The organism is Pseudomonas sp., assembly GCF_050739775.1.
Taxonomy (GTDB): Bacteria; Pseudomonadota; Gammaproteobacteria; order Pseudomonadales; family Pseudomonadaceae; genus Aquipseudomonas.
On sequence record NZ_JBOICA010000004.1, the window covers coordinates 56,418 to 114,088 of the forward strand.

A 57,671-nucleotide genomic window follows, 5' to 3' on the forward strand; every position below is an offset into this window, starting at 1 on the left:
GCAAATGAGCCTGCACAAACTGCGCGGGTTCAACAACCTGATGTTCGACCAGGAACACCCACCGCTGATGCAGGACTGCATCGTGCGCCTGAGTGACCAGCCCTTCGACGTGCTGCCCGCGGGCACCTACAAGCGCGGCAAGGAGCGGCTCAATCCGGACCTGCTGCGAGTGCTGCTGCGGCAGTTGGGCGAGCACTACCGCTTCGTGGTGATCGACGGCGAGGCGGTCTACGCCAGCGCCGACAGCCTGGTGATCGGTACCCTGGCCGATGGTGTGATCCTCGTCGTGTGCGCAGAGGACACCCGCTGGGAAGTGGCCCAGGCCGCGGCCCAACGCCTTTCCCAGGCCGGCGCCAAATTGATCGGCAGCGTCTTCAACCGGCGCAAGTACTACATGCCCAAGTGGCTGTACAACAACCTTTAGGCCAGCAGACCAGGAGCCTTCCATGAAATACACATCGCTTGCGCTGTGCCTGCTGACCCTGGCCGGCTGCGCCAACCAGGAAACCCGGCAAATGCCGGTGCAGATCATGACCGCTACCCCGGCCAACGCCCAGAGTGCCGAACTGCCACGCAGTGAGCAGGTACTGCGGCCACAAGACGTGCTCGATGTGATCTTCCATATCAGCACCAGCGGCTCCGAGGCCTACCGCATCCAGCCGGGCGACACTGTGGGCCTGGCGTTCCTCTCGGCCGGCTCGCTCAATGGCAACCAACTGGTGCTGCCCGATGGCAGCATCGAGCTGCCTCGGGCCAACACCTCGGTGAAGATTGCCGGGCAGACCCCCGACCAGGCCCGCCAGACCATCCAGCGGGCTTATCGCAACAAGAGTCTGTTCCAGCCCAATCGCGACCAGCTGACCGTGCAGGTGATCAGCCCGCTGACCGACGAGCAGAACCTCAAGAACGCCCTCAACCACCCCGGTACCGGGATGAGCCGCGAGATCACCGTAAACAGCGACGGCCAGGCCAGCTTTCCGGAAATCGGCTCAGTGCCGCTGCAGGGCATGACCGTCACCCAGTTGCAGACCTACCTGAACAAGCGTTACGCCGACCTGCCCGGGCGCATGACCGTCGATGTGATGCTCAAGTCCACTGCGGTCAACGAGATTTACGTGCTCGGCGAAGTCGGCCAGCCCGGCGCCTACCCGATCCGCCGTCCGGTCTCGGTGCTCGAAGCCCTGACCCTGGCCCGTGGCCCGAACATCAAGGCGCGACTCGATTCGGTGGTGATCATGCGGCGCAACGGCAACCAGGTCCAGGCCATGCCCTACAACGTCGACAAGGCCCTGGACGCCAGTGCCGCGCAAGTGGCCTACCTACAGCCCGACGACATGCTCTACGTGCCCAAGACCAAGCTGGCCAGTGCCGGCGACCTGGCCCGGCAACTGGCCGATGTGGTGCTGTTCCAGGGGGTCGGCTTCGGCTTCGCCTACCGTGTTGACAACAAAGACAGTGACAACTAATTCAAGGCGGGTGAACACGCATGAATACAAAAGAAAACTACCTGCACGAATTCTTCAGGATCTTCTTCGCCAACCGTCAGTTGGTCAAAAGGGTGTTCCTGGTTTTCGCAGTGATCGCCTTGTTGTTGCCGCTGGTACTCAAACAGAGCTTCGACATCACCGCTGAAGTGATCGTGCAGTCGAAGAAGCTGTCCCAGAGCGATACCAACACCGCCCTGGCCCAGGAGGCCGACAAGTTCATTCCACCGTCGCTGGCGGACATGGAAACCGAGAGCAACATCCTGCGCTCGCCAACCCTGATCCGCCAGACCATCAGCCAGTTGCGCGACGAAGGCCAGTATGAAGTCGCCCCAGGTCCGCTCCAGCGCCTGCTGTTCGAGCCGATCCGCACCTGGATCGTCAACCCGTTGCGTGAGCATGTGATCAACCCGCTGCGCGCGCTGTTTGGCCTTGAGGTCGATCCGGTGCGCGATACCCAGCTCGATGCCTTGACCGACGAAGCGATAAACAACCTCAAGATCGAGACCCTGCCGGGTTCCAACGTGGTCTCGGTGACCTACAGCTTTTCCGACCCGAAACTGGGTACGCTGTTTGTCAGCCGGCTGCTCGACAACTACCTGCGCAACCGCCAGAACCTGCAGTCCAACGAACTGCCCCAGGAATTCTACGAGCAGAAGAAACAGCAATATCAGGTACGCATGGACGACCTGGAAAGCAAGCGCCTGGGGATGCTTGAAGGCATCGGTTCGTCGGATCCGAAGGAAGAAATCACTTTCCGTCTCAATGCCATCAACACCGAAGAGCAGGCCCTGAACCTGTACCGCGACCGCTTGCTGCAAAGCCAGCAGTGGCTGGAGTACCTCAAGACCAGCCTGGCGTCGGCCAACAACGCCGGCATGCGCGATTTCGCCTTCCCCTACACCTTCACCACCACCGTCGACAACGCGGCCTTCGAAGACCGCGAGATCAAGCAACTGGGTGAACAGTTGACCACCCTGGTACTGACCTACGTCAGCGACCTGGCGGTATTCCAGCCCAGCAGCGAGCAGATGCTGCTGCAACGCGAGCAGATCGCCAAGACCCGCCAGCAGTTCCTCAAGATCGTCTCCAACCGTATCAAGGAGCGGGAAAAAGACCTGGCCGTGGTCCAGGAGGTGATCGCCCAGAAAACCCGGCGCATCGTCGACTTTAAAAGCCGGATCCACCAGTTGCAGCAGACCCAGAGCAAGGCCCGCCAGCTCGACACCGAGATCGACGCCCTGCACAAGGCCTTCTTTACCTACACCCAACGTTACGAAGAAGCCCGCGGCGAGCAGCTGCTTGCTGGTGACCTGTCCAATGCGCGGGTGCTCAGCGCACCGTACGAGCCTGCCGAAGCGGCCTTCCCCAAACCCTTGCTGATCGTGCCATTCGGCTTGCTCACCGGGTTGTTGCTGGCCATTGCCCTGGTCTATGTGCGTGAGTTCTTCGACCATCGCTTCAAGCACCCGGCGCAAATCAGCCAGCAACTGGACCTGCCGGTGCTGCTGGTGATCAACGACCAGACCCCGGAAACCCCCAACCCCTACAAGGGCTGGTCGCTGCCGCGGCTGGTGCACTGGGTGCGCAATTGAACGCAGCCCTGCCCCCACGGCCGATCATCCACCTGCTGAGCAGCGGTGGTTTCTACGGCGCCGAGCGGATGCTGCTGGACCACTGCCAGGCCACCCCGGGACAGCACCTGGTGCTGTTCCTCGGGGCCCCGGATGACCTGGTGGCGCGCTTTCGCGCCGCCGGCGTGGACTGCCGCAACTGCGAGGGCCTGGGCCAGTTGTTGACGCAGTTGCGCCAGCGCCATGACCAGCAGCCGCTGCTCAACAGCCACAACTTCAAGGGGCTGGTGTTTGGCTGGCTGGGCGCCAAGCTCTGGCGCCTGCCGATGGTCGCCACCCAGCATGGCTTTACCCCGAGCAACCGTAAGCAGCGCCTGTATACCTGGCTGAGCCTGCAGCTTTGCCGTACCGCCACCATCGGCCAGGTGGTCTGCGTGGCCGAGAGCATCAAGCGCATCCTGCGCCAGGCCGGTGTCGCCGAACGCAAACTGCAGGTGATCCCCAATGGTTTGCCCGAAGCCATCGCCCTGCCCGAGCACAGCCATGGCCACGGGCGTTGGCTGGCCGGTTACGTCGGGCGCCTGAGCCAGGAGAAAGGCCCGGACCTGTTTCTCGACAGCCTGATCCCCCTGTGCCAGCGTCATCCGCAACTGGATGCGGTGATGCTCGGCGATGGCCCGGAGCGTGAAGTATTGCAAGCACGCATCGATGCCGCCGGGCTGGGTCAACGCATTCGCCTGCCGGGCTTTCAGCACGACATGCGCCAATGGATGGCACGCCTGGATGCCCTGGTGATCAGCTCGCGCACCGAAGGCACGCCGATGATTTTGCTTGAAGCCATGCAGGATGGCGTACCGGTGGTGGCCTTTGACGTCGGCGGTATTCCTGATGTCATCGAACACGGCCGCAGCGGCCTGCTGGCCCGGCCCCTGGCGGTGGATGAACTGGCCGCACAGCTTGAGGCGCTGATACTCGATCCGGCCCAGGCCGACGAGCTGATCGCCCAGGCCCGGCGCACTCAACGCGAACGTTATCACCTGCCGACGCTGGCACAACGCTGGGCCCGGGTTTACCTGGGCGCGGCCACGGAGACCTGCGCATGATCATCCCCCTGTCCCTGATCGGTCTGTTGGCAATCGTCAGCCTGGCCCTGCTGGCCAGCCCCTATCCTTTCCTGGCACCCGGTGCGGTGATTGGCCTGGCTGGCCTGCTGGCGCTGTACCGGCGGCCGGCCTGGGGACTGCTGGCGATCATCACCCTGGTACCGCTTGAAGGCCTGTTCAAGGACACTGAACTGTCGGCGGTTAAACTGATCGGTGCCGCCCTGGCCCTGGTGCTGTTGCTGCAACTGGCGGCAGGGCAACTGCCCGGCGAGCGTCTGCGCAGCTCCATGTGGCGTTTGCTGCTGGGCTTTTTGGCCCTGTACCTGCTGAGCTTCCTGGCCAGCGAAAGCAGCGAGATGTCCCTCGGCCATTTCCGTGAACTGGCGGTGGGCCTGCTGCTGTTCGCCATCACCTTGCTGGTCGGTCGCGAGCTGAACCTGCCGATGATGTGCCGCCTGGTGACCCTGAGCGTCGGCGTGACCTGCGTGATGGCGATGCTCTCCAGCAAGTACCAGGACGAGGGCCGCGCCGCGGGCCTGCTCACCGACCCCAACCTGTTCGCCATGCTCATCGCCATCGCCGTGCCCATGGCGTTGTGGCTGGTGCTCAAGAGCCCGAACCGGCTGCAGCGTTTGTTCTGGATTGCCTGCTGCATCCTGTTGCTGGCTGGCATGACCAAAACCAACTCGCGTTCGGGACTGGTGGTACTGCTGATCAGCCTGGTGATCGCCCTGGTTCACTACCGCGGCCAGCTCGGTCGCCTGCGTCCGCGGCACCTGGGCTTTGCCATGCTCGGCCTGGCGATCCTGCTGCCGCTGACCGTTGCACTGATGCCGGACGCCTACATTGAGCGGATCCAGACGCTGTCGGCGCTTAAATCCGGAGTCAACGCCCACAAGGACGAATCCCTGGGGCGGCGCTCCTCCTACATCGTGGTCGGCAGCAAGATGATCCGCGAGCACCCGCTGATTGGCACGGGTCCCGGTACCTTCCCCCTGCACTACGCCACCACCGGGTATGCCAAGGCATTCTCCTCAAACAAAAAAATCGGCGACCTGTATCGGCGGGCGCACAACACCTACCTGGAAATCTTCAGTGAGGTCGGCGTACCAGCCGGCCTGTTGTTCACAGGCTTGATCGTCTTGGCCTTGTACAACTTCTGGTACGCGCGCCGGCTATGGCAGCAACAAGGCGATCACGACCAGGCCGACCTGCTCACCCATTTGTGCATGAGCATGCTTGCCATTGGCTTGTTCCTGATGTTCCTGAGCGCGCCGAACCAAAAATACGTGTGGATCATGCTGGCGCTGTCCAGCGTACTGCGCCTTAAAGCAGAGCAAGCCCGGTTGCCGCAGGTGGCGGCATGACCCAGGTCAGCATCGTGGTACCAATGTTCAACGAGGCCCGGCATATCGCTCGAACCTTGCAATCGGCCCGACGTGCCGCCGAGTTTGCCGGGCTCGACTGCGAGCTGGTGGTGGTCGATAACGGCTCCAGCGATGACGGTCCGCAGATCGCCCGCAGCCTTGGCGCCCGGGTGTTGAGCCTGCCGGGGCTGACCATCGGCGCCTTGCGCAATCGCGGCGTGCAGGCCAGCGAGGGGGAATGGCTGGCCTTTCTCGATGCCGATATCGAAGTGCCGGAGCATTGGCTGCGCGTGCTCCTGGACCTGCATGAGCAGGCCCGCGGCGATGTCTTTGCCCTGGATTGCGACACCCCGCGCCAGGCGTCCTGGTTCGCCCAGGCCTGGCAGCGCCGCACCCTGCGCGCCGGTCCCGTGCTACACAGCACGCAGTGGCTGCCGACACCCAACCTGCTGATGCGCCGCCACTGGTTCGACCAGGTCGGCGGTTTCAGCGATACCCTGCGCACCGGTGAAGACAAAGACTTCACCTTGCGCCTGAGCCAGGTGGGTGCGCGCCTGCTGGCCCTGCGTACACCGGTGGTACTGCACTGGGGCTTCGAAGGCAGCTGGGGCGAATGGCTGGGCAAGGAACTCTGGCGTCAGGGCAGCAACCTGCAACTGCTGCGCGACAACGGCGTAAGCCTGCGCTTGCTGCGTTTTCCGCTGCTGTCCATCGGCGCCTGGGTGCTCGACGCCATGGCTTTGTCGGCCTTGCTCGACGGTTTCCCGCACCTGGCGTTACTCATGCTGTTCATCGCCAGTCTGCCGGCCTTGGCCTTGAGCCTGCGGCAAAGCCTGAAACACCGCGACCTGCTGTTCGTCCTGCAACTCTGGGGCTTGCACTGGATCCGCCTGCACCTGGCCGGAGCGGCCTTCGTGCTCAGCCTGTTCAACTGGAACGCAAGGAGGCCCGCCCGTGGCTGAATTCATCTTTTGGCTGTGTCTGTTGCTGCCCTTCTATGCCTGGCTTGGCTACCCCTTGCTGCTTACCGTTGCTGGGCCGTTTTTTCCTCGGCACACGCCAGCCCCCTTGCCACCGCAACAGCTCAGCGTGGTGGTCGCCGCGCACAATGAGGAACGGCATATCGAGCACAAGCTGCACAACTTGCTGACTCAGGATTATCAAGCTGCCCGTTTGCAGATCATCGTCGCCAGCGACGGTTCGACCGATCGCACCGTCGCCCTGGCACGCCACTTCGACGACCCACGCATCCTGGTCCTCGACCTGCCGCGCCAGGGCAAGAACAGTGTGCTCAACGCCGCTGTCAGTCACTGCACGGGGGATGTCCTGGTGTTCACCGATGCCGATGTGCATTGGCTCGACGGCACCTTGGCCGTGCTGTTGGCGCCCTTTGCCGACCCTGAAGTCGGCGGCACCGTCGGCAACATGATCATCCCCGTCGCGGGCAAGGGCCTGAGCCTGGGCGAAAGCCTGTACCGCCACTACGAGGCCTGGCTGCGCCGGCTGGAAAGTCGCACCGGATGCACGGTTTCGGCCGACGGTGCCCTGCAGGCCGTGCGCCGCGAGCTGTACCAAGCGATTCCAGCACAGGTCAACGACGACTTCTTTATCAACACCAGCGCCCCGGTTGCTGGCAAGCGTGTCGTCTATGTCGATGAGGCCAAGGTTGTGGATCAAGGCGTTGACGAGGCTCAGAGACAGTTCAGCCGCCGTCAGCGCGTCACCGTCGGCGGCCTGATCAGCCTCACTGCGCGCCGTGAGTTGCTCAACCCGATGCGTCATGGCCTGTACGCCATCGCCCTGATCAGCCACAAGCTGATCCGGCGTCTGGCTCCGCTGCTGCTGTTGCCCTTGCTGCTGGCCAACCTCTGGCTGCTCGATGACCACGTCTTCTACCGCTTGTCCCTGGTCGCCCAGTTGCTCGGCTACGCCATTGCCGTCGCAGGTCTGCTGGATGTGCGTCAGCGCTTGCCCAAGCCGTTTCGCCTCGCCGCGTTCGTGTTGGTGACCCTGGCGGGCATGAGCGTCGGGCTGTGGCAATTTTTGCGTGGGCACAGCTACAACCAATGGAACCCCGACCAGACCCGATGAGTGCCTGACATGCCGATCAAGACCAGTCTCAAGCGTGCCAGTGGTTGGCTGTACCTCAACTCACCCAAGGGTCGCAGCCAATTGCGCGGCGCCGGAGTGATCCTGATGTTACACCGGGTGCTGGCCGACGACAGCAGCGCGGCCCTGCCCCATCGCAATGAACTGTGCGTCGGCCCCGAGGCCTTCGAGCGCCTGCTGCGCTGGCTGCAACGCCACTTTGACTGCGTGCACCTGATGGACCTGCTCAAAACCCACGAACACCCAAGAAGCAGCAGCCGTCCCAAGGTTGCCTTGACCTTCGATGACGGCTGGCGTGACAACGCCCTGCATGCCTTCCCGCTGTTGCAGCAGTACCAGGTGCCGGCGAGCATCTTCCTCTCCACCGATTTCATCGGCAGCCGCCAGCGCTTCTGGTGGGAAAGCCTGGGCGAAACGCTCTGGGGCAGCCATGGTGAAGCACCACGCCGGGTACTGATCGAGCAACTGCGCAAAATCGGCAGGCCGCTGCCCGCCGCCTACTTCATGAACGAGCGGCCGCATGCCCGCAGCCAAGTGCTGGCCAAGTACCTGCAAAGCCTCAAGACCCTCAGCCCCCAGGCCCTGCATCTGCTCACCGATGCCTGCCCGAACGAATCCCTGCCCCAGGCCCTGGACTGGAACCAGGTGCGCCATCTGGAGAGTTCCGGGCTGATCAGTTTCGGCCCCCATGGCGCCAGCCACGCGCTGTTGCCGGGTCTCGACGACCAGCGCCTGGAAGAAGAGCTGAGCCGCAGCCACTATGCCCTGCAACAAGGCTGCAAGCAGCCGCTGCCGGTGTACTGCTATCCCAATGGCGACCATGACGCGCGAGTGCGCGAGCGTCTGGCGGCCCATCGCTACCCGTTCGCCCTGAGCACCCGTGCCGGCATCTGCCAAGGCTGTGACGACCCGCTGGCGCTGCCGCGCATCGGCGTCAGCCAGCGCAACGCCAGCCGGCCCTCGCTGCTGGCCTGGCGCATCAGCCGCGGAGGCCGCTCATGAGCCGCAACCACTATATGCGCCATCTGCTGCTGAGCATGGGCACGCGCCTGGCGATGATCGCCCTGCGCCTGTTGCGCAACGTTCTGCTGGCGCGCATCCTCGGTCCCAGCGAGCGCGGCCTGTTCGCCCTGCTCAGTACCCTGCCCGACCTGATCAGTGCCGCCACCAGTGGCGGCTTGAACACCGCGGTCGGCTATCAGGCCGCCAAGCAACGCTCCATGGGCCTGCTGCTGAGCCAGGTACTGATTTTCGGATGCCTGGTGGCCGGGGCCTTGACCCTGGTCTGCGTGGCCCTGGCCCGGGAGTTCGGCAGCGAACTGGAAGTGACCAGCCAACTGGGTTTACTGGCTTGGTTGCTGCTGTTGGCCGTGCCACTGACGGTGCTCAAAAGCGGCCTGCTGACCCTGCACAACGCCAGCGGCGGTGTGGGTGCCTTCAATGCCCTGCGCCTGAGCGAATCGCTGGCACCGCTGCTGCTGTTTCTCGGGCTGTTCTGGATGTGGCAGCACGCGGCGCTGGAAGCGGCGCTGATCAGTTGGCTACTGGGCCTGAGCCTGGTGGTAGTGCTCGGTTTGTTCTGGCTCGGCCGCCAGCACTCGATCCGCCTGTGCTGGGACCGCAGCGGCCAACGCGAACTGCTCGCCTATAGCGCCAAGAGCCACCCGGACCTGCTGTTTCAACAGCTGATCCTGCGCTCGAACTACCTGTTCATCAGTGCCATGCTCGGCAGCACGGCGCTGGGCCATTACGCCATGGCCAGCGCCGCCGCCGAACTGCTGCTGATCGTCCCCGAGGCAGTGACCACGCCGTTGATGAAGCGCCTGCTGCAGCAGGACGCCGGCATGGACAAAATCACCCCCCTGGCCTTACGCCTGACCGCCACGGTAATGCTTGGCGCCTGCCTGAGCATGGCGCTGATCGGCGAATGGCTGATCGTTACCCTGTTCGGTGCTGAATACCAACCGGCTTATCCGGCGCTGCTGGCCTTGCTGCCGGGGCTGTTCGGCCTGTGCTATGCGAGCATCCTGCGCCTGGACCTGCTGGGCAAGAACCGTCCCGGCACGGTGTCTTTGATGATGGGTATCGGCGCCGCGCTGAACCTGCTGCTCAACATCGTGCTGATTCCAGCTTACGGCATCGTCGGCGCAGCCATGGCCTCGTCCATCGTCTACCTGCTGGTGACCCTGGCGATGCTGCTGCTCTACTGCAAACTCAGCGGCGTACCGCTGTGGCAGACCCTGCTGGTGCTGCCCAGCGACCTGGCGCCACTGCGTCAGATGCTGCAACGGCGGCCGGCATGATGCGTCCTTTTTCAACTGCCAGGGCAGACGCTGTTGGCCCTGACCTGGAGCGCTTGATAACAGCGCACCTCACCTGCCATAAACAGGAGGCACCATGAGTGCTTTGAGCAAAATCCAGGACCGCATCAAGCGCAAGGGACTGCGCAATACCCTCGCGAGCGCCTACAAGCGCTTTGTCTTCTACCGTTGGCAATTGTTGTGGATGGAGCGCGACCTGGTCTCGCCCGTGCCGCCGTACCGCCTCAGACCCTATGCGCCACTGCGCGTGGAAACCATCACGGTGGACAACGCCACAGCCTTCGCCCGGCATTTCGGTGACCGCGTCGAGACCATGCGCGAGCTGGCTGCCGAGGGCCATACCGGGCTGATGTTCCTTGACGATGACGAGGATGCGGTGGCCTTCATCTGGGGCAGCAAGCGCAACTACCACGACCGCCACTTCTATGGCTGCTGGTTCCCGGTCGGGCCCGGCGAGTTCTTTGAGTTCGGCGGCGAGATGATCCGCAAGTACTGGGGCACCGAGCTGTCGGTGGACGTGCAGTTGGAGCTGTGGAAAGCCATGGCTGCCCAGGGCTGCGACAAGGTGGTGGACGTGTGCGAGCAGCACAACATCCCGGCGCTGAAACTGCACCTGCGCATGGGATACAAGGAACAAGGACGGATCATGAACCTGTACTGCCTGTTCGGTCGCTGGAAGTTCTTCCGCGAGACCCGCTACAGCGAGTCGCGCCTTGAGCCGCTGCGCAAGCCCGAGCGGGAAACCGCCCCGGCCACGGTGTCCTGAGGCTTGGGCCTGCGCTTGAGCTGGTGCGCCTCGCTGCGCACCCACGACTTTCCCGCTGCCGACTACGAGGCGCTGCGCCAGCGCCTGGCCGCCAACACACCGTTCAACCATCTGGGCTGGTTGCGCGCCGCCGAGGCTGCCCTGCAACCGGGGCAGTTGCTCCAGGTGTTGCTCGGCCACCAGGACGGCAAGCTGTGCCTGTGCCTGCCGTTGGTACGCGAGCGCGAGGCTTTTGGCCCGCTGGGCCTGCTAGTGGTGCGCCACCTCGGCCATCCGCTGAGCGACCGTATCGCCCTGCTGATCGACCTGCCACCGAGCGCCGCCGCCAAGGTGCTGCGCACGATTCGACGTGACCTGCCCCATGCCCTGCTGCAGTTGAGCGAAGTACCCGACGACGTGGCGGGTGATGGCTGGCTGCGGCGCTGGGCCCGTCGCAGCTCAACCTTCGAGCGGCGTCTGACCTGCAGCGTGCCAGTCCATCGCATCACCGACGCCGACCGCCAGGAAGTCAGCGGCGACCCACGCTACAAACTACGCCGCGCGCGCAAGCGCATCGCCGCCTGTGGCGCACAGGTGCGGCGGGTCATGGCTACGCCCGAGAACATCGAGTCATTGCTGGATGCGGTCAGCGCCGTCGAGGCGGCCAGCTGGAAAGGCGACGACGAAGTTGGCATCTTCTCCGGCGAGCAGCGCCGCCAGTGGATGTACCAGGCCTTCACCGCCCTGGCAGCTCAAGGCCTGGTGTGCCTGGTGCTGTTGGAGCTCGACGGCCGCTGCATCAGCTACCGCCTGGGCCTGCTGGAACGTGGCCGGGTCTACGACTACAACCTGGCCTTCGAGCCTGCCTATCGCGATCTGGGCAGCGGCCGGGTGCTGCTTGAAGCACTCATCCATTGGGGCCTGGACGAGGGCTGGGAGTGGATCGATGCCTCCCGCGTCAGCCTGGAAAACTCCAGCCACCAGCTTCACGAACGCATGACCGATCACATCGAACAATGGCGCCTGAGCTGCTACAGCTGGCGCCTCGACGGCATCGTCCTGGGCCTGGCCCTGCGTTGCTGGCAGTGGCTCAAGCCACGCCTGCGCAAGCGCCAGACCGCCCTGCCAGATGCCACCGCGAACTCACCACAGGAGAGCCCGAATGCCATCCCAGGTCATAGTCAACGCTGACGATTTCGGGCTCAGTGCCCATACCAATGCAGTGATCCTGCATGCGTTCCAGGCGGGGCTGATCAGTTCGGCGACGGCGATGGCCAATATGCCGGCCTTCGCTGTCGCCTGCGTGTTGGCGCAACAACCGGCGCTCAAGGGACGGGTCGGGCTGCACTTCAATCTGACCTATGGGCGACCGTTGAGTCAGGCGATTCTTGCCGAGCCGCGTTTCTGTGCCGCCCATGGCGAATTCGACCTGAACCTCAAACGCAGCACCCTGCGCCTGAACCGGCGCGAGCGCGAAGCGGTCGAGGAGGAGTTGGCGACGCAGTGGGCGCATTGCCTGGCGCAAGGTCTTGCGCCCAGTCATCTGGACTCGCACCAGCATGTACACAATATCTGGCCCATCGGCGAGATCGTCGCCCGTTTTGCTCGCCAGCAAGGCGTGCCAGTGCGTTTGGCGCGCAATCTCGGTAACAACATCGGGCCGGTGAAGCGGGTGTTCAAGACGTTGCTCAATCAACGGCTGCGGCGCCTGAGTGGAGGCGCGACGGCGGATCATGTCTGCACCCCGGCCGACCTGAAGGCAGGGCTCGCGCCCAGGCATGGGGTGCTGGAGGTGGTGGCACACCCGAGTGCGCTGGGTGGGCATGATTTTGGCGATGCTTATCTGGAGGCCGGTGAGTCGTTGAAACTGCTGGTGGATGAGTGGCTGGAGGGGGTGCCTCGGGTGGGGTATTCGATGCGGCGCAGTGGCCATGGCCGAGGAGAAACCGGTGCAGTCAATTTGTAAAACGTAGAGCAGTTATTTACCACCTGCCCCCCTTCACCTCCTGTTTCCTGAGTACCCCTGAAACAGGAGCATCTACGATGTCCTCAATAGAGCAGGAAAATCCGCACCGCCACCTGATCGAGCGCCACGACCTGTAGAGCACTCAGACCCCGGTGAGGCAACCTCGGTCACGCTGGACCTCCAGCCAGCGTGCCAGGTCCGCCGCCGGCATCGGCCGCGCCATCAGATACCCCTGCCCCTGGTCGCAACCGGCATTGCGCAGGAAGTCATACTGGACCTGGGTCTCGATGCCTTCAGCGGTAATGCGAAAGCCCAGGGCATGGCCCAGGTCGATGATTGCCCGGGTAATCGCCACCGCGTCATCATCCATGGGCAAGTCCTTGATAAAGGCACGGTCGATCTTCAGGTGATCGATGGGCAACGACTTGAGGTAAGCCAGGGACGAGTAGCCAGTGCCGAAGTCATCCACTGCGGTGGCCACGCCCATGGCCTGCAGCTGGGCCAATACTGCACAGGCTTGTTGCTGGCTTTCCATCAGCAGGCTTTCGGTGATCTCGACTTCCAGCAAGGTCGGCGGCAGGTCGAAGCGCTTGAGACTGCGTGACAGGCTGGCGACATAGTCGCTGCGCTCGATCTGCAAGGCCGCAACGTTGATCGCCAGTGGGCCTGGCAGGCAGTCGGCAGCGCGCCAGGCAGCGATTTGCTCACAGGCGAGTTCCAGGACCTTTTCACCCAGGGGAATGATCAGCCCCGTACGCTCGGCCAGCGGGATGAACTGCGCAGGCGACACCAGGCCATGCTCAGGATCGCGCCAGCGCAGCAGCGCTTCGGCACCTTCGACGCGGCCACTGAACAGGTCGATCTTGGGTTGATACCAGAGCTCGAATTCATTGTTTTTCAGCGCCCGGCGCAGGTTGCGCTCCAGGCACAGGCGCTCCTGCAGGTGCTCGGTCATGTCCGGGTGATACAAGCGCCAGGCATTGCGCCCGCTCTCTTTGGCCGCGTACATGGCGGTGTCGGCGTGGCGCAGCAGGCGATCGCAGGTCTGGCCATGTTCGGGACACCAGGCCAGGCCGATGCTGCCAGTGACCAGGGCCGCGTTGCCCTTGAGGTCGAACGGCAACTGCAGGGTTTGCAGCAGCGCCTGAACTTGCTCAATACAGGCTTGCTCAGCGCCGATGAGCAAGAAGGCGAACTCATCCCCCCCCAGTCGGCAGAGACTGTCCTGATCATCGATGAGCTGCACAAAGCGCGCGGTGGCCTGTTGCAGCAAGAGATCGCCCATGGGATGCCCAAGGCTGTCGTTGACCTGTTTGAACCCGTCGATATCCAGTACCAGCACGGCCAGATGCTGGTCACGGTTGAGGGCCGCTTGCAGGCGTTGATTGAACAACAACCGGTTAGGCAAACCGGTGATGGCATCGTAGTGGGCCAAGCGCTCCAGTTGCGCCTGGGACTGTTTGAGTTCACGGTTACGCAGGTTGATCAGGTGGTTGCTGCGATTGAGCTGGGCGACAAACACACTGAACAGCCCGGTGCAGGTCAGGGCGAACAGGAATAAGGGCGAGGCGAACAGGCTCATGGACGGCCAGCCCCCCAACGGGCTCGCCGCCAGTTGCCAAAGCCCGCCCGGCACATCGACATTGACCGTTACCGCATGCTCCTCGAACAGTTTCGGATCGCCCCAGATCATCCCGCCCGCCGAGCCCTGGCCATCGGCGCCGCGCAGGGCCAGTTCAAAGCCCGGGTCCAGGTCCAGGCCGGCGGCGCTGAGCAAACGGTCGATGTCAGCGACGATCGAAACATTGCCCCAATACAACTTCACCCCCTTGTGGCCCTTGAGAAACACCGGCCGCCGATAGATCAGCCCGCGCCCACCCTGATACAGCTGCACGGGACCGGCCAGCACCGGGCTGTAATGGTCGCGAGCACGTTGCAGCATGGGGTACTGCTCCGGCAGATGGCGATAGTCGACGCCGATGATGCTCTGGTTGCCCTTGAGTGGATAGACATCGGCAATCACATCGCCAGGGGCTATGGAGATATGGCGGATATGCGAGACCGAGGCGATGGCCTGGCGGGCCATGTCGTGAAAGTGCTCGGAGCTGATCTCGCCGTCGGCGCTGATCAACTGGGCAATGCCTTCGGTCTCGCCAAAAGCCGAACGCAACTGCGCTTCCAGGGCGGCGCGCACCCCGGACAGGCGCGCCCCGGCATTGGTCACCAATTCGCTTTCCTGGCGCTGAACATCCAGGCGGCCAAGCGCCACCGACAAGCCGATGCCAATCAGCGCAAAGCCAAAGGGCAGCAGGCGGTTGAGGGTAGTACCCAGGGTTGCCGGCAGGACCCGTTTGTCATCAAGGGCGAGGATTCTTGTGCTCATAGGTCCGTTGTTCGCATCGGATTACCGCTTTATCGGCGCCATGAGCGCAATGTTGAGTGAGGCTGGCTTTTTTTAGCGCGCTGGCGTTATGCTCGGACTGAAACGTTTCACCCACATAAAATCAAGAGGTGCTGCGCCCATGGACCGTCTGCTCGATTCGCTGTTTCCCACTGCCAACGAGATCCCCGAGGCCTATCGCCTGGGTGAACCACTGGTGCAACGCGAGTACCTGGTGAACGGCCAGTTGCAGCACTGGGACGGGCCACTGGCCACTGTACGCAGTCCGGTATGGCTGAAGGAGGGCGATGAAGAGCGTCAGGTGATCCTTGGCAGCACGCCGCTGCTGGACGCCGACACCGCCCTCACCGCCCTCGAGGCCGCGGTTCATGCCTACGACAAGGGTCGCGGCGCCTGGCCTACCCTGCGGGTGGCCGAGCGTATCCAGCATGTCGAGACCTTCCTCGGTAAGTTGCGCGAGCAGCGTGAGGCGGTGGTCAAACTGCTGATGTGGGAGATCGGCAAGAACCTCAAAGACTCGGAAAAAGAGTTCGACCGTACCTGCGACTACATCGTCGACACCATCAATGCCCTCAAGGAACTGGACCGCCGTTCCAGCCGCTTCGAGCTGGAACAGGACACCCTTGGCCAGATCCGTCGCGCGCCGCTGGGCGTAGCACTGTGCATGGGGCCCTACAACTACCCGCTGAACGAGACCTTCACCACCCTGATCCCGGCCCTGATCATGGGCAACACCGTGGTGTTCAAACCGGCCAAGTTCGGCGTACTGCTGATTCGTCCACTGCTCGAGGCCTTCCGCGACAGCTTCCCGGCCGGGGTGATCAATGTCATCTATGGCCGTGGCCGCGAGACCGTCAGCGCGCTGATGGCCAGCGGCAAAATCGATGTATTTGCCTTTATCGGCACCAACAAGGCGGCCAGCGACCTGAAAAAACTCCACCCACGACCGCATCGCCTGCGCGCCGCCCTGGGCCTGGATGCCAAGAACCCGGGGATTGTGCTGCCCGAGGTGGACCTGGACAACGCAGTCAACGAGTCGGTCACCGGTGCCCTGTCGTTCAACGGCCAGCGCTGCACGGCGTTGAAGATCCTCTTCGTCCATGAGGATGTGGTCGGCAGTTTCCTCGACAAGTTCCAGCGCAAACTGGCCGCGCTCAAGCCGGGCATGCCCTGGGAGCCCGGCGTGGCCCTGACGCCGTTGCCCGAGGCGGGCAAGATCGACTACCTCAATGGCCTGGTGGCCGATGCCCTGGACAAGGGCGCCAACGTCATCAACCAAGGCGGCGGCCAGAGCCGTGGCTCGTTCTTCTACCCGGCGCTGCTGTATCCGGTCAGCGCAGCGATGCGCGTGTACCAGGAAGAACAGTTCGGCCCGGTGGTGCCGGTGGTGCCCTACCGCGACCTGCAAACTGTGATCGACTATGTGCTCGACTCTGACTTCGGTCAGCAGTTAAGCATCTTTGGCAGCAACCCGACCGAGGTCGGGCGCCTGGTCGACACCTTCGCCAACCAGGTCGGGCGTATCAATCTCAATGCCCAATGTCAGCGTGGCCCGGACACCTACCCGTTCAACGGCCGCAAAAACTCCGCCGAAGGGACCTTGTCGGTACACGATGCGCTGCGCGTGTTCTCGATCCGAACCCTGGTGGCGACCAAGTTCCAGGCGAGCAACAAGCAGTTGATCAGCGACATCATCCGCAACCGCGACTCGAGTTTCCTGACCACCGATTACATTTTCTGACAGCCGTCCGTCCAGCGCCGCAGGTTTTGATTTGCCGAATCGCCGAAACTGTACAAATATACAGTTTCGCGCCATCCACCCTGCGGCGCGCTAAGGAGGATCCATAAAATGGCCGTCAAACCAATCCCCGAAGGACAGCACAGCATCACCCCTTACCTGGGCATCAAGGATGCCGGCAAGGCCATCGAGTTCTACAAGGCCGCGTTCGGTGCGGTCGAGATGTTCCGCCTGGACAGCCCGGATGGTCGGGTCGGTCATGCGGAGCTTAAGATCGGCGATTCGTCGCTGATGCTCGCCGACCCTTGCGACACGGAGGGCGGCTTGGTCAGCAGCCAGTCGCTCGGTGGCGCAGCGGTTGGTCTGCATCTGTATGTCGATGATGTCGATGCCCGCTTTGCCCAGGCCATCAAGGCCGGTGCCACCCAGGTCCGGGCCGTGGAAAACCAGTTCTACGGTGACCGTAGCGGCACCTTGAAAGACCCGTTCGGCAATCTCTGGTTCGTCTCGTCCCATGTCGAGGACGTCTCAGTGGAAGAAATCCGCGCCCGCGCCGCCAAGTTGTTTGGCGGACAGTAATCCCGGTGCATCCCGGTTGGCGAGCGATGGCCGCCAGCCGGGCTTTGCATTAAGGTGGCAGGCAAAGGAAGGTTGGCCAGGATTGTCCATGAGAATCATCGAAAAAAACGCTGCGCTGGTACGCACTCTCACCCCTGCCGAAGATGAACTGTTGCGCGGTTTTGTCCAGGGCAACCTGGCAGGTCCACGCCTGCTGCAGGCCAATCAGCTGCTGCTCAAGATCCGCGCCGCCGGGCATTGGCTGGCGTGTGATTGCCAGCCGCGAGCAATGCCGATTCTCAACGTCAATCTCAATGGCAACACCGGCACTCTATTTCTCAAGAACAACCCCGGCACCGCCGAGCATGCCCCCGATTGCGCCTTCATCAAGGATGAGCGCGAAGCTGGTCACCTGGAGGATTCCGACGTCCTGCCGGCCGCCTGGTTGCCCCCCGACACGCCCTTGCGCCTGATCGGCGATTTTCGCCGCGCCGCACCTGGCAGTGGTGCTGAGCGTAACGATGTAAGCGACAAGCGCGAACAGCATCGTTTGCTGTCATTGCTACTGACGTTGATCGAAGCCGGAGGCCTGAATGTCTACGCCAGCCACCTGAAAAAGGACCTGACTGGACAATTTGCCGAACTGCGCAGCGTCGCCAGCCGTTACCCCTTGATCGAGCGGGTGCCGGCCAGCAACTACCTGGAAACCCGCCTGGACATGAAGCACATGATGATGCTCAAGGCGCGGCTGCGTGACTCCAGCGCGTTCGGCAATCATCGTCGCTACGGTCTGATGCTCGACTGCGTCAGCCAGATCAAGGCACGCAAGGTGTACAACGAGCGCAGCGAAGACGGCTTCGATTTCCAGGGTCATCACCTGCTGTGGGGCGGCAGCAAGACGCCAGGGCCGCTGTTGGCCCTGGCAATCTACTCACCGGCCAGCGCTGGCAGCCACTTCTATGAATTGATTCATGTCGCCAGCGTCCCGGTGCTGTCGCGTGGGCAACTGTTCCCGGTATACCGCGATGAAGAGCGCGAGCCCTTGAAGATGCTCGTTTCGTTGATCGACTGGATGGCCAGCAAGGGTGTCCGGGTGCTCATGCGCCGCCCGGTCATTGGTGGTCAGGGCATGGACGCGTTGGTACTCAGCTCCGACCAGGACCGGGTGCTGTCGGTATCGTTGACCGACCAGCCGCTAGGCCCGGAGCCTGAAGGCGAAACTTTCAAGCGCTATGCCGACTTCAAGAGCATGGACACCTTTCGCAAGTACGTAGCAGGATTCTTCATGCGCGGGCGTGAGTAATCGCGAGACTTGCCCCGCGATGAGGTTTACCACTGCCGCTTATCCGGCCGAGTCAGCCCCAGCTTCTCGATACGGTAACGCAACATATCGCGGCTCAAGCCCAGGAGCCGCGCTGACTTGGTAACATTCCAGTCGGTACGATCAAGCATCTTGCGCACCATCTCGCGCTCCACCTCAGGCAGGCTGGTGGAAACCGGCAACTCGCCATTGCCATGGCTTTCATGAAACGCCGGCGCCGGCACGTCAAAGGGCTCATCGACCAGGCTCATGCAGACATTGAGCTGGTGCGGGGCAATCTCCTCGCCAGGCGCGAGCAATACGGTCTGTTCGAGCATGTTGCGCAGCTCCCGAACGTTGCCCGGCCAACTGTAATTGAGCAGCAGCTCCTCGGCCTCGGGGCTGAAATAAAGGTGCGATTTACCGTAGCGTTTGCCATGCAGGGCCAAGAAGTGTCGGGCCAACAGCAGGATATCTTCGCCCCGGGCATACAACCTGGGGACCTTGATTGAAATGATGCGCAGGCGAAAGAACAAGTCTCGACGAAATTTGCCCTGTTGCACCATCTGTTCCAGATTGCAGTTGGTGGCACTGATAATGCGCAGATCGACCTTGCGCTCCTTCACCGCACCAATACGGCGAATGGTGCGGTCTTCCAGCAATTTCAGCAGTTTGGCCTGCAACAGCAGGTCCATTTCACCGATCTCGTCGAGAAACAGCGTGCCACCATCGGCCGCCTCCACCAGACCGACACGACGGTCCTTGGCATCGGTGAACGCGCCCTTCTCGTGGCCAAAGAGTTCGGCCTCCAGCAGGTTGGCCGGGATCGAGGCGCAATTGAACTCGATAAACGGCCCCTTGCTGCGCGCCCCGTCAAAATGCAGGGCGCGGGCCACCAGTTCCTTGCCGGTGCCAGTCTCCCCTTCCACCAGCACCGGCGGCAACTCACCGCTGGACATACGCCGCTCGGCATCGAGCAACTGCGTGAGCGTGTGCTTGAGCCCGAGCATGGCCGGTGACTCGCCGATCAAGGACTGACCTCCGGATTTTTGCGCTTCGCGCTCCTGGTAGAACGACAGCGTACGCTCCATGCGCTCGGTCGCCAGGGCCTTGTCGAGCATCAGTTTGAGTTCGGCCAGCACCACCGGTTTGGTCAGGTAGTGAAAAGCGCCCTCCTTCATCGCCAGCACGGCATCTTCAACATTGCCGTAGCCGGTCATCATGATCACCTTGAGCTCCGGCGCACGCGCGGCCAAAGCCTTGATCAGCTCATGACCGTTCATCCCCGGCAGCGAGTTGTCGGTCAATACTGCGTCGGGTTGACACTGCTGCAGTTGCTCCAGCGCCTGCTCGGCGCTATGACAGACGGTGACCTCGAAGCCTTTACGCTCCAGATAGGTCTGGATATTTTCAGCGAGGATTTCGTCATCCTCCACCACCAGGATGCTGTGCTCCATGATCCCCTCCCGCTGCAACATTGAAATTCAGGCACACGCGGGTTCCTTCCTCTTCGCGGCTGGTCAGGCTGACCGCGCCGCCGAAACGCTCCATTATTCGTTTGACCAACACCAACCCGACACCCAGGCCGCCCTGTTTGGTGGTGAAAAAAGGGTTGAAGACCATGCGCTCCTGTTGCTGGCTCATGCCCTTGCCGGTATCACTCAAGGTTAGCTGGACCTTGCCTTCACCGGTCAACTCAAGCACCTCCAGAGTCAGCCGGCCGCCGCCTGGCATCGCCTCGAGCGCATTGGAAAACAGGCTGTTGAGGATCTGCGTGAGCAACACCGGCTGACTCACCACCAACACCGTCGGCGGTGCACTGACCTGCAGTTGCACTTTGTTGCGCTCGGTCTGCTGGGCGAAGGCGCTGCAGGTATCTTCAATCGCCGCGATCAGGTCAACGGCTTCGGCATCGTCCTTCAACGGCCGCAACGACACCAGCAACTCACGCACCCAACGCGACATACGGTCGACCTGATCGATGATGTCGCCGATATTTTTTTGCGAACGCTCACTGGCGATTTCCTGAGCCAATTCGGCGCTGGAGCGAATGGTGGCCAGTGGATTGCGCAAACTGTGGGCCACCGCCGAGGACATTTCTCCCAGCGCGACAAAGGTTTCGCTGGCCATCAGCTTGGTCTGTTGCGTGTGCAAGAGGCTCGCAGCACGGCGCACGATCCAGAACAGGCCGAAGTAGACCAGCGCGCCACCGAGCAGGGTCGAGGTCCAGATCAGCACATAGCCGCGCTGGATGCGCCTTACCAGGTCCTGGGGTTCCTTGTACACCTCCACCATCGACAGCACCTGAGTGCCACTGTCGTCGAACATGGGAATGTAGTTCTCGATGAACAGGTACTGCGGCTCACGCTGGAGCTTCTGTTCTTCGCGGTCCTCATCGGCCTTGTGATAACTGGCCGACACTGCTACTCGCGAGTTGAACGACTCGTCGAGGTCGTCATCGCCGACAATCTTCTGGCCAATCAACTGGGGATTGGTAGACCAGACAATGGTTCGGTCCAGGGCATAGACATTGATCAGCAGGGTGTCGGGCAGGTGTTCGACATGGTCGAGAAACTCGATACGCGTGGACGCCGCCAGGTCAGCACTGATCCCCGGATGCTGCTTGTCCATGCGCGGATCCAGCAATTGCGCCATGGTGGTGCCCGGCGGAATCCGCGAATGGCGCACCTCGGCCTTGGCCATGGCCTGGATGAACTGGGCGGTGAGCATGGCATCGCGCTCGACGCTGTCATTGACCACAAAACGCGTCGAGACATAGCCCAGGCCCACTGCCACCGAGGCAATGATCAACAGGCTGACCACGGAGAACCAGCGCAGCAAGTTGAATTCGCGCATGGCTCCGTCGGTTGTCGCCCGGGAGTCGCGATCCTCATTGGCAAGATTCTGGTCCAGCTCCTGCATCGAGTCTTCCTTGCGGGCTGTTTTTATCAGAATTTATAGCGCAGGCAGATTCCGGCGTTTGACATCAATACTAATAGCCTCGCACGCAGTGATAGTATTTTGCCTCTACTGGGCCTGACGGCTAATGCGAAAACTCAGTTGTACGCAGGTGCCCTTGCCTTCACGGCTGCTGAGCCGCACCGTCCCGCTGAAACGCTCCATAATCCGTTTGACCAGCACCAAGCCCACGCCCAGGCCACTTTGTTTGGTAGTGAAAAAAGGTTTGAAGGCCATGCGCATTTGTTCATCGGTCATGCCTCTGCCACTGTCACTCAAGCGCAGTGTCAGGGTCTTGCGATTGTGCTGAATCTGTTCAATGCGCAGCGTACCGCCTTCGCTCATCGCCTCCAGGGCGTTGCCGATCAGGCTGTTGAAGACTTGTCCGAGCAGCCCCGGCTGGCTGAGCACCCAGGCGTTGGACAGTGAATCCACCTGAACCTGTATGCCCTGGCGCCTCAGTTGCAGGGTGAAGGCCTGCAAGCTGTCGTGTAGCACCCGCTCCAGTTCCACCGGTTCGGCCGCGTCATTGAGTGGCCGCAACGACTGCAGCAACTGACGCACCCAGTGCGACATGCGATCGACCTGGTTGATGATATCGCCGATGTTCTTCTTCGCCGGGCCTTCTTCTATCTCCTGGGCCAGTTCGGCACTGGAACGGATGCTGGCCAGGGGGTTACGCAGGCTGTGGGCCACGGCCGATGACATTTCACCCAGGGCCACGAACGTTTCATTGTTGATCAGGCGCTTGTGCTGCACAGACAGCTGCCGGGCGGCGCGGTACATCAGCCAGTACAAGCCGCCGTAGACCAGCGCCGCCCCCACGGCGACCGCCAGCCAGATCAGCAGCAGGCCGCGTTCAATGCGCAGGATAAGATCACGGGGTTCCTTGTAGATTTCGACCATGGCCGTGACATTAACGCCATCGGCGTCGAACAACGGTATGTAGTTTTCGATAAACAATTGCTCGGGCGGGGTGATGAACTTCTGTTCGCTTCGGGCCTGATCGACATCATGGTAGCTGGCCGAAACCCGCACCTTGTCATCGAAGGCACGGTCGAGGTCTTCATCGGCCTCAATCATCCTGCCCACCAGCGCCGGGTTGCTCGACCAGATCACCGTGCGATCCGGGGCATAGATGTTGACCAGGAGCATGTCCGGCAGGTTGGCGACATGGTCGAGAAACTCACCCCGGGCATTGCGTCGCGCCTCGGGGTTGACCTCAGGGAAGCTCTGATCCAGTCGTGGATCGAGCAGTTCACCCATGGTGCGAACATTGGGAATGGACACGTGACGTACTTCAGCCAAAGCGATTGACTGAATGAATTGCGCGGTAAGCAGCGCATCACGTTCGACGCTTTCGTTGATCACGAAACGGGTAGAGATCAGGCCAAGCCCAACGGCCACCGAGAGGATGATCGCCAAGCTGACGAAGGCATACCAACGCAACAGGTTGAACGGCCGTTTGACTGGCGCTTCACTGCGCACGGTTTCTTGCAAGGAGGGTGAATCCAGGCGTGATTGCAGGCCCATCGCGAACTCCAGGCAAATGACTTCTTAGGTTATAGCCCAGTTACCTTCGATTGCCCCGTTTGCTTGCCCCAATTGCCCCCAACCCTGGGGCATCGGCCCCGCCAAGTCTGCTCTCGGCCAATGCGAAAATCCTCTGCAAACCAGGCCCCACAAGCCTTTCTCCATATTGGTATGGAAGTTGCCAAACCTTGTGCAGACGACCCAAGCCCATGGGCCCGATTGCAAGAGGGAAGACTCATGCCCCGTCCAACGCCCCACCCCCTGGCTTTATTGGTCCTGGCCAGCCTGATTCAGGCACCGGCCCAGGCTGCACTGTTTGAAGTAGATTCCGGCCCTTACCTGCCGGCCACTGGCGGATTCGCCGCCTGGTACCAGGACACTCACGGCCGGGTGCTCGACCTGTGCTTATCCAAGGCTGTCAGCTCGCGGGTGGCCGGGGCTCCCGGTGCGCCCTCGTACATGTGTGTGCTGAATCCGGCGCCTGGAGTGTTCGATGACACCCAGCCAATCAGCTTTCCCACCAACTACCCCGACGAAACCTTCTGGTTTGCCGCCAATGCGGCGATTGTCGACGTGGCCCGCGGCATCGATTTGAGCTACGTCACCGCCGTCGAGGCGGCCTTCGCCGCCGAAGAAGTGGTCGATGGCGATCAGGTCAGCTTCGCCCGGGTTCGTATCCGTGTCGATGTACCCACCGCAGGCACCTACATCGTCACCCACCCCTACGGTGTCGAAGTGTTCGATGTGCCGGAGGCCGGTACGCGGGCGATCAACATGACCCGCGACATCGGTATTGGTGGAAAGAAAACCTACACGGGTGCGCTCAAAGGTGATGTTGGCCCGTTCCTGCGCGGCGTCGGTGGCCCCTATACCGAGACCAACCCGCAGAGCGGCGCCAGCGAACGCTACATCGGCGATCCAAACCTCAATGAAGCGGTAACCGGCAGCCCGTTCAACACCAACTTCGTGCGCATCGAAGGGCCCAACGGCCTGGACCTGCAGACCACGCTGTTCTCGGTCTCCGGCAAACTCTCCGACGTTGTACGGCCAACCCCGGTGATTGCCCAGCGCAGCACCTACTCGCGCCGCAGCGATAACGGCGACCTGCGTGCCCAGCAGGATGTCTTTGTGCAGGCACCGCCACCACCGGGCACTGCCACCCTGGTCAGCCAGACCCCGAACCTGAGCCTCACCGAAGCCAACTCCACCGGTGCCTGGTACAGCCAGTCGGCGCTCAACCCGGCACTGCCATTGAACCTGCAAGTGACCGCCGACAACCAGTTGGCGATCCCCAGCAGCACCCCGACCACCCTTACCCTGCCGCTGACCGACCTGATCGTCATCCAGCGTGCCGAGTTCAGCCTGGCGTCCGGACAACTGACCCTGGTCGCCTCGACCAGCGACGAAACCAGCCCTCCGGTACTCAGCGCCCACACCGCAAATGGCGCCGCCATCGGCACCCTGAGCGGTAATGGCGCAGTCAAGACGCTCACCACCGGGCTCTCGCCGATCCCGCCGGCCAAGATCACGGTGACCAGCGCCAATGGCGGTAGCGACAGCGAAGAAGTGGTGCTCGTGCCATGAACATCATCACGCCACGTCCCGTAGCAGGAGGCAGCATGAATAACTGGCCACGCCTGGCGCTTTGCGCAGCCGGGCTTTCCCTCTCGCTGGCCGGCACTGCCTGGGCCGGCCTCAAAGCGGTCGATCCGGGCCCCTACACCCTGGCCACCGGGCGTTACCCGATGTGGTACCAGGACCACAACGACCTGTCCTTGGAGCTGTGCCAATCAAGAGCGGCAAGCTCGCGGGTACCAGCGTCGGTGCCACCGGCCTATATGTGCACCCTGCTGCCCGAGCCTGGCGTCTACGACGATGCCCTGCCCCTGGTGTTCCCGGATAACTGGCCACCGGAGATGTTCTGGTACCTGGCTGAAACCGCGATTCCGGCCGCGGGCAACAGCGGCTATGAACTGGACAGTTATGTCGCCGCCATCGAAGCGGCGTTCGCCAGCGAGAACCCGATCGATGGCGACCAACTGAGCTTTGCCCGTATCCGCATCCGCGTCTCGGTGCCACAGGCCGGCACCTACGTGATCACCCACCCCTACGGCGAAGAGACCGTCAACGTCACTACCCCCGGACGGCGAGCGATCAACATCACCCGTGATGTCGGCATCGGTGCACCCGGCAATTTCAGTGGTGCACTCAATGGCGCACTCGGCCCGTACCTGCGCGGCGTCGGTGGTCCCTACACCGAGATCAACCCGGACACGGGCGCCAGCGAAACCTATATCGGTGACCCGAATCTCACTGAGCAGGTCACCGGTAGCCCGTTCAACACCAACTTCGTGCGTATCCAAGGCCCGGCCGGGACCATCCAGACCAACCTCTTCACCGTTTCCGGCAAAGTCCTCGACCCCCGTGAGCAGACACCTGCGGAACTGGAGCGTGCCAGCTATCGGCGTACAGCCGACGGTACCCGGATAGAGGTGTTCGCCAATGCACCGAACAACGCCACCCTGTGCTTCCGTGAAACGCTGGCTCTGGTCCCCGGCACTCCGCCTTCGCCTTGCCAGTTCAACCTGCTGGCCGACAATAACGGACTGTTCTTTGCCAATCACCTGAGCACTGGCGCGCCGCCACCTGTGATCGTGGTCACGGCCACCGACCCGAGCGGTGCTACCCGCCCCACCGCGCTGTCGCGCAAGCTCAGCGATGTGGTCAAGATCACCACCGCGCGCTACGACTGGGCCACCAAACGCCTGCGGATCGAAGCCAGCTCCAGTGACGAGGTGCAGGTGCCCGACCTGGTCGCCCAGGGCTATGGCCGCCTGTCCAAGTCCGGCCCCCTGCAAAGCCTGACAGTCAATGATCTGGTACAGCCTCCGGCCAGTGTCACGATCAAGTCTGCCGCAGGTGGCGGTGACACCGAAGCGGTGGTGGTGGTCGGCAATGCGCCGGTCGAAACCGCTAATCAGGCGCCGGTGGCTCAAGCGGACGTCGGTAGCACCCCCTTCAACCAACCGTTGAGCGTCAACCTGCTGGCCAACGACAGCGACCCAGATGGCGATGTGCCGCTGGCGATCACCGACCTTACCCAGCCGGCCACAGGTCAAGGCAGCGTTACTCTGACCAGCAGTACCGCGGTGCTCTACACACCACCGCCGGTGATCAGCGCACCACTGACCGCGACCTTCACCTACCGGGCCCAGGACAGCAAAGGGCTGAAGTCGGCGGTCACCACGGTGACGATCAACGTGGCCCCGAACCAGGCGCCAACGGCTGTCAACGACACCGCCACAACCCAAGGTGTCGCCCTGCCGATCAACGTCCTGACCAACGATACCGACCCGGACGGCAACCTGCCCCTGACGATCGCCAGCGTGACTCAACCCGCCCTCGGACGCGGCACGGTCAGCTCCAATGGCAGTCAAGTCACCTACACCCCACCGGCCGTGATCCTTACGCCTTTCACCACCACCTTTACCTACATCGCCCGGGACAGCGCAGGCGCCCTGTCGGCACCGGCCACGGTCACTGTGCAGGTCTCGCCACGGCCGCCGGCAGAGAACTTCACCGTCACCGCCGCGACCGTCACGGCACGCGCCGGCAACCGCTTTACCTGGGACATCTCCGGCACCTCGTCAGCGATCCTGCTCAACGCCGTTACCGTGCAGGTCACTACCCCGACCGGTTTGGTCACCCTGGGCACTACCCCTGTACCGCTGACCGGACGCTGGCGGCTGACAGTCACCAGTACCACGGTGATCCCGAGCGCAGCACCAACGGCGACCGTCACCACCAGCCAGGGCACCGTCCGTACCGTGCCGGTTACCGTGCAGTAGAACGCAGGAGACATGACCATGGCGCGCCTGACCACCTTGCTGCTTTGCCTGACCCTGAGCGCTCAGGCCGCCGTGGCCAACGACTTGATGGATAACGCCGACCTTGGTCCCGGTGGGGATCTGGACGAGCCGCTGTCGATGCAACCACTGCCAGTCAGCGCCGGGCAGCAGGCGCAGGTCGAGCAGAACGGGCAAGCCAACCGCGCCGCCATCGGCCAGGACGGTCAGGCCCTGCTGGGCCGCATCGTTCAGTCCGGTGGAGCGCAAGAGGCGTACATCCTGCAACAAGGTAACGACCTGATGGCCACCATCCACCAACAAGGCTATGGCAATAGCGCCGCGATCGCTCAGAGCGGCAGCAACAACCGCGCGAACATCGAGCAATACGGCAACAGCAACAGCGCCAGCATCGTCCAGGCCGGCACCGGGCTGCAAAGCTCGGTGATCCAGGCCGGCAACGGTCAGCGCATACAGGTCAACCAATACCGTTAAACCCTGGAGGCACCACCATGTTCAAGCTCGCTCCCTTAAGCGCCGCCATTGTTCTGTGCCTTGCTGGCCAGGCGATGGCTGACGAAAGCCAGTCGACTCAAAACCAGTCCGGTACCGAGAACATCGCTGAGGTCAAACAGACGACCGCCGCGTTAAGCATCACCACCCAGGACCAGGTCGGCCTGGGCAACAACCACGCCGCCAAGCAGGAAGGTGGCAACAGCTACATTCAGCAAAGCACGGACGGTGACTACAACGCCGGCTACGCCGAGCAACTGTTCGAGTATGGCAGCCAGATCAACCAGCAATCGGCCGGTTCCCTGAACAACACCCATGCCAGCCAGTCCCTGGGTACCGAAAACCAGGCCGAGCAAACCCAGGAAGGCAGCGGCAACTTCTCGTTCGTCTACCAGGACAGCCAGACTGGCAGCACGGGCACCACTATGCAGTACGGTAACGATAACCGCGCCTTTGTCGAGCAACTGAACAACACCGCCGCCAACAACACCCTGAGCATCCAGGACGGTACCGACAACTACAGCGCCGCCGAACACATCAACCATAACGACGGCCAGATCGGTATCTATCAGACCGGTAACAGTAACTGGGCCTATGGCGACCAGCGCGAAGGCCAGGCGGGCACCCTCACCATTACCCAGAACGGTACCGGCAACTCCACCGAAGTCTGGCAGGACACCCAGGCTGACAGCCACGCCTCGGTAACCCAATTTGGCCTGAGCAACGAAGGCGTCATCGACCAGAGTTTTGGTGTAAACAACAACGCCAACCTCTTCCAGAGCGGCAACCTCAATGCCATCTATGCCGACCAGTACGAGTCGATGGGGTCGCTATCGACGCTGGTGCAGACCGGCGACAGCAACGTCAGCTTCACCTATCAGACCGGCGACAGCCATGTCCTGGAGGTCTCCTCCAACGGCACTGGCAACAAGGTTCTGGCCAGCAACTGGAAAGGCGAGAAAGCCGGTGGCCAGTTCGGCACCAGCCAGACTGCAGCGATCAACCAGAGCGGTACCGGCAACAGCGCCAACCTGACCCAGAAGGACGTTGCGCAACTGGCTCGGTTGAATCAAAGCGGTACCGGCAACACCGCCGAACTGACCCAGGTCGACAGCAACAACGAGTTGTACTTCGAACAGAACGGCACTGACAACCTGCTGATCGCAGATCAACGCGGCACCAACAACTACGCCACAGGTTCCAGTACAGGCGAGAGCAACAGCATCAAGCTGGACCAGTCCGGCAGTGGCAACCAGAGCTCCACCTGGCAGCTGTATGGCGACAACAACAGCGCCAACATCAAGCAGACCGACGGCATCAACGTCTCCTACGTGACCCAGGGTGGTTCCTACAACCAGGCAATAGTCGACCAGAGCGGCGCGAGCATGATCTCAACCATCGAGCAGTATGGTTCCGGCAACCAGGCCACTGTACTGCAGCAGTAGAAGTGGGCTTGCCCCGCGATAAACCGAGCAGATTTCCCGCTTGACCGCAGTCACCGATGGGGGTGACTGCGGTCCCTTTTTCTGTCTCCTACCACCTGCCGACCCACTCCACCCCGCCAGAACCACCGATTCAGAGCCTTCGTTCCCGATCCGTTAATATTTTATTTTCCGCCTGAACGCTTTACATGCTAATGCTAATCCTTATCATTCTCGACGCCTCGAGCAAGACCTATTTGTCCCAGGTCCCGCTCACCCTTTGTTCAAGGAGACTTTTGACATGGCGTCGCGCTTCAACCTCAGCCCCTTGAGTATTGCCTTGCTGGCAACACTGGGCTCCCCGAGTCTCAATGCTGCTCCCCTGCAACTGCAACCCGATGAAGTCCAGATCCAAGCAACCGACCTTCCGGTCGATGGCACCCGCCAAGCCATCGAGCTGGAAAACACCAAAGTGCTGGGCACCGCCGAAGAAGAGCTCAAACAAGCCCCAGGGGTGTCGATCATCACCGCTGAAGACATCAAGAAACGCCCGCCAGTCAACGACCTTTCCGACATCATCCGCCGCGAGCCTGGGGTCAACCTCACCGGCAACAGCAGCAGCGGCGCCCGCGGCAACAATCGGCAGATCGACCTGCGCGGCATGGGTCCGGAAAACACCTTGATCCTCATCGACGGCAAGCCGTCCACCTCACGCAACGCCGTACGCTATGGCTGGAGCGGCGACCGTGACACCCGCGGCGAAACCAACTGGGTACCAGCCGAGGAAGTCGAACGCATCGAGATTCTTCGCGGCCCGGTCGCCGCGCGGTACGGTTCCGGGGCCATGGGCGGTGTGGTGAACATCATCACCAAGCGCCCGACCCAGGACCTGCGCGGCTCCATGACCCTGTACAGCATGCTCCCCGAGGACGATGCCGAAGGCACTGGCAAGCGCATCAACTTCAGCCTGAGCGGACCGCTCACCGACAGCCTGATCTTTCGCGTCTACGGCAACCTGAACAAGACCGACGCCGACGACATGAAAATCAACTCGGCACACCAGGCCTATGAAGAATCCTTGATGGCCGGCCGTGAAGGCGTGCGCAACAAGGACATCAACGGCCTGCTGAGCTGGAAGATCGACCCGGCCAACACCGTCGACCTGGAGTCAAGCTACAGTCGCCAGGGCAACATCTTCGCCGGTGACACCATGCTCAACGCCGGCGGCGAATTCGTCGAAAGCCAGGTCGGCAAGGAAACCAACGTCATGCAACGCTCCAGTTTCGCCGCGACCCATCGCGGCGACTATGACTGGGGCAGCTCGACCGCGTCGCTGTCCTATGACCTGACCCGTAACGACCGCCTCAATGAAGGCCTGGCCGGCTGGGGCGAAGGTGCACCGTCCGGCGGTGCCGGGCGCTTTGAATCACGTCTGCGCAACACCCGCGCCACCGGCGAGGTCAACCTGCCGCTGAGCGTCGGCCTTGAGCAAGTGCTGACCCTGGGTGGCGAATACCTTTACGAGTCGCTCAACGACCCAGGCTCGCTGCGCCCGCAAGGCTATGACCCGGGTGCCGAACTGCCGGGCTTCGACCGCTCCCAGACCAAATCCACAGCGCACAGCTTCGCCCTTTACGCCGAGGACAACATCGAAGTCGGCGAGAACACCATCGTCACTCCCGGTCTGCGCTACGACCATCATGAAGACTTCGGCAGCAACTGGAGCCCGAGCCTGAACGCCTCGCACCAGATCACCGAAGCCCTGAGCGTCAAGGGTGGTATCGCCCGTGCCTACAAGACCCCGAACCTGTACCAGGCCAACCCCAACTACCTGCTGTACAGCCGTGGCGGTGGCTGCAACTCCAGCGAAGTCAACAATGGCGGCTGCTACCTGCTGGGCAACGCCAACCTCGATCCGGAAACCAGCATCAACAAGGAACTGGGCCTGGCCTACGACAAAGGTACCTGGCGCACCAGCGCGACCTACTTTCGCAACGACTACAAGAACAAGATCGAGGCCGGCAACCAGACCTTGTTCCGCCTGCCCAACGGCCGCCGCATCCTGCGCTGGGAAAATACCGGCAAGGCGGTGGTGCAAGGGGTGGAAGGCAACCTGTTCATCGCGCTCACGCCGAGCCTGGACTGGAATACCAACTTCACCTACATGATCGAGTCAGAAGACAAGAAAACCGGCGAACCGCTGAGCATCATCCCCGAGTACACGGTCAACTCCACCCTGGACTGGAATGCCACTGACAAACTCTCGTTCCAGCTCAACGGTACCTACTATGGTAAGCAGGAAGCGCCCAGCTACAATGCCCGGGCCAACGAAACGCTGGACCCCAAGGTACAAAAAGATGTCGACCCCTATGGGCTGGTCGGTATCAGCAGTGGCTATGAATTCAACAAGCACCTGAGCGTGCGCGTCGGGGTCAACAATCTGTTCGACAAGCGTCTGTACCGCGAGGGAAATTCTGACGAAGCTGGCGCTTTGACCTACAACGAAGCCGGTCGGGCCTACTACGCGTCCTTCACCACATCGTTCTAAAAACCTAGAGCGGGCCGTACATTACTGTGTCGGCCCTGTCTGGACTCAGCTCGATAAGAGCCCAACGGCTGTAGGAATTTTCGTCAGAAATATCCGATTAATTCAACACAGCTATACTCCTCGTACTATCGTTCCTTGATTCGACGTATTGTTGGCGCGCTTCCGGCCCTGGCCAGAGCCGCCTTCCTGAATGATTCGGGAATTTGCTTACATACTCGACAAGGAGCTGAACATTGACCTCTGTGTTGATAGTTGACGACCACTCCACCGTCCGCTTTGCCGTGCGCATGTTGCTCGAACGCGAGCACTTCACCATCGTCGGTGAGGCCAACGACGGTAAAGTTGCAGTACAGTTGGCCCGCGAGCTGCGCCCTGATGTGGTGATACTCGACATCGGTCTACCAGATATTGACGGCCTGAATGTGTTGAAGCGCTTGCAACTGCTCGAACCTGCGCCGCGCGTCATGGTGTTGACCGGTCAACCCGCCAATTTGTTTGCCCGGCGCTGCCTTGACGCTGGCGCCTCGGCATTCATGCGCAAGGACGAAGACCTTGAGGCCTTGGTGAGCGTGCTGAAAGCCATGATCAAGGGCTACTCGACCTTTCCTGACCTGTCGACACGCCACGGCCCGCTGCTTAACGAGCAGCAGCGCCTGGAAAAACTCTCCGACCAGGAAATTGCGGTACTGCGGCTGCTGGTAAACGGGCAGTCGAATAACGACATCGCCGAGTGCATGCACCTGAGTGCCAAAACTGTCAGCACCTACAAGACCCGGATCCTGGAAAAGCTGGAACTGCGTTCATTTGTGGAGCTGGTCGATCTATCGCGACGTCATTCGATCTGAGCCTGTCATGAACCTGCTCAAGGTCTCGCTGCTGGGTTGCCTGCTAAGCCTGCAGGCACTCCCCGCACGCGCCGTAGAAGTAGCTGAGCCTCGCCAGCTACTGGCCCGTTCGATCAGCAGCACGGCTCTGAAACTGTCAGCCGAAGACAGCAATTGGCTCAAGCACAAGCAGCACTTGCTGCTCGGCACAAGCGTGCCGGATTACCCTCCGTTCGATATCAATACCAGCAAAAGCGACTATGAAGGCCTGACCGCCGACTATGCCGGACTGATCAGTGAACTGTTAGGCATCCCGATCAAGGTCCAACGTTTTGCCGACCGGGCCCAGGCCATTGCTGCGCTGCATGCCGGGCAGATCGATCTGCTGGGCAGTGCCAATGCCTTCGAGGCCGCCGACGCGCAACTGGTGCTTAGCCACCCTTATACCGACGACCAAGCGGTGATTGTGATCGGCTCGGGTAAAACCCTGGGGGCCAACGACAAGCTCGAAGGGCTACGTCTGGCCATGGTCGATCATTATCTGCCCGAAGCGGCGGTTACTGCACTTTACCCGCAAGCCAAGCTTCGGCTGTACAGCTCCAACGTGGCGGGCCTCTCGGCCGTGTCACTGGGACAAGCCGACGCCTTTCTCGGCGATGCCGTCAGCAGTGATTATCTGATCACTCGTGTCTACCTGGGCAGTGTGCAGATCGATCACTTCATCAAGAACTTGCGAGGTACCTTTGGCTTTGCCGTGTCCCGCAACAACACCACCTTGTTACGCCTGGTCGATCAAGCGCTGGACTCCATCGGTGACAATGACCGTTTGAATATCCTGCGACGCTGGACCAGCGGTAGCACCCGGGTGCTGCTCAGTCGCAGCAGCTTGAGCCTGAGCGCCGCTGAGCATACCTGGATCACACAACACCCGCGGGTCCGGGTGGCGATCAACAAACACTTTGCGCCCTTGAGCTTTTACGATGAGGGTCATCAGTTTCGCGGCATTACCGCCGATGTCCTTGATCAGATCAGTCTGCGTACCGGTCTTAAGTTCGACGTTCATGTCGTCGACTCGATGGTGGAAATCATCAAGCAGGTCGAACAAGGCAAAACCGATATCGCCGGTATGCTGTCCCCCACTCCGGAACGCGAAGTCACCCTGCGCTTCTCCCGCCCCTACCTGATCACCCCACGCGTTCTGGTCACCCGCACCGATAACCATACCCTGCACAGTACCGAGCAACTCAAGGACAAGCGCCTGGCCGTGATACGCGGTTTTTTCCCGTTCGAGCTCCAACGACAGGTGCGTTTTCCTCGCACCACGCTGGTACAAGTCGATAATCCACTGTTACTGATGGAGTCTGTGGCGCAGGGCAAGGCCGATGCGGCCTTGAGCTCACAGATCAATGCCGCCTATTTTGTCAACCGCATGTTCAAGGACCGACTGCAGATCGCCTCGATCTTTGGCGACCAACCCGGCATTGCCGCCTTTGCCGTGGCCCGTGACGCCACACTGTTGCACTCGATCCTCGACAAGGCCCTGCTCAGTATCCCCCCCGACGAGATGACCGAACTGGCTGGCCGCTGGCGAACCAATGCGTTGATCAGCGACAGTCTCTGGTACAACTACCGCGGGCTTATCCTGCAGATCCTGCTGGGCGCCGGTGTGCTGATCGCCGCGGTGATCATCTGGAACCGCTACCTGCGCATACTGATCCGCCAACGCAGCGAAGCCGAGCAGGCCCTGCAACTTGAACTGGGTTTCAGCAAGCGCCTGCTCGAAGAGCTGCGCCTGGCCAAAGAGCAGGCCGAAGACGCCAGTCGTGCCAAAAGTACCTTCCTGGCAACCATGAGCCATGAAATCCGTACGCCGATGAATGCCGTCATCGGCCTGCTCGAACTGGCCATCAAGGACGCTGAACAGGGACGCGCCGACCGCGCCTCCTTGCAGGTGGCGTTTGAATCGGCCAATGGCATGCTGGAGCTGCTCGGCGACGTTCTGGACATCGTCCGTATCGAATCCGGGCACATGACCCTGGCGCCACAGCCTACGGACCTCAATGCCCTGATCTCCGCCACCGTCCGCGTGTTCGAAGGCAACGCCAGGCTCAAGGGGCTGAGGCTGGAAACCGATTTACAGCCCACTGAACACCTGGTGGCTGTCGATTCGCTGCGCCTGAAACAGATCCTCTCTAACCTGGTGAGCAATGCGATCAAGTTCACCGACCAGGGTAGTGTCAAGGTCAGCCTTCAACTCAATGACAGCCAGGCAGGGCAACTACAGGTCCTGCTCGGGGTCGAAGACAGCGGCATCGGTATCAGCGCCCAAGACCAGCAACGACTGTTCCAGCACTTTGCCCAGGTCGGCACGCAAACGACCCGCCAGGGTACTGGCCTGGGCCTGATAATCAGCCGCACCCTGTGTGAACTCATGGGCGGTCAGTTGAACCTGCTGAGCGCCCCGCAACAGGGCACACGTGTCCATGTCACGCTGACCTTGCCCCTGGCCGAACCTGTACAGCACAACGACAGCAGGCCAACGGCGACAGACAACGCCATGCCGGCGCAGTCCATTCTGGTGGTGGACGACTACCCCGCCAACCTGATGCTGCTCGAACGCCAGCTGACGGTACTTGGCCATCGGGTCAGCCAGGCCAGCGACGGACAGCAGGCCCTGGCGCTGTGGCAACAGAACGACTTTGACACGGTCATCACCGATTGCTACATGCCCGGCATGGACGGGCATCAGCTGGCCCGCCAGATCCGTGCCCACGAGCGCCGACTGCAGCGGCCTGCCTGCCTGATTCTCGGCCTGACCGCCAATGCCCAGGCCCAAGAGCGCGAGCGTTGCCTGGCCAGCGGCATGAACGATTGCCTGTTCAAGCCGATCGGGCTGGCTGAACTGCGTCGCCATCTGCAGGCCACGAACACTCAGACAGCGCTGGCACAAACCGCCGAAGAAGATTTACACGCCAGCGGCTTCGACATAGACAACCTCCAGTTCCTGACGTTGGGAGACTCCAGCCTGATCCATCGGTTGAAAGGCGAACTGGCCCGCAGCAACCATGAAGACCTCAACGCCCTGCGCGACCTTGGCCCGCAGCCTTCGCGCGATACCCTGCGCGCCCTGGTCCACCGAATCAAGGGTGGGGCCAAAATGATCAAGGCGCGCGGCGTGGTGCGCAATTGCGAAGCCCTGGAGCAGGCCAGTCTCGGCGATGCCTCGAACGACCAGCTCAAGGCCTTGCTGGATACCTTGGAGCAGAGCCTGCTGACCCTGGAAAAACAACTGACCTAACCCGCGTCCGTGAGTTGAAGGGCACTCAGTGCAACTGCAAGGTCGAGTTGATCTGACTGATGGCATCGACTACGTGCCGGGAGCCCTGCTGGATTTCCAGGATCACCTCCCCGGCCTCATTGGCCAGCTCCACGCCAATCCCGGTCCGGCTCAGGCTTGATTGCATGCTCGCTACAGCGGTCAACGACAGGTCGTGGTTCTGGCGCACCACCTCGACAATTTCCAGGGTCGCCTTGCTGGTGCGCGCCGCCAGGTTACGCACCTCATCGGCCACAACGGCAAACCCCCGACCGTGCTCACCGGCCCGTGCCGCTTCGATGGCCGCATTGAGGGCCAGCAGGTTGGTCTGGTCGGCAATGCCACGAATGGTCTGCACGATCTGCCCGATCAGTTCCGATTGTTTGCTCACCGCATCGATACTGCGCGCGGCCGCATTGAGGTTCTGGGAAATCTCTTCGATCACTTGCACGGTCTGTTGCACCACCTGAGAGCCCTTGCGCGCGCAGGCATCATTCTGCACAGAAGTGGCATGCGCAGCCTCGGCGGCCGTCTGCTGGGTGCTGACCTGGGAGGTAATATCACTGGCGAACTTGACCACTTTGAACAACCGGCCCCGGGTGTCGAAGATCGGGTTATAGGAGGCTTCCAGATAGACCATCTGCCCCAGTTTGTTGACCCGTTCAAAGCGGTGCGAGTGGTACTCGCCACGATTGAGCGAGGCCCAGAAGGCCTTGTAAGTCGCCGACTCGCTTTCGCTCTTGTGGCAGAACAGGCTGTGATGCTGGCCGACAATCTCTTCATGACGGTAACGCATGGTGTCGAGAAAGTTCTGGTTGGCCTTGATCACCCTGCCGTCCGGGGTGAACTCGATCATGGCCATGGAGCGGCTGATGGCATTGATCAGGCTGTCGCTCTCATGCTCATCCTGCACCCGGCGGGTGATGTCGGAGGCCACTTTGATCACGCTGGTGACCTGCTGCTGTGGCCCGAACACAGGCATGTAGCTGGCTTCGAGCCAGATCTCGCGACCTTGCTGGTCAATCCGGGCGAAAGTGCCGCTCTGCGGCTCGCCGCGGGCCAGGTCTCGCCACAAGCGCCGGTAATCTTCGCTGTTGGCATAGTCTTGCTCACAGAAAATCCGGTGGTGCTTGCCGCGGATCTGCTCAAGGCTGTAGCCCGTGGCCTTGCAGAAGTTGTCGTTGGCTTCAAGGATGATCCCGTCCGGACTGAACTCGATCATCGCCATGGAGCGGCTGATAGCGGCCAACTTAGCGTTGATTCCGGCCAAAACCCGGTTGCATTGCTCAATTTCGACCAGATCGGACTTGCGATGAAAATCGAACATCGTACTGCCCTCCATGCCAAGGTGTTGCTGAGCATAGATCGACTCCGACGCCGTGCAAGCACTTTGATATCGCCCCCCCATTGAGGGGGGCGGGGCTCAGCTACTTTCGCGGACCATCAGTTCAAAGCCCAGGTCCTGGTTGTGCACCGTGCCACGCTTGCCGTCGAGCAAGCCTAACAGTGCCTGGGCGGCGCAACGGCCGATGGCCGCACGCGGAGTGCGTATCGAGGTCAGGCGCGGGACCATGTGCGCCGAGGCCGGAAGATCGTTGAAGCCAACCATGGCCACCTGCTGCGGCACCTTTACCCCCAGGCGCAACGCTTCGAGAATCGCGCCCTGGGCCAGGTCGTCGTTGCAGAAGAAAATTCCGTCGACATCCCCATGCTCTGCCAGCAACTGCCTGAACAACTCGCCGCCCAGGCCGATGGACGACGGCTGCGGCGACAGCACCTGCAGCTCACCGGCATAGCGACCCGCCTCAACCAAGGCCTGGCGAAAGCCTTCGGCACGTTGCATCACCCGCGGGTCGAGTTGTGCGGCAATGAAACCCGGGCGCTGGCAACCGCGCTCAAGCAGATGCCGGGCCGCCGCTGCACCGGCCTGCTGCTGGGAAAAGCCCACCGACATGCCTTGCTCCTGCACACCCAGCTCCATCATGTGCACACAGGGGACACCACTGGCACTGAGCATCTGCTTGGCCGCCTCGCTGCGGTCGAAACCGGTGAGCAGCATGCCACGCGGCTGATAGGCCAGGTAGTTGCGAATCAGCTTTTCTTCTTCGGCGATATCGTAGTGATAGTTACCGATCAGCACTTCAAGTCCGCGGGGCCGCATGACTTCGTGGACGGCCTCCAGGGTCTCGATGAACAACTGGTTGGACAGCGACGGGATCAGCACCACGATCGACTCGCTCTGGGCCGAGGCCAGCGCCCGGGCAGCGGGGTTGGCGACATAACCCAGGGTGCTTGCAGCCTGCTTGACCTTCTCGACCAGTTCCGGGGCAACCGTGCTGACCCCGCGCAAGGCACGCGAAGCGGTAATCGGGGATACCCCGGAAAGCCTGGCCACTTCAGCCAGGGTGGGACGACCGGTAGTGCGGGAGCCGATGCGGGTCATGGGAATTTTATTTTCGACTTGCAAAGAATAGGGAACGGGCACTAAGGTAGCGCTGTCTCAGAACACAGGCAATGCATAACTGCAGTTGACCTGAAATGAGCATCCAGACTGCTGAATACAAAATCAATAACATCTGGGTAAGAAGCGCCCGAGACTTATCTCGTCCCGGTCAAAGATAGCGCTATCTTACCCTGCAGGAGGTACCGATGAACCCACCCCTGTCCGCAATCGTGGTAATGGGCGTAGCTGGCTGCGGCAAGAGCTACGTCGGTGCCGCCATTGCCGGCTTAAGCGGCGGCCGCTTGATCGAAGGCGACGACTTCCACCCTGCTGCCAATATCAACAAGATGAGTGCTGGTATTCCCCTGAACGATGACGACCGTGCCGGTTGGCTGATCCGTTTGGGTGATGAACTGCAAGCCACCCTCAAGTCCGGTGAACGCCCGATCCTCACCTGTTCGGCGCTGAAAAAGCGTTATCGCGACGCCTTGCGCCATGCCGTCCCGGACCTTGGCTTCGTCTTCCTCGACCTCACCCCAGAAGAAGCCAGCCGCCGGGTGCTTGCCCGTCCCGGGCACTTCATGCCGGCCAGCCTGATCGACAGCCAATTCGCCGCCCTCGAACGCCCCAATGGTGAAGCCCTGACCCTGCCGCTGGATGCCACCTTGCCGGTGGATCAACTGGCGCTGCAGGTCGACCAGTGGCTAAAGCCCTGCGGTGAATCGGTGCTGGCGCGAACTGCCTGATCAGGACGTTTTCCGGCTCACCAAAGATAGCGCTGTCTCGCCACATAAATGCGGCAAATGCTCCACCCACAACAATGACAAGATGAGGCACTGAACCATGTTCGGTTTGGCAACTGATACCTACCTGCTGCTCGATGCGCTAGTCACCATCGTCGGCCTGGTGCTACTGATCACCCACTTCAAGGTCCACCCCTTCGTCGCGTTGACCCTGGCAGCCGGTTTTCTCGGCCTGACCTCAGGCATGCCGGTGGCCAAAGTAATGAAATCCTTCCAGGACGGCTTTGGTGGCGTGCTTGGCTTTGTCGGTATCGTCCTGGCCCTGGGCACCATGCTCGGCAAGCTGATGGCCGACTCTGGCGGCGCCGACCAAATCGCCCAAACCCTGATCCGTGCCTTCGGTAAACAGAAAGTGCACTGGGCAATGATGTTCGCCGCTTTCCTGGTAGGCATACCGCTGTTCTTCGAGATCGGCTTCGTACTGTTGATCCCCCTGGTGTTCATCGTCGCCCGACGTTCTGGCGTGTCGCTGATCAAGATTGGTATTCCGCTGCTGGCCGGGCTGTCGGTGGTCCATGGTCTGGTGCCGCCACATCCGGGCCCGCTACTGGCCATTGGCATTTTCAATGCCGATATCGGCAAGACCATTTTCTATGGCCTGATCGTCGCCCTGCCCACTGCGATCATTGCAGGTCCGTTGTACGGCAACTTCATCTCCCGCTACATCCCGGGATCACCGTCCCAGGAACTGATGGACCAGATCGCCCGCGAGTCCGAGCAGAAAAACCTGCCCAGCTTCGCCGTGACCCTGATCACCGTGCTGTTGCCGGTGTTTCTGATGCTGCTGAAAACCTTCGCGGACGTGGTGCTGCCGGCTGAACACATCGTGCGTCAATGGATGGACCTGATCGGCCACCCGATCAGCGCCCTGCTCGCAGCGCTGTTGCTGGCGTTCTACACCTTTGGCGCGGCCCGCGGCTTCTCGCGCCAGCAGATCATGAAACTGCTCGACCAAAGCCTGGCGCCAACCGCCGCCATCGTTTTGATCGTCGGCGCCGGTGGTGGCTTCAAGCAGATGCTGGTGGACACCGGGGTGGGCAATGTCATCGGCCAGATGGCCGTGCATGCGCAGATTTCGCCGATCATGCTGGCCTGGCTGGTGGCGGCGGTGATTCGCATCGCCACGGGGTCGGCGACAGTGGCGACCATTACCGGTGCCGGGATTGTGGCGCCCGTGATCGGCATGATTCCGGGGGTCAACCGTGAGTTGCTGGTGCTGGCGACTGGCGCGGGCTCGTTGATTCTGTCCCACGTCAACGACGCCGGTTTCTGGTTGGTGAAACAGTACTTCAACATGACCGTGGCCGAGACCTTCAAGACCTGGAGCATGATGGAGACTATCCTCTCGGTGGTCGGCATCATCTTCATCATGCTGTTGTCGCTGGTGGTCTGAAGCCCACTCCCACAGGTATGGTCAGAATGCCGCCTTGAAGATCCCCTCGATCTCCACCTGACTGGCCACCCGCGGGTTAGTCAGGCCACAGGCATCCTTCAGCGCATTGCTGGCCAAGGTTGGCACATCCTCTTCTTTTGCTCCCAGAACCGCCAACCCTGCCGGGATATCAATGTCCCGCGACAGGGTCTCGATAGCAGCAATCGCTGCATCACTGCCCTGCTCCACACTCATGCCAGACACATCCACCCCCATGGCCTTGGCCACATCACGCAGCCGCGCGGCACTGACCTTGGCATTGAAGCGCTGCACATGCGGCAGCAGCACGGCGTTGCACACGCCATGAGGCAGGTCGTAGAAACCGCCCAACTGATGAGCCATGGCATGCACATAACCCAGTGAGGCATTGTTGAAGGCCATACCGGCGAGGAACTGGGCGTAGGCCATGTTCTCCCGCGCCTGCAAGTCGCTGCCATCGGCCACGGCCTGGCGCAGGTTTTCACTGATCAGCTCGATGGCCTTGATTGCACAGGCATCGGTGATCGGTGTGGCGGCTGTGGACACATAGGCCTCGATCGCGTGAGTAAGGGCATCCATCCCGGTCGCCGCGGTCAAGCCCTTGGGCATGGCCGCCATCAACGCCGGGTCGTTGACTGACAACAATGGCGTGACATTGCGGTCAACGATGGCCATTTTCACGTGGCGCGCCTCGTCGGTAATGATGCAGAAGCGGGTCATTTCACTGGCCGTGCCGGCTGTGGTGTTGATGGCAATCAGCGGTAGCTGCGGCTTGGCCGAGCGGTCGACACCTTCATAATCACTGATATGCCCGCCGTTGGTGGCGCACAGGGCAATGCCCTTGGCGCAGTCATGGGGCGAGCCGCCACCCAGGGAGATCACGCAATCGCAGCGCTCGCGCTGCAATTGCGCCAAGCCTTGCTCGACGTTGGCGATACTGGGATTGGGTTTGGCGCCATCGAAGATCGATGAGTCGATGTCGCGCATCGCCAGCAGTTCGGCGATGCGCTCGGCGACACCGGCCTTGGCCAGACCGCTGTCGGTGACGATCAGCGCCTTGCGCAATCCGTAGCCGGCGATGGCGGCCATCGCTTCGTCGAGACAATCGATGCCCATGATGTTGACGGCGGGGATGAAGAACGTGCTGCTCATGACGAAACCCTCGTGCAATATCCATTGCCTTGAGGATCCGCCTCTATGCCCCGCCCCGTGTTGATCTGGGGCAAACCTTGCTCAGCCGAGGAACAGTCGATAGGCCGGGTTGTCGGTTTCATCCCAGTAGCGATAGCCCATGGCGTCGAGGGCCTTAGGCAATCCGGCCTGTTCCTCTTCCGGGACCTCCAGCGCGGCAAACACCCATGCTTGCGCCGCACCATGGTTGCGGTAATGGAACAGGCTGATGTTCCAGCGCTTGCCCAGACGCTCCAGAAAACCCAGCAAGGCCCCCGGACGCTCGGGAAACTCGAAGCGCAACACCCGCTCGTGCGCACCCGGTCCCGCATGCCCGCCGACGGTGTGGCGCACGTGCAGCTTGGCCAATTCGTTGTCGGTCAGGTCGAGCACGCTGTAGCCCTGTGCACGCAGGCTGGCCAGCAATTGATCACGAGGGTCGTGCTGCGGGTGGGTCTGCACGCCGACGAACAGTCTGGCTTCCTTGCCCGGGTAATAGCGGTAGTTGAACTCGGTGATCTGCCGTTTGCCCAGGGCCTGGCAAAAGGCGCGGAAACTACCGGGCTGCTCCGGGATGGTCACCGCTATGATCGCTTCGCGCTGCTCACCCAACTCGGCGCGCTCAGCGACATGGCGCAGACGGTCGAAGTTGACGTTGGCACCCGAATCGATCGCCACCAGGGTCTGGCCCCGAACCTGCTCACGGGCGACGTACTTCTTGATCCCGGCCACCGCCAAGGCCCCGGACGGCTCGGTGATCGAGCGGGTGTCATCGTAGATATCCTTGATCGCCGCGCACAGTTCATCACTGCTGACGGTGATCACTTCGTCCACATAGTGCCGGCACAGCTCGAAGCAATGCGCGCCGATCTGCGCCACCGCCACACCTTCGGCAAAGCTGCCGACCTGCGCCAGCACCACCCGCTCACCGGCAAGCATGGCTGCTTGCAGGCAGTTGGAGTCCTGGGGCTCGACACCGATCACCTTCACGTCAGGGCGCAGGTATTTGACGTAGGCAGCGATCCCGGCGATCAATCCGCCACCGCCCACCGGGACGAAGATTGCATCCAGTGCGCCGGGCTGCTGGCGCAGGATTTCCATCGCCACTGTGCCCTGGCCGGCGATCACGTCGGGATCGTCAAAGGGCGGAACGAAGGTTGCGCCTTCGCTGTCGGCCAGTTTCAGCGCATGGGCCAGGGCATGAGGAAAGCTGTCGCCATGCAGCACCACTTCACCGCCACGTGAACGCACCCCGGTCACTTTCAATTCCGGGGTGGTGGTAGGCATGACGATGGTTGCGCACATGCCCAGTTCACGGGCGGCCAGGGCCACGCCCTGGGCATGGTTGCCGGCCGATGCGGTGATCACCCCGCGCGCACGCTGGGCCGGACTCAGGCGACTGAGACGGTTATAGGCGCCGCGGATTTTGAACGAGAACGTCGGTTGCAGGTCTTCACGTTTGAGCAGCACCTGGTTGCCCAGCGTCTCGGACAAGGCAGGCGCGAGCTGCAGAGGCGTCTCGATTGCCAGGTCGTACACCGGTGCAGCAAGAATGCGCCGCACGTAATCGGACAGCAGATTCAGCGACGCGGACGGTGTGCGAGGGCTAACGGTAAGGCTGGTCATCAGTGACTCCTGGTTTTTAAAGTGCCCAGGAGAGAGAGAAAGAACCCGCCTCCAGGGCGGGTTCGGTGCAAGTGCCAGCTAGCCCGCCAAAACGATAATGGCGGTAATAATGCTGTGCTGAGGCGACTGCAGGAATGTGTTCATGTCAGTGAAACTAACGCAGGCGTAGCGACCAAGTCAAGCGGGCTCACGCGCCGATTCGGGCTTTTCTCGACTGGCTGCAAGGTCGATGGAGCCCCTGAAAATCCTCGCCTACAGTTCATTGGACAACCCCGCCATCTGCTGCTTGTATCTAAACCCTACAAGACCGGCAAAAGCGTACAACTTCGAACTTAAGGGCGAGACGAGGAGCGGAACAATGACCTACACAGCCATGATGGTTTTTGGCACCCGCCCCGAAGCAATCAAGATGGCTCCCCTGGCCCGAGTGCTGCGCGAGTGGCCGGACCTGGACCTGAACATCTGCTCCACCGGCCAGCACCGGGAAATGCTCCAGCAGGTGCTCAAGGATTTTGGCCTGAGTGTCGACGAAGACCTGCACGTCATGACCCAGAACCAGACCCTCAACGGTCTGTCGCAAGAGCTGCTGGGGCAACTGGACGCCACCTACGCCCGCATCAAGCCGGATATTGTCCTGGTTCACGGCAACACCACTACCTGCTTCATCGCGGCTCTCGCCGCCTTCAACCGACAGATTGCCATCGCTCATGTCGAAGCAGGCCTGCGTAGCGGAAACCTCAAGGATCCCTGGCCTGAAGAAGCCAATCAACATCTGACCACGGTGATCGCCGACCTGCACTTCCCTCCCACCACCAAGGCCCGCGACAACCTGCTGCGCGAAGGTGTAGTGCTGGAGCAGATCGAGGTCACCGGCAACACGGTCATTGATGCCTTGCTGTGGATGCGTGAATACCTGAGCAAGAGCAAATGGAAACCTGCGGCCGACTCGCCGCTGGCACGATTGCGCGATGACCAGCGCATGGTGCTGATCACCGGCCACCGCCGGGAGAACTTCGGCCAGGGCTTCGAACGCATCTGTCTGGCCGTGGCGGAGCTGGCCCTGCGCTACCCGGATGTACAGTTCGTCTACCCGGTACACCTCAACCCGCAGGTGCAAAAAGCCGTGTACGGGGTGCTCTCGCACCAATCGAACATCCTGCTGGTGGCGCCTCAGGACTATCAGCATTTCGTCTGGCTGATGGATCGCGCGTACCTGATTCTCAGCGACTCCGGTGGTATCCAGGAAGAAGCCCCGGCCCTGGGCAAACCCTTGCTGGTGCTGCGCAAAGTTACCGAACGGCCTTCAGTGCTCGAGGGCGGTACAGTAAAGCTGGTCGGCACCCAAACTGAACGGATCGTCAAGGAAACCAGCACCCTTCTGGACGACCCCGAAGCTTACAAACAGATGAACCGGGTCTTCAGCCCTTATGGCGATGGCCATGCCAGCGAGCGTATCGCTGAACGACTCAGCCGCTGGCTTGAGGAAAACGCCCACCAACGCACGGCTTCATGAGCCTGGTATTTGTCGATGCCATCACCTGTGTGCCGGGCCTGCTAACCTTGAGCGGCAACTGAAGCACTATAAGAACTCATCGGATTCGCCAGGCCACCATGTACAAGACCATCGAACAACAGGTGCGCAGGAACATCGCACCACCCGAGTTGCGCCGGGAATTTCGCCAACATGACTTCGAAAGCCTGCACTCGTTTTGCCTGCTGATATTCTGTGTCAGTGTCGGCATCTGGCTGCTCTTCGACCTGATCGTCAGCAACTTGGGCCAGCAGGACTTTACCTGGCTGTCGATGGTCTTCATTACGGTCATGGTGAGCCTTACCATCATCCTGAACTTCACTCGTACGGCCGGGCACTTCGACATCCTCAACCTGGTGTTCATCGCCGTCATCACCCTGGCCATGCGCCTGGTGATCGAGGGTTTGCCAGAAGGACTGCGCCCGGCCTGGCTGGTGCTGGGCGCCTCCAGCGTTTTGTACAGCGTGTCGGTACTGCCGGTACGGCGCTGGTCGTTTTTTGCGGCGCTGCTGGTCACGTGGATCAACCTTCACCCTTTCCAGGTGCCGGGCATACATCTTTTCGAGCTGCGCGGCATCATGTTCCTGTGCTATGCGGTGTTCCTCAACGGCCTGGTCCTCTACACCTACCTGAAAATGCGCCGCGCCAAGCTGCACAACTTCTACATGTCCAAGGTGCTGTTGGAGCAGGCCTATGTCGATGCCCTCACCGAGATCCCCAACCGCCGTTCCTTCATGGCCAAGGCCCAGACCCACCTGCAGGAAGACGATGAGCAGAGCCGCTACCTGGCGATGATTGATATCGACAACTTCAAGAAGGTCAACGACCAGTTCGGCCACGACATCGGTGATCTGGTGCTCAAGCGTACTGCGGCCAACATCAAGGCTTCGATGACCGAGTTCGAGTACGCACGACTGGGCGGCGAGGAGTTTGTCATCTACCTCTGGGGTATTGACCAGAGCGATGCCAAGCAACGCGTCGATGCACTGTGCAAGCGGGTCCGCGAAGACGCCGCCGAGTATCCGGTAACCATCAGCATCGGCTTGATCCGGATTCGCCGGGAAGACAGCCTCAGCAATGCCTTGGTGAAGGCCGATGAAGCCTTGTACCAAGCCAAGCATGAGGGTAAAGATCGGTATGTACTGTGGCAGGCGCCCAGCTCCCTCTCACCCCCGCGGTAAACGAATCCTGAACTGCGCCCCACCCAACGCTGACTGGGCCACGGTTAACGTCCCGCCCTGCCCCTCGATGGCCCGCCGACTGATCGCCAGTCCCAGGCCGAAGCCGCCAGTGGCACGGTCGCGACTGCGATCCAGGCGGTAGAACGGCTGGAAGATCAGTTCACGCTGATCGACCGGAATGCCGATGCCGTCATCCTCGACGGTCAACAGGCAGTGACCTTCGGCATCCAGGCTCAGGCGTAGCAGCAGTTGTCGGTCGCAGTAACGCATGGCGTTGCGCACCAGGTTCTGCAAGGCCCGGGCGGTCAGCCGTGGGTCAAGAATAAAGCGCGGCAGGTTGTCTTCGGCGCGTACCTGCCATTCGATACCGCGGCCATCGAGTTCTTCGGCAAAGCTGCCAAGGATGCTATCAACCAACTCCAGCAACGACACCTCAACGCGTTCGCGCGCCTGATCGGCGTTCTGCAAGCGGCTGTAGGACAGCAGTTCGAGCACCAGTTCGTCCAGCTCACGCACGTGTCCGACCAGTTCCAGCAAACGCTTGCGGCAACTGGGCGGAACTTCGTCGAATAACAGCACCAAACCGAAATCCAGCCGGGTCAGTGGTGTACGCAGCTCATGCGAGACGGCATTGAGCAGTTCACGTTGCTGGGTCAGTAAACGCTCGACGTCCTGGGCCATGGTATCGAAGACCTGGGCCAGTTCGCCGATGTTCGAACGCGCCGGGATCTGCGTACGCTCCGACAAATGCCCCTGACCCAGACTCCGGGCGGTTTCCTTGAGGCGCTCCAGATCCCGCCAGTGCGGCCAGACCCACAGCAGCAGGCAACCGAGCAAGGCAGCACCGATCAGTACCGTGACCCCCCAGGACAGCAGGTTGATGTCCAGTGGGTCCGGAGGGTTACGCAGCTCCACCGCCCAAGTAGCGTCCAACGGCGCCAGGGCCGAGTTGTAATAGCCCCAGTCACCCAGGAGCACAACATTCTCCCCGGCCGCCAGGCGCGCCCGGTCGGCAGGGGACAGGCCGAGCTGGTCCTGGCGCCGCAACTCGATCTCCAGGGGCGCGAAATCCGTTGCCAGTTCGCGCTCCAGCGCCGGCCAGCGGTCTGCCGGGAGCTGTTGAAAGCGCTCGACGAGAAGCTTCTGCACGCCCTTGGCCTGGTCCAGGTTGTAGGCGATGAAGCGCTCATGAAACGCACCGACAATCGCATCAGGGATCAGCAGCAGTGCACCGGCGTAAGCGACAATGATCACCAGGTACAGGCGAATCAGAATTTTCAGCATGCCGCGTCAGAACTCCCATTCCAGTCGGCTGAACAGATAACCCTTGCCCCACACCGTCTTGATCTTGCGGGCTTCGCCAGCGCTGTCATCGAACTTGCGGCGCAACTTGGAAATGGCCACATCCACCGAGCGGTCGGTGCCGTTGAACTCGATACCGCGCAGCTGTTGCAGGATACGGTCACGGCTGAGCACCACCCCGGCATTGCGCGCCAGCACCACCAGCAGGTTGTACTCACCGCTGGACAGCTCCACCAGTTGCTCGCGCCAGAATACGTTGCGTTCTGCCAGGTCGATACGCAGGCCACCGACCACGATCAGGTCGGTCTCCAAACGTGGTTCATTGATACTGCTGCGGCGCAACAAGGTCCGCACCCGCGCCAGCAGTACCCGTGGTTCGCAAGGCTTGGTGACATAGTCATCGGCGCCCATCTCCAGCCCCAGAACCTGGTCATGGCTGTCATCACGGGCAGTCAGCATGAGGATCGGCAAGGACTGAGACTCTGCCCGCAACAACCGGCAGACCTGAAGACCATCGAGACCTGGCAACATCAGGTCGAGAATCACCAGGTCCGGTTTGTTGCGTCGCGCCTCGGCCAGCACGTGGTCACCACGGGCGATCACCGTGACGCAGAAATCATTGCGCTGCAGGTAGCTGGCAATCAGTTCAGACAACGCGCAGTCGTCTTCGACCAGAAGGATGTTCGGCATGGGCAGTTTGACAGGCAGGGAAAGTCAGGCAAGGATATAGGACCTTGTGCGCAGCCAGCGCAACCCTTCACACTTTTTCACACTCGGCCTACACAGCTTAACAGTTGGACGCTGGCCTCCTGCCTTAGCATTGCCGGGTCATTTATGGAAGATCCGCATGTTCAGTTCAAGCCCCGTCCGTCTACGCGCATTGCTGGCGCTGTTCGTCATGTCCCTGTCCCTGAGTGCGTGCAATGACAGCACCCCGGACGAAGAACAGACCCCACCCAGCACCGTCAGTATCGAGACAGTAAAAGTCCAGCCGCTGGCCATCAGCACTGAGCTCAATGGTCGCATCCTCGCCCCACGCGTCGCCGAGGTTCGCGCCCGCGTCGCCGGTGTGGTGCTCAAGCGTGTGTACCGTGAAGGCAGCGACGTCAAACAGGGCGATGTGCTGTTCCGCATCGACCCGGCCCCCTTCCAGGCCGACTACGACAGCGCCCGCGCCAGCCTGGCCAAAGCCGAGGCGACCCGCTACCAGGCCCGCCTGCAGGATGAGCGCTACCGCGAGTTGATCGCGATCAACGCCGTCAGCCGCCAGGACCACGACAACGCCCGCGCCGCCGCCATGCAGGCCGACGCCGCCGTAGCCGAAGCCAAGGCCGCGCTGGAACGGGCAAAGCTGAACCTGGGTTATGCCACCGTCACCGCACCGATTTCCGGGCGCATCGGCCGTGCCCTGGTGACTGAGGGGGCATTGGTCGGACAGAACGAAAGCACGCCACTGGCGACCATTCAGCAACTGGACCCGATCCACGCCGACGTGACCCAGTCGACCCGTGAGCTCACTGCCCTGCGCCGCGCCCTGCGCGCCGGAGAGTTGCAGCAGGTCGGCCAGGACCAGGCCAGCGCTACCCTGATCCAGGATGACGGCACGCCCTATCCGCTACCGGGCAAGCTGCTGTTCTCCGACATCAGCGTCGACCCGAGCACCGGGCAGATCACCCTGCGCAGCGAATTCCCCAACTCTGATCTAGACCTGCTGCCTGGCAGCTTCATTCGGGTACGCCTGGAGCAAGCCATCCAGCCGCAAGGCATCAGTGTGCCGCAACGGGCCATCCTGCGTGACAGCGCCGGAAAACCGCGGGTGTTGCTGGTGGATGGCCAGCAACGTATCAGCGAGCGTCCGGTGGTACTGGGCAGCGTGCAAAACGACCGCTGGATTGTCAGCGAAGGCCTGGCCCCCGGTGATCGGGTGGTGGTCGAGGGTTTGCAGCACGTCAATCCGGGCGACCAGGTACAGGTCGACAACGCGGGCAAGGAAGCCCCTTCCATCGTTCAGACCACCGGCCAGTGAGGGCCTGATTCATGCCGCAATTTTTCATTGACCGCCCGGTATTCGCCTGGGTGGTCGCGCTGTTCATCCTGCTGGCCGGTGCCCTGGCGATTCCACAGCTGCCTGTGGCCCAGTACCCCGACGTGGCACCGCCCCAGGTGGAAATCTATGCGGTCTATCCTGGCGCTTCGGCACAGACCGTCGACGAAAGTGTGGTCAGCCTGATCGAGGAGGAGCTCAACGGCGCCGACAACCTGCTCTACTTCAGTTCGCAAAGCAGCCTGGGCAGTGCCACCATCACCGCCACCTTCGAGCCTGGCACCAACCCGGACCTGGCCCAGGTCGATGTGCAGAACCGCCTCAAAGTGGTCGAGTCGCGCCTGCCGCGGCCGGTCACCCAGCAAGGCTTGCAGGTGGAAAAAGTCTCCACCGGCTTTCTGCTGCTGGTCACCCTCACCGCCGAGGACGGCAGCCTCGATGAAGTGACGTTGAGCGACTTCCTGGCGCGTAATGTGATGAACGAGATTCGCCGCCTCAAGGGCGTCGGCAAGGCCCAGCTGTATGGGTCCGAACGCGCCATGCGGATCTGGCTCGACCCGCAGAAGCTGATTGGCTTCAACCTCACGCCTGATGACGTCAATGAGGCCATTGCCGCCCAGAACGCCCAGGTTGCGCCAGGCAGCATCGGCGACCTGCCTGGCACCGGCACCCAGGAAATCACCGCCAACGTGGTGATCAAGGGTCAGCTGAGTAGCGTGCAGGAGTTCAACGACATTGTCCTGCGCGCCAATCCGGACGGCTCGCGAGTGACCATCGGTGATGTCGCCCGGGTCGAGATCGGCAGCCAGGAATACCAGTACGGCACGCGTCTGAACGGCAAGCCCACCAGCGCCTTCAGCGTACAGTTGTCGCCAGGTGCCAACGCCATGGAAACCGCGACCCTGGTCAGTACCAAGCTCGATGAACTATCGCGTTTCCTGCCACCCGGCGCCAAGTTCGACATCCCCTACGACACTTCGCCCTTCGTCAAGGTCTCGATCCAGCAGGTGATCACCACCCTGCTTGAAGCCATGGCATTGGTGTTTGCGGTGATGTTCCTGTTCCTGCAGAACATCCGCTACACCCTGATCCCGACTTTGGTGGTGCCGGTTGCGCTGATGGGCACATTCGCGGTGATGCTGGCATTGGGTTTCTCGGTCAACGTGCTGACCCTGTTCGGCATGGTGCTGGCCATCGGTATCCTGGTGGACGACGCCATCGTGGTGGTGGAGAACGTCGAACGGATCATGAGTGAAGAAGGCCTGTCGCCGCGGGATGCGACCAAAAAGGCCATGGGCCAGATCAGCGGCGCTATTGTCGGCATTACCCTGGTGCTGGTGGCGGTGTTCCTGCCCATGGCCTTCATGAAGGGCTCGGTAGGGGTCATCTACCAGCAGTTCTCGGTGTCCATGGCCGTGTCGATTCTGTTCTCGGCATTCCTGGCTCTGAGTCTGACCCCCGCCCTGTGCGCCACCCTGCTCAAACCGATCGCCAAGGGTGAGCACCATGAAAAGCAGGGTTTCTTCGGCTGGTTCAACCGGCGCTTCGAAAGCCTGACCAATGGCTACCAACGCTGGGTTATCCAGGCGCTCAAACGTAGCGGACGCTACCTGATGGTCTACCTGGTACTGGTGGCAGGGTTGGTGTATGGCTTCAGCCAACTGCCCTCCTCGTTCCTGCCCACCGAAGACCAGGGCTACACCATCACCGACATCCAACTGCCGCCGGGGGCCAGCCGCGCCCGTACCGAACAGGTGGCGGCGCAGATCGAAGCGCACAACGCTACTGAAGCGGGCGTTGGTAACAGCACCCTGATTCTGGGTTTCAGTTTCTCCGGCAATGGCCAGAACGCGGCATTAGCCTTTACCACCCTCAAGGACTGGTCAGAACGCGGCGCCGACGACAGCGCCCAATCGATTGCCGACCGCGCCAATGCTGCGTTCAGCCAGCTCAAGGATGCCATTGCTTATTCCGTACTGCCGCCACCGGTGGACGGCCTCGGCACCTCCAGTGGTTTCGAGTTCCGCCTGCAGGATCGCGGCGGCCTGGGGCATGCGGCGTTGATGGCTGCACGAGATCAATTGCTGGCCAATGCCGAGAAAAGCCCGTTGCTGGTCAATGTCCGCGAAAGTGCCCTGGCGGAAAGCCCGCAAGTGCAGCTGGAGGTCGACCGCAAGCAGGCCAACGCCTTGGGCGTGTCGTTTGCCGATATCGGCAATGTGCTCAACACTGCGGTGGGCTCCAACTACGTCAACGACTTCCCCAACCAGGGGCGTATGCAGCGCGTGGTGGTGCAGGCCGAAGGCGACCAGCGCGCCCAGGTGCAAGACCTGCTGAAGATTCATGTTCGCAACAGCAGCGGCAAGATGGTCCCGCTGTCAGCCTTTGTTCAGGCCAAATGGGTCACCGGCCCGGTGCAACTGACACGCTACAACGGTTATCCGGCGGTTGCGGTGTCGGGTGAACCAGCGCCGGGCTACAGCTCGGGCCAGGCTATGGAAGAGATCCAGCGCCTGGTCGATCAGTTGCCGCTGGGGATAGGCCTGGAGTGGACCGGCCTGTCACTGCAGGAGCGCCTGTCCGGCACTCAGGCACCGATGTTGATGGCGCTGTCGCTGCTGGTGGTGTTCCTGTGCCTGGCGGCGTTGTACGAAAGCTGGTCGATTCCGACTTCAGTGCTGCTGGTGGTGCCGTTGGGCGTGCTTGGCGCGGTGATTGCCGTGAGCTTGCGCGGCATGCCCAACGATGTGTTCTTCAAGGTCGGCCTGATCACCCTGATCGGTCTGTCGGCAAAGAACGCGATCCTGATCATCGAGTTCGCCAAGCACCTGGTCGATGAAGGACATGACCTGGTGGACGCCACGGTGCAGGCAGCGCGCCTGCGTCTGCGACCGATTGTCATGACCTCGCTGGCATTTATCCTCGGCGTAGTGCCCCTGGCCATTGCCAGTGGTGCCAGCTCGGCCAGCCAACAGGCCATCGGCACCGGCGTGATCGGCGGCATGCTCAGTGCCACCCTGGCGGTGGTGTTCGTGCCGGTGTTCTTCGTCGTGGTCATGCGCCTGACCGGCAAGCGCCGTGCGCAGACGCAACAAGCACCGGCGGTCGTCGAAGAGCGCTGATCTGGACAGGTGGCGGCGTGCATGGGAAGGTAACCGGCTGACACTGCCAGGAACTTACCAATGCCCGCCACCACTCCCACCTGCTCCATTCTTCTGCTGGCCGGTGGTCGCGGCCAGCGCATGGGCGGCCAGGACAAGGGCCTGCTGGACTGGCAGGGCAAGCCACTGATTGCCCATATCCAGGCTGTAGTGCGGCCACTGACCGATGATCTGATCATTTCCTGCAACCGCAACCAGGACCAGTACCGGCCTTATGCCGATCAACTGGTCAGCGATGCACACCCGGATTTTCCCGGCCCGCTGGCGGGCGTACTGGCCGGCCTTGCAGTGGCACGTCATCCCTGGATGCTGGTGCTGGCCTGCGATGCGCCGTTGATCGACAGCGCGCTGATTGTTGATCTGCTTAGCCAGGCCAATGACCAGGGGCAACCGGCTATGATTCGCCAGGGTGGCTACTGGCAGCCGATGTTCAGCCTGATTCCCTGCGCGCTGCGCGATGACCTTGAGCAAGCCTGGCAACAGGGTGATCGGGGCATTCAGCGAGCGTTGCTCAAGCATCCGGTGCGGGCGCTGGAGTATCCCGAGGATGACCGGCGATTGAGTAATTTCAATACGCCGGAATTTCTTCAGCGTTGATTCGGGCCCGCTCACACAGGCCCTATCATCCTGCGTTAGCGCAGCCGCGAACGAATACGCTGGCAAACGCTGAGTACCTGCGCTACCTCGCTTTCCCCAAGGTCGATCTTGCAGGCCATGCTATTGAACACCTGGGCCGCTTCGGCCTTGAGTTCGCGGCCCTTGTCGGTCAGCAGCAGGTTGCGCCGGCGGCGGTCGTTGGGATCAAGGTAGACGGTGATAAAACCATTTTCGGCCAGGCGTTTGACAATAGGCGTCAAGGTACCCAGGTCGAACAGGGTCAATTCACTCAAGGCGCTGATCGAGACATCGTCCTTACCCCATAACCCGGCCATCACCAGCAGTTGCGGGTAGGTAATGCCACGCCGCTTCAGTGGTTCTGCATAATCGCGAACCATGGCATTGGCGGTCGAGTACAGCGAGAAGCACAGCATCTTGTCGAAGTCGAAGGTCGGGTCAAGCATGCCCACCTCCCTTGACCCGACTAATCGGCCGCAAGGTGGTTTCGGTATTTTTGTGCAAGGACAGGTAACTCATGCTGGATTCGCGAGAATCGTGGGTAAGACCGCTTATCAGTTGTGGTTGATCACAGCATCGGCAATCTTGCGGCGCAAGGCCGAGATCGTATCGCGGTAGTCGTGCTGGGCGAAGATTGCCGTGCCGGCGACGAACATGTCCGCGCCTGCCGCTGCAACCTGACCGATGGTTTGCAGATTGACCCCGCCATCCACCTCCAGGCGGATGTTCCTGCCACAGTCATCGATCAGCTTGCGCGCTGCGGCAATCTTGGGCAACACCTGAGGGATGAAACGCTGGCCGCCGAAGCCGGGGTTGACCGACATCAGCAGGATCAGGTCGAGCCGATCGAGCACATAATGGGCGGCGTCCAGGCTGCTGGCCGGGTTGAACACCAGCCCGGCCTTGCAGCCCAGGTCCTTGATCAGTTGCACGGAACGGTCCAGGTGCAGGGTCGCCTCGGGATGAATCGAAATGTAGTCGGCGCCCGCCTCGGCGAAGGCCTGGATCATGCTGTCCACCGGCGTCACCATCAGGTGCACATCAATCGGCGCGCTAATACCGTGGCTGCGCAACGCCTTGCAGAACTGCGGACCCATGGTCAGGTTGGGCACATAGTGGTTATCCATAACATCGATATGGATGACATCGGCACCGGCGGCCAGCACCTGTTCGGCTTCCTCCCCCAGCCGGGCGAAATCAGCTGCCAGTATCGATGGTGCAATCCAGAATTCTTTCACGCGTGTACTCCATTACCCATTGACTAAGCGTTGCCGCGGCCCCGACTCACCCTGCCTCAACGCTGCGTTAAGCTGTTCTATCAGCGCAGGCGCGGGGGCATCCAGATGAAAATGGTGACCGCCGTCGTACCAATGCACCCGGGTATCCGGGGGCAAGGCGTTTTTTCGTTTATCAAACGCAGGACCGGCGAACAGGCCCTGGCGCCCGAGTAACACGTGCAGCGGACAGTTGATCTGCTGCAGGAACTCACAGGCCTGGCGTTCGGTCAGTTGCAACGGCTCGGGCAGCACCAGGCGTGGGTCATGGCGCCAGCGATAGCCGTGCCCCAGATTGAGCAGATCACGCATGGCCAACAACCGTGCACCCTCTGCACTCAGGTTGCCGTCGAGACCGTTGCGGCGCTCTTTGATGGCCATTTCCAGGCTGCTGAACTGTGCCTCTTCAGGCCCGCCGAAACCATGCAGACGCGTTCGCACGGCCAATCGCAACAGGCGTTGGGCCTTGCGCATGTGCTCGACAGTGTTGCCCTCGTCCACAGTAAACGGTACGCCCATGCCATCGATAAATACCATGCTGACGATGGCCCGGTTCATGGCCGCAAGAATCGACGCTATACCCGTACCCATGGAATGGCCCAGCACTGAAAACCGCTTCCAGCCCAGGCACTCGACCAAGGCATTCATATCGTCGGCGTGTTCCCACAGGTAGTAACCGCTGTCGGCCCGGCGATGTTCGGAACGCCCGTGCCCGGCCAGATCCGGGGCCACCACAAAGCAATCGGGCAACAACGGGGCGATGCGCTCGAAGGATGCGGCATTGTCCAGCCAGCCGTGCAGGGCGAGCACCGGATGGCCGCTTTCATTACCCCAGGTGCGCAAGGCGAAGTGGTTGCCGTTGACGTCCAGCGATTGCTCATGACCGCTATGGCCCAAACTCATGGGTACACCTCCCGCCGTAACTGCCGCGCCCGACGCTTCATCCGGTCACCACTCGCTGTGCGTTGCGTGCCGAATGCTGTAACTGCTGCAGGTCAACCTTGCCGTTGGCAGTGCGTGGCAGGCTGCTTTCTATACTGATGGACAACGGCACCTTGTGCGCCTCAAGGCCATGGCGGCAACGCTCGAGCAGTTGCTCGGCGCTGAGGCTCACACCTTGACTCAAGGTAATGAACGCACACAGTCCCTCGCCCACCGAAGACTGTTCGATACCGACCACGGCGGCGGCTTCCACGCCGTCGATGGCGTAGAGAAAGCCCTCTACTTCACTGGGGCTGACCTTCATGCCCCGTGACTTGATCATATGATCCATGCGCCCGCGAAAATACAGATAGCCATCCTCGTCGAGGCTGCAGTAGTCACCGGTATAAAGCACGCTCTCCCCCGGATACCGCCCAGGTTTGAGCTTGAGCGCGGTGGCCGCGGGGTTGCGCCAATAGCCGGCCATGACCGTGGCGCCGCGAATCACCAACTGGCCGACCTGATGAGGCTGATCTATACGCCGATCCCGATCGTCCACCAGCCACAACTCGGTGTTGGGAATGGCGATACCGACGCTGCCCGGCTTGCTGTCGATGTCTTCAGGTGGCAAGTAGGTGCAGCGCTTGCACTCGGTCAGGCCATACATCGAAAAGATCTGCGCCTGGGGAAACAGCGCCTTCATCTGGGCGATATGCGGGGCCTTGAGCGCGGCACCGGTGTTGGTGACCATGCGCACCCCCGCAAAGATCGCCTCACGTTTGCGCGCATACTCATGCAACAGCGTCAGCATGGTCGGCACGAACGGGATCACCGTGACCTGGTACTGGCGGATCTTCCTGATCAGGAAAATCGGCCAGGTGAACTCCTTCTCCAGCACCAGGGTGGCCCCGGCACTGATGGCCATGATCATCTGGTACAGGCCGTAGTCGAATGACAGCGGCAGCGAGCAGAGCACCTTGTCGGTATCGTTGTAACCCAGGTAGGTGTGCAGTGAAGTCAGTGCCGCGAGCATGTTGCGGTGGGTCAGCATCACGCCCTTGGGCGCGCCGGTGGAGCCTGAGGTGTAGATGATCGCCGCCAGGTCCAGGTCAAGGTTGCCGCACGGCAGCGGTTCCCCACCACCTTGCCCGAGCAGGCTTTCGAATGTCTGGGCCACGCTCGAACCGGCTTCGCCATCAAGCAGTACGATCAGCTTGAGATGATCGAGCTCGGCGGTGCTGGCCGGCAGGCTGGCGATTTTCTCGGTGGTAGTGATCAACACCGTAGCCTCGGCATCGCGAACGATATAGTCGAGACTGTCGGCCGGGGTTTCCAGCCCGACATTGACCACCACGCCGCCGGCTTTGAGGATGCCCCAGAAGGCGCAGACCGTTTCGACCCGGTTGCCCAGGCACACCACGACCCGCTCCTGGCGCTGCAGGCCATTGACCTGCAAGCCTGCCGCCAGGCGTGCGCTGGCTTCGTCCAGTTGCGCATAGGTGTAGGTTTCATCGGCGTAGATGATCGCGGCTTTGTTAGGATACAAGCCGTTACAGGTCTCCAGCACATCCTGCAGCAGGGTTTCAGGCACTTTCATGCTGCACCTCGACAACCCCCGTGACTCGGCGCACCGCGCTGGTCTGTCGATGAGCATCGATATAGCCGGCCAGGGTCGCCACGGTGTTGAAATGTCCCGGCACAATGGTGTCTGGATTGACGAAGAAGCCCTCTATATCGTCCTCCAGGCTGATCAGCAGTTCCATGGAGGTCAGCGAGTCCAGGCCCAGGTCGTCACGCAAGTGGGAGTCGGCATTGATGACAGTACCTTCTGGCAACTTCAGCACCACCCGCAGGATGTCGCTGAGTTGACGCTGGGTCGTTGCCTGGACAGCCGGGGCAGGTTCGGCCGCCGCGGCTGTGCAGAGCATCGCCTCGAGCGGCACATCGGCATGGCTGTCGCGAATTTCCAGGGCACTCTGGCGCGCCCTGGCGAGAAACAGCTGGTTATTGCTGACCACTACTTCGGCCGGGTGGCCATGACTGTGGAACAGGGTCGGCGAGGCCGAAGGGCCATAGGCACCCGAGGCGGTCACGGCGAGGATATCGCCTTCGTGCAAGGTTTCCAGGCAGACATCGCGCCCGAGCAGGTCATCGGGACTACAGAGCGGCCCGGAGATATGGTATTCGCGCAACGGCGCGCCGTTGCTGCCAGAGGCCTTGACGATGCGGAAGTTGCGCTTGAGCACCTGACCGCTGCCCGCCGCCGCACCATGGCAGTTGGTACCGCCATCGGTGACCGCAAAGGTCTTGCCGTGGTTTTCCTTGATATTGTCGACGGTGACCAGCAGAGCGCCGCACTTGCCGGCAATGAAGCGCCCCGACTCAAGGATGATGCGGGTACGCGGGAACTCCTGATGGAAGTCATTGAACAGCGGCACCAGCAACTGTTTGAGCTGGGCGGTATCAAGTTCTGTTTCGTTTTCGTAGTACTTTATACCCAGGCCGCCGCCGACATCGACCATGCGCATGTCCACCTGATGGCGTCGGCACAGGGTGCGGAACAGG

Annotated in this window: 44 protein-coding genes and 1 pseudogene (2 of these 45 cut by a window edge); 29 read left to right on the plus strand and 16 right to left on the minus strand. The window is 61.6% G+C overall.

Annotated elements, in window-relative coordinates:
* From ACRESH_RS03710 to ACRESH_RS03765, 12 genes are all read left to right on the plus strand, one after another.
* A protein-coding gene (locus tag ACRESH_RS03710; protein ID WP_431740674.1) for a CpsD/CapB family tyrosine-protein kinase crosses the window boundary here: on the plus strand, positions 1–424 show its 3' portion. 224 nt of this gene lie to the left of the window's left edge; only the last 424 of its 648 coding nucleotides appear in the window; its start codon lies beyond the left edge, outside the window; the stop codon is at positions 422–424.
* 22 nt (positions 425–446) lie between these two features.
* Positions 447–1,466, plus strand: a complete 1,020-nt coding sequence (locus ACRESH_RS03715; protein WP_431740675.1) for a polysaccharide biosynthesis/export family protein — start codon at positions 447–449, stop codon at positions 1,464–1,466.
* Positions 1,467–1,486: 20 nt separating this feature from the next.
* Positions 1,487–3,079: a GumC family protein gene (locus ACRESH_RS03720; protein WP_431740676.1), complete on the plus strand. Its 1,593-nt coding sequence runs from the start codon at positions 1,487–1,489 to the stop codon at positions 3,077–3,079.
* Positions 3,076–4,161: a glycosyltransferase family 4 protein gene (locus tag ACRESH_RS03725; RefSeq protein WP_431740677.1), complete on the plus strand. Its 1,086-nt coding sequence runs from the start codon at positions 3,076–3,078 to the stop codon at positions 4,159–4,161. The genes ACRESH_RS03720 and ACRESH_RS03725 overlap by 4 nt, the downstream gene beginning before the upstream one ends.
* Positions 4,158–5,528: an O-antigen ligase family protein gene (locus ACRESH_RS03730; RefSeq protein WP_431740678.1), complete on the plus strand. Its 1,371-nt coding sequence runs from the start codon at positions 4,158–4,160 to the stop codon at positions 5,526–5,528. Before ACRESH_RS03725 ends, ACRESH_RS03730 begins: the two co-directional genes overlap by 4 nt.
* Positions 5,525–6,490, plus strand: coding sequence for a glycosyltransferase (locus ACRESH_RS03735; RefSeq protein WP_431740679.1), 966 nt, complete (start codon positions 5,525–5,527; stop codon positions 6,488–6,490). The genes ACRESH_RS03730 and ACRESH_RS03735 overlap by 4 nt, the downstream gene beginning before the upstream one ends.
* Entirely contained in the window at positions 6,483–7,619 is a 1,137-nt protein-coding gene (locus ACRESH_RS03740) for a glycosyltransferase family 2 protein (protein ID WP_431740680.1), read from the plus strand. The genes ACRESH_RS03735 and ACRESH_RS03740 overlap by 8 nt, the downstream gene beginning before the upstream one ends.
* A 9-nt stretch (positions 7,620–7,628) precedes the next feature.
* A complete protein-coding gene (locus ACRESH_RS03745) occupies positions 7,629–8,639 on the plus strand; it encodes a polysaccharide deacetylase family protein (RefSeq protein ID WP_431740681.1) in 1,011 nt (336 codons plus the stop codon).
* On the plus strand, positions 8,636–9,940 hold the full coding sequence (locus tag ACRESH_RS03750; RefSeq protein ID WP_431740682.1) for a lipopolysaccharide biosynthesis protein: 1,305 nt from the start codon (positions 8,636–8,638) through the stop codon (positions 9,938–9,940). Before ACRESH_RS03745 ends, ACRESH_RS03750 begins: the two co-directional genes overlap by 4 nt.
* Positions 9,941–10,034: 94 nt before the next feature.
* A complete protein-coding gene (locus ACRESH_RS03755) occupies positions 10,035–10,724 on the plus strand; it encodes an N-acetyltransferase (protein ID WP_431740683.1) in 690 nt (229 codons plus the stop codon).
* Positions 10,725–10,727: 3 nt separating this feature from the next.
* Positions 10,728–11,894: a GNAT family N-acetyltransferase gene (locus ACRESH_RS03760; protein ID WP_431740684.1), complete on the plus strand. Its 1,167-nt coding sequence runs from the start codon at positions 10,728–10,730 to the stop codon at positions 11,892–11,894.
* Entirely contained in the window at positions 11,866–12,669 is an 804-nt protein-coding gene (locus tag ACRESH_RS03765) for a ChbG/HpnK family deacetylase (protein ID WP_431740685.1), read from the plus strand. Before ACRESH_RS03760 ends, ACRESH_RS03765 begins: the two co-directional genes overlap by 29 nt.
* Before the next feature lie 142 nt (positions 12,670–12,811).
* Here the strand turns inward: ACRESH_RS03765 and ACRESH_RS03770 are convergent, their stop codons facing one another.
* The gene (locus ACRESH_RS03770) at positions 12,812–15,052 is read right to left on the minus strand and encodes a putative bifunctional diguanylate cyclase/phosphodiesterase (RefSeq protein WP_431740686.1); all 2,241 of its coding nucleotides are present in this window, start codon (positions 15,050–15,052) and stop codon (positions 12,812–12,814) included.
* Positions 15,053–15,191: 139 nt separating this feature from the next.
* Here ACRESH_RS03770 and ACRESH_RS03775 point away from each other — a divergent pair, with 139 nt between their 5' ends.
* From ACRESH_RS03775 to ACRESH_RS03785, 3 genes are all read left to right on the plus strand, one after another.
* Positions 15,192–16,811, plus strand: a complete 1,620-nt coding sequence (locus tag ACRESH_RS03775; RefSeq protein ID WP_431740687.1) for an NADP-dependent glyceraldehyde-3-phosphate dehydrogenase — start codon at positions 15,192–15,194, stop codon at positions 16,809–16,811.
* Positions 16,812–16,919: 108 nt separating this feature from the next.
* Positions 16,920–17,387 carry a VOC family protein gene (locus ACRESH_RS03780; RefSeq protein WP_431740688.1) on the plus strand — a complete coding sequence of 156 codons (468 nt, stop codon included), beginning with the start codon at positions 16,920–16,922 and terminating at the stop codon, positions 17,385–17,387.
* 88 nt (positions 17,388–17,475) lie between these two features.
* A complete protein-coding gene (locus ACRESH_RS03785; protein WP_431740689.1) occupies positions 17,476–18,669 on the plus strand; it encodes a hypothetical protein in 1,194 nt (397 codons plus the stop codon).
* Positions 18,670–18,695: 26 nt separating this feature from the next.
* Here the strand turns inward: ACRESH_RS03785 and ACRESH_RS03790 are convergent, their stop codons facing one another.
* The 3 genes from ACRESH_RS03790 to ACRESH_RS03800 all read right to left on the minus strand — a co-directional run bounded on the left by ACRESH_RS03790 (position 18,696) and on the right by ACRESH_RS03800 (position 23,157).
* On the minus strand, positions 18,696–20,123 hold the full coding sequence (locus ACRESH_RS03790; protein WP_431740690.1) for a sigma-54-dependent transcriptional regulator: 1,428 nt from the start codon (positions 20,121–20,123) through the stop codon (positions 18,696–18,698).
* Complete coding sequence (locus ACRESH_RS03795) at positions 20,092–21,588, minus strand: sensor histidine kinase (protein WP_431740691.1); 1,497 nt, start codon at positions 21,586–21,588, stop codon at positions 20,092–20,094. Before ACRESH_RS03795 ends, ACRESH_RS03790 begins: the two co-directional genes overlap by 32 nt.
* Before the next feature lie 105 nt (positions 21,589–21,693).
* Positions 21,694–23,157, minus strand: a complete 1,464-nt coding sequence (locus ACRESH_RS03800) for a sensor histidine kinase (protein WP_431740692.1) — start codon at positions 23,155–23,157, stop codon at positions 21,694–21,696.
* A gap of 237 nt (positions 23,158–23,394) precedes the next feature.
* Here ACRESH_RS03800 and ACRESH_RS03805 point away from each other — a divergent pair, with 237 nt between their 5' ends.
* The 7 genes from ACRESH_RS03805 to ACRESH_RS03835 all read left to right on the plus strand — a co-directional run bounded on the left by ACRESH_RS03805 (position 23,395) and on the right by ACRESH_RS03835 (position 35,606).
* On the plus strand, positions 23,395–24,741 hold the full coding sequence (locus tag ACRESH_RS03805) for a hypothetical protein (protein ID WP_431740693.1): 1,347 nt from the start codon (positions 23,395–23,397) through the stop codon (positions 24,739–24,741).
* Between the two features lie 35 nt (positions 24,742–24,776).
* On the plus strand, positions 24,777–27,005 hold the full coding sequence (locus ACRESH_RS03810) for an Ig-like domain-containing protein (RefSeq protein WP_431740694.1): 2,229 nt from the start codon (positions 24,777–24,779) through the stop codon (positions 27,003–27,005).
* An 18-nt stretch (positions 27,006–27,023) separates the two neighbouring features.
* A complete protein-coding gene (locus tag ACRESH_RS03815; protein WP_431740695.1) occupies positions 27,024–27,497 on the plus strand; it encodes a curlin in 474 nt (157 codons plus the stop codon).
* 17 nt (positions 27,498–27,514) lie between these two features.
* Positions 27,515–28,960 carry a curlin gene (locus tag ACRESH_RS03820; RefSeq protein WP_431740696.1) on the plus strand — a complete coding sequence of 482 codons (1,446 nt, stop codon included), beginning with the start codon at positions 27,515–27,517 and terminating at the stop codon, positions 28,958–28,960.
* Between the two features lie 277 nt (positions 28,961–29,237).
* Complete coding sequence (locus ACRESH_RS03825; RefSeq protein WP_431740697.1) at positions 29,238–31,484, plus strand: FepA family TonB-dependent siderophore receptor; 2,247 nt, start codon at positions 29,238–29,240, stop codon at positions 31,482–31,484.
* Between the two features lie 233 nt (positions 31,485–31,717).
* Positions 31,718–32,329 (plus strand): response regulator, encoded by a 612-nt coding sequence (locus ACRESH_RS03830; protein WP_431740698.1) that lies wholly within the window; start codon positions 31,718–31,720, stop codon positions 32,327–32,329.
* Between the two features lie 7 nt (positions 32,330–32,336).
* A complete protein-coding gene (locus ACRESH_RS03835; RefSeq protein ID WP_431740699.1) occupies positions 32,337–35,606 on the plus strand; it encodes a transporter substrate-binding domain-containing protein in 3,270 nt (1,089 codons plus the stop codon).
* A 25-nt stretch (positions 35,607–35,631) separates the two neighbouring features.
* Here ACRESH_RS03835 and ACRESH_RS03840 read toward each other — a convergent pair whose 3' ends face one another.
* The 3 genes and pseudogenes from ACRESH_RS03840 to ACRESH_RS03850 form a co-directional block, all read right to left on the minus strand.
* Positions 35,632–36,126: a methyl-accepting chemotaxis protein gene (locus ACRESH_RS03840; protein WP_431740751.1), complete on the minus strand. Its 495-nt coding sequence runs from the start codon at positions 36,124–36,126 to the stop codon at positions 35,632–35,634.
* Positions 36,127–36,168: 42 nt separating this feature from the next.
* Positions 36,169–37,032, minus strand: a pseudogene (locus ACRESH_RS03845) (PAS domain-containing protein); the annotation flags it as partial.
* A 15-nt stretch (positions 37,033–37,047) separates the two neighbouring features.
* Positions 37,048–38,067 (minus strand): LacI family DNA-binding transcriptional regulator, encoded by a 1,020-nt coding sequence (locus ACRESH_RS03850; RefSeq protein ID WP_431740700.1) that lies wholly within the window; start codon positions 38,065–38,067, stop codon positions 37,048–37,050.
* Between the two features lie 206 nt (positions 38,068–38,273).
* On the opposite strand from ACRESH_RS03850, the gene ACRESH_RS03855 reads away from it, so the two are divergent.
* Both ACRESH_RS03855 and ACRESH_RS03860 read left to right on the plus strand, forming a co-directional pair.
* The gene (locus ACRESH_RS03855) at positions 38,274–38,813 is read left to right on the plus strand and encodes a gluconokinase (RefSeq protein ID WP_431740701.1); all 540 of its coding nucleotides are present in this window, start codon (positions 38,274–38,276) and stop codon (positions 38,811–38,813) included.
* Positions 38,814–38,910: 97 nt separating this feature from the next.
* Complete coding sequence (locus tag ACRESH_RS03860) at positions 38,911–40,263, plus strand: GntP family permease (RefSeq protein ID WP_431740702.1); 1,353 nt, start codon at positions 38,911–38,913, stop codon at positions 40,261–40,263.
* 21 nt (positions 40,264–40,284) lie between these two features.
* Here ACRESH_RS03860 and yiaY read toward each other — a convergent pair whose 3' ends face one another.
* On the minus strand, positions 40,285–41,433 hold the full coding sequence (gene yiaY, locus ACRESH_RS03865; protein ID WP_431740703.1) for an L-threonine dehydrogenase: 1,149 nt from the start codon (positions 41,431–41,433) through the stop codon (positions 40,285–40,287).
* An 81-nt stretch (positions 41,434–41,514) separates the two neighbouring features.
* A complete protein-coding gene (gene ilvA / locus ACRESH_RS03870; RefSeq protein WP_431740704.1) occupies positions 41,515–43,077 on the minus strand; it encodes a threonine ammonia-lyase, biosynthetic in 1,563 nt (520 codons plus the stop codon).
* A gap of 358 nt (positions 43,078–43,435) precedes the next feature.
* Between ilvA and wecB the strand changes: the two genes are divergently transcribed.
* Both wecB and ACRESH_RS03880 read left to right on the plus strand, forming a co-directional pair.
* A complete protein-coding gene (gene wecB, locus ACRESH_RS03875; RefSeq protein WP_431740705.1) occupies positions 43,436–44,590 on the plus strand; it encodes a non-hydrolyzing UDP-N-acetylglucosamine 2-epimerase in 1,155 nt (384 codons plus the stop codon).
* A gap of 98 nt (positions 44,591–44,688) precedes the next feature.
* Entirely contained in the window at positions 44,689–45,789 is a 1,101-nt protein-coding gene (locus ACRESH_RS03880) for a GGDEF domain-containing protein (protein ID WP_431740706.1), read from the plus strand.
* Here the strand turns inward: ACRESH_RS03880 and ACRESH_RS03885 are convergent.
* Positions 45,775–47,073 (minus strand): ATP-binding protein, encoded by a 1,299-nt coding sequence (locus ACRESH_RS03885; protein ID WP_431740707.1) that lies wholly within the window; start codon positions 47,071–47,073, stop codon positions 45,775–45,777. The genes ACRESH_RS03880 and ACRESH_RS03885 overlap by 15 nt on opposite strands.
* A gap of 6 nt (positions 47,074–47,079) precedes the next feature.
* Positions 47,080–47,781 carry a response regulator gene (locus ACRESH_RS03890; protein WP_431740708.1) on the minus strand — a complete coding sequence of 234 codons (702 nt, stop codon included), beginning with the start codon at positions 47,779–47,781 and terminating at the stop codon, positions 47,080–47,082.
* Between the two features lie 157 nt (positions 47,782–47,938).
* Here ACRESH_RS03890 and ACRESH_RS03895 point away from each other — a divergent pair, with 157 nt between their 5' ends.
* The 3 genes from ACRESH_RS03895 to mobA are packed head-to-tail and all read left to right on the plus strand — an operon-like array spanning position 47,939 to position 52,893.
* On the plus strand, positions 47,939–49,117 hold the full coding sequence (locus ACRESH_RS03895; RefSeq protein WP_431740709.1) for an efflux RND transporter periplasmic adaptor subunit: 1,179 nt from the start codon (positions 47,939–47,941) through the stop codon (positions 49,115–49,117).
* A gap of 11 nt (positions 49,118–49,128) precedes the next feature.
* Positions 49,129–52,257, plus strand: coding sequence for a multidrug efflux RND transporter permease subunit (locus tag ACRESH_RS03900; RefSeq protein ID WP_431740710.1), 3,129 nt, complete (start codon positions 49,129–49,131; stop codon positions 52,255–52,257).
* Positions 52,258–52,317: 60 nt separating this feature from the next.
* On the plus strand, positions 52,318–52,893 hold the full coding sequence (mobA, locus tag ACRESH_RS03905) for a molybdenum cofactor guanylyltransferase MobA (protein WP_431740711.1): 576 nt from the start codon (positions 52,318–52,320) through the stop codon (positions 52,891–52,893).
* A gap of 35 nt (positions 52,894–52,928) precedes the next feature.
* On the opposite strand, the gene ACRESH_RS03910 is transcribed toward mobA, so the two are convergent.
* The 5 genes from ACRESH_RS03910 to ACRESH_RS03930 form a co-directional block, all read right to left on the minus strand.
* Positions 52,929–53,357 carry a MarR family winged helix-turn-helix transcriptional regulator gene (locus tag ACRESH_RS03910; RefSeq protein ID WP_431740712.1) on the minus strand — a complete coding sequence of 143 codons (429 nt, stop codon included), beginning with the start codon at positions 53,355–53,357 and terminating at the stop codon, positions 52,929–52,931.
* Between the two features lie 108 nt (positions 53,358–53,465).
* Positions 53,466–54,149 carry a ribulose-phosphate 3-epimerase gene (gene rpe, locus ACRESH_RS03915; RefSeq protein ID WP_431740713.1) on the minus strand — a complete coding sequence of 228 codons (684 nt, stop codon included), beginning with the start codon at positions 54,147–54,149 and terminating at the stop codon, positions 53,466–53,468.
* Positions 54,150–54,161: 12 nt separating this feature from the next.
* Positions 54,162–55,088: an alpha/beta fold hydrolase gene (locus ACRESH_RS03920; RefSeq protein ID WP_431740714.1), complete on the minus strand. Its 927-nt coding sequence runs from the start codon at positions 55,086–55,088 to the stop codon at positions 54,162–54,164.
* Between the two features lie 37 nt (positions 55,089–55,125).
* Entirely contained in the window at positions 55,126–56,703 is a 1,578-nt protein-coding gene (locus ACRESH_RS03925) for a class I adenylate-forming enzyme family protein (RefSeq protein ID WP_431740715.1), read from the minus strand.
* On the minus strand, positions 56,690–57,671 hold the 3' portion of the coding sequence (locus ACRESH_RS03930) for a phosphopantetheine-binding protein (protein WP_431740716.1). Its footprint extends 620 nt past the window's final position; the window shows 982 of its 1,602 coding nt (coding positions 621–1,602); the start codon falls outside the window, past its right edge — the gene reads right to left on this strand; it ends in the stop codon at positions 56,690–56,692. Before ACRESH_RS03930 ends, ACRESH_RS03925 begins: the two co-directional genes overlap by 14 nt.

What these genes read in the sequence shown, in the direction of transcription:
- ACRESH_RS03715 (WP_431740675.1), top strand. Translation starts at nt 447, where the DNA reads ATGAAATACACATCGCTTGCGCTGTGCCTGCTGACCCTGGCCGGCTGC.
- ACRESH_RS03720 (WP_431740676.1), top strand. Translation starts at nt 1,487, where the DNA reads ATGAATACAAAAGAAAACTACCTGCACGAATTCTTCAGGATCTTCTTC.
- ACRESH_RS03730 (WP_431740678.1), top strand. Translation starts at nt 4,158, where the DNA reads ATGATCATCCCCCTGTCCCTGATCGGTCTGTTGGCAATCGTCAGCCTG.
- ACRESH_RS03735 (WP_431740679.1), top strand. Translation starts at nt 5,525, where the DNA reads ATGACCCAGGTCAGCATCGTGGTACCAATGTTCAACGAGGCCCGGCAT.
- ACRESH_RS03745 (WP_431740681.1), top strand. Translation starts at nt 7,629, where the DNA reads ATGCCGATCAAGACCAGTCTCAAGCGTGCCAGTGGTTGGCTGTACCTC.
- ACRESH_RS03750 (WP_431740682.1), top strand. Translation starts at nt 8,636, where the DNA reads ATGAGCCGCAACCACTATATGCGCCATCTGCTGCTGAGCATGGGCACG.
- ACRESH_RS03755 (WP_431740683.1), top strand. Translation starts at nt 10,035, where the DNA reads ATGAGTGCTTTGAGCAAAATCCAGGACCGCATCAAGCGCAAGGGACTG.
- ACRESH_RS03765 (WP_431740685.1), top strand. Translation starts at nt 11,866, where the DNA reads ATGCCATCCCAGGTCATAGTCAACGCTGACGATTTCGGGCTCAGTGCC.
- ACRESH_RS03770 (WP_431740686.1), bottom strand. Translation starts at nt 15,052, where the DNA reads ATGAGCACAAGAATCCTCGCCCTTGATGACAAACGGGTCCTGCCGGCA.
- ACRESH_RS03775 (WP_431740687.1), top strand. Translation starts at nt 15,192, where the DNA reads ATGGACCGTCTGCTCGATTCGCTGTTTCCCACTGCCAACGAGATCCCC.
- ACRESH_RS03780 (WP_431740688.1), top strand. Translation starts at nt 16,920, where the DNA reads ATGGCCGTCAAACCAATCCCCGAAGGACAGCACAGCATCACCCCTTAC.
- ACRESH_RS03785 (WP_431740689.1), top strand. Translation starts at nt 17,476, where the DNA reads ATGAGAATCATCGAAAAAAACGCTGCGCTGGTACGCACTCTCACCCCT.
- ACRESH_RS03790 (WP_431740690.1), bottom strand. Translation starts at nt 20,123, where the DNA reads ATGGAGCACAGCATCCTGGTGGTGGAGGATGACGAAATCCTCGCTGAA.
- ACRESH_RS03795 (WP_431740691.1), bottom strand. Translation starts at nt 21,588, where the DNA reads ATGCAGGAGCTGGACCAGAATCTTGCCAATGAGGATCGCGACTCCCGG.
- ACRESH_RS03800 (WP_431740692.1), bottom strand. Translation starts at nt 23,157, where the DNA reads ATGGGCCTGCAATCACGCCTGGATTCACCCTCCTTGCAAGAAACCGTG.
- ACRESH_RS03805 (WP_431740693.1), top strand. Translation starts at nt 23,395, where the DNA reads ATGCCCCGTCCAACGCCCCACCCCCTGGCTTTATTGGTCCTGGCCAGC.
- ACRESH_RS03810 (WP_431740694.1), top strand. Translation starts at nt 24,777, where the DNA reads ATGAATAACTGGCCACGCCTGGCGCTTTGCGCAGCCGGGCTTTCCCTC.
- ACRESH_RS03815 (WP_431740695.1), top strand. Translation starts at nt 27,024, where the DNA reads ATGGCGCGCCTGACCACCTTGCTGCTTTGCCTGACCCTGAGCGCTCAG.
- ACRESH_RS03820 (WP_431740696.1), top strand. Translation starts at nt 27,515, where the DNA reads ATGTTCAAGCTCGCTCCCTTAAGCGCCGCCATTGTTCTGTGCCTTGCT.
- ACRESH_RS03825 (WP_431740697.1), top strand. Translation starts at nt 29,238, where the DNA reads ATGGCGTCGCGCTTCAACCTCAGCCCCTTGAGTATTGCCTTGCTGGCA.
- ACRESH_RS03835 (WP_431740699.1), top strand. Translation starts at nt 32,337, where the DNA reads ATGAACCTGCTCAAGGTCTCGCTGCTGGGTTGCCTGCTAAGCCTGCAG.
- ACRESH_RS03850 (WP_431740700.1), bottom strand. Translation starts at nt 38,067, where the DNA reads ATGACCCGCATCGGCTCCCGCACTACCGGTCGTCCCACCCTGGCTGAA.
- ACRESH_RS03855 (WP_431740701.1), top strand. Translation starts at nt 38,274, where the DNA reads ATGAACCCACCCCTGTCCGCAATCGTGGTAATGGGCGTAGCTGGCTGC.
- ACRESH_RS03860 (WP_431740702.1), top strand. Translation starts at nt 38,911, where the DNA reads ATGTTCGGTTTGGCAACTGATACCTACCTGCTGCTCGATGCGCTAGTC.
- yiaY (WP_431740703.1), bottom strand. Translation starts at nt 41,433, where the DNA reads ATGAGCAGCACGTTCTTCATCCCCGCCGTCAACATCATGGGCATCGAT.
- ilvA (WP_431740704.1), bottom strand. Translation starts at nt 43,077, where the DNA reads ATGACCAGCCTTACCGTTAGCCCTCGCACACCGTCCGCGTCGCTGAAT.
- wecB (WP_431740705.1), top strand. Translation starts at nt 43,436, where the DNA reads ATGACCTACACAGCCATGATGGTTTTTGGCACCCGCCCCGAAGCAATC.
- ACRESH_RS03880 (WP_431740706.1), top strand. Translation starts at nt 44,689, where the DNA reads ATGTACAAGACCATCGAACAACAGGTGCGCAGGAACATCGCACCACCC.
- ACRESH_RS03885 (WP_431740707.1), bottom strand. Translation starts at nt 47,073, where the DNA reads ATGCTGAAAATTCTGATTCGCCTGTACCTGGTGATCATTGTCGCTTAC.
- ACRESH_RS03890 (WP_431740708.1), bottom strand. Translation starts at nt 47,781, where the DNA reads ATGCCGAACATCCTTCTGGTCGAAGACGACTGCGCGTTGTCTGAACTG.
- ACRESH_RS03895 (WP_431740709.1), top strand. Translation starts at nt 47,939, where the DNA reads ATGTTCAGTTCAAGCCCCGTCCGTCTACGCGCATTGCTGGCGCTGTTC.
- ACRESH_RS03900 (WP_431740710.1), top strand. Translation starts at nt 49,129, where the DNA reads ATGCCGCAATTTTTCATTGACCGCCCGGTATTCGCCTGGGTGGTCGCG.
- mobA (WP_431740711.1), top strand. Translation starts at nt 52,318, where the DNA reads ATGCCCGCCACCACTCCCACCTGCTCCATTCTTCTGCTGGCCGGTGGT.
- ACRESH_RS03910 (WP_431740712.1), bottom strand. Translation starts at nt 53,357, where the DNA reads ATGCTTGACCCGACCTTCGACTTCGACAAGATGCTGTGCTTCTCGCTG.
- ACRESH_RS03920 (WP_431740714.1), bottom strand. Translation starts at nt 55,088, where the DNA reads ATGAGTTTGGGCCATAGCGGTCATGAGCAATCGCTGGACGTCAACGGC.
- ACRESH_RS03925 (WP_431740715.1), bottom strand. Translation starts at nt 56,703, where the DNA reads ATGAAAGTGCCTGAAACCCTGCTGCAGGATGTGCTGGAGACCTGTAAC.